The organism is Halolamina salina (genome assembly GCF_054653455.1).
The window spans coordinates 2076916-2131590 of sequence record NZ_BAAIGE010000002.1; the positions used below are offsets into that span (position 1 = coordinate 2076916).

Annotated in this window: 56 protein-coding genes and 2 tRNA genes (2 of these 58 cut by a window edge); 38 read left to right on the forward strand and 20 right to left on the reverse strand. The window is 69.8% G+C overall.

All coding sequences use genetic code 11. The features are described from left to right. From ppsA to ACYQZ5_RS11115, 3 genes are all read right to left on the reverse strand, one after another. Positions 1 to 1608: the 5' portion of a pyruvate, water dikinase gene (ppsA, locus tag ACYQZ5_RS11105; protein ID WP_379732208.1), read on the reverse strand. Its footprint begins 660 nt before the window's first position; the window shows 1608 of its 2268 coding nt (coding positions 1-1608); its start codon is at positions 1606 to 1608; its stop codon lies off the left edge, out of view. Positions 1609 to 1670: 62 nt separating this feature from the next. Then, complete coding sequence (locus tag ACYQZ5_RS11110) at positions 1671 to 2771, reverse strand: aldo/keto reductase (protein ID WP_379818957.1); 1101 nt, start codon at positions 2769 to 2771, stop codon at positions 1671 to 1673. 87 nt (positions 2772 to 2858) lie between these two features. Beyond that, the gene (locus ACYQZ5_RS11115; RefSeq protein WP_379732504.1) at positions 2859 to 4004 is read right to left on the reverse strand and encodes a DHH family phosphoesterase; all 1146 of its coding nucleotides are present in this window, start codon (positions 4002 to 4004) and stop codon (positions 2859 to 2861) included. An 87-nt stretch (positions 4005 to 4091) separates the two neighbouring features. Between ACYQZ5_RS11115 and ACYQZ5_RS11120 the strand changes: the two genes are divergently transcribed. The 3 genes from ACYQZ5_RS11120 to ACYQZ5_RS11130 are packed head-to-tail and all read left to right on the forward strand — an operon-like array spanning position 4092 to position 6542. Next, on the forward strand, positions 4092 to 4721 hold the full coding sequence (locus tag ACYQZ5_RS11120; RefSeq protein WP_379732502.1) for a protein-L-isoaspartate(D-aspartate) O-methyltransferase: 630 nt from the start codon (positions 4092 to 4094) through the stop codon (positions 4719 to 4721). 42 nt (positions 4722 to 4763) lie between these two features. After that, complete coding sequence (locus ACYQZ5_RS11125; protein ID WP_459846189.1) at positions 4764 to 5699, forward strand: class I SAM-dependent methyltransferase; 936 nt, start codon at positions 4764 to 4766, stop codon at positions 5697 to 5699. A gap of 42 nt (positions 5700 to 5741) precedes the next feature. Continuing rightward, positions 5742 to 6542 (forward strand): protein-L-isoaspartate O-methyltransferase family protein, encoded by an 801-nt coding sequence (locus ACYQZ5_RS11130; protein WP_459846191.1) that lies wholly within the window; start codon positions 5742 to 5744, stop codon positions 6540 to 6542. A 115-nt stretch (positions 6543 to 6657) separates the two neighbouring features. On the opposite strand, the gene ACYQZ5_RS11135 is transcribed toward ACYQZ5_RS11130, so the two are convergent. Next, a complete protein-coding gene (locus ACYQZ5_RS11135; RefSeq protein ID WP_459846193.1) occupies positions 6658 to 7140 on the reverse strand; it encodes a DUF7382 domain-containing protein in 483 nt (160 codons plus the stop codon). A 74-nt stretch (positions 7141 to 7214) separates the two neighbouring features. Between ACYQZ5_RS11135 and ACYQZ5_RS11140 the strand changes: the two genes are divergently transcribed. Further along, entirely contained in the window at positions 7215 to 8357 is a 1143-nt protein-coding gene (locus tag ACYQZ5_RS11140) for an ATP-binding protein (protein ID WP_459846195.1), read from the forward strand. Next, positions 8354 to 8653 carry a hypothetical protein gene (locus ACYQZ5_RS11145; RefSeq protein ID WP_379733224.1) on the forward strand — a complete coding sequence of 100 codons (300 nt, stop codon included), beginning with the start codon at positions 8354 to 8356 and terminating at the stop codon, positions 8651 to 8653. Before ACYQZ5_RS11140 ends, ACYQZ5_RS11145 begins: the two co-directional genes overlap by 4 nt. Here the strand turns inward: ACYQZ5_RS11145 and folP are convergent, their stop codons facing one another. Continuing rightward, on the reverse strand, positions 8654 to 9913 hold the full coding sequence (gene folP / locus ACYQZ5_RS11150; RefSeq protein ID WP_459846197.1) for a dihydropteroate synthase: 1260 nt from the start codon (positions 9911 to 9913) through the stop codon (positions 8654 to 8656). Between the two features lie 129 nt (positions 9914 to 10042). Between folP and ACYQZ5_RS11155 the strand changes: the two genes are divergently transcribed. Beyond that, positions 10043 to 11593 carry an alpha,alpha-trehalose-phosphate synthase (UDP-forming) gene (locus tag ACYQZ5_RS11155; protein ID WP_379730855.1) on the forward strand — a complete coding sequence of 517 codons (1551 nt, stop codon included), beginning with the start codon at positions 10043 to 10045 and terminating at the stop codon, positions 11591 to 11593. A gap of 232 nt (positions 11594 to 11825) precedes the next feature. Here ACYQZ5_RS11155 and ACYQZ5_RS11160 read toward each other — a convergent pair. Continuing rightward, positions 11826 to 11898 (reverse strand) — tRNA-Asp (locus ACYQZ5_RS11160). A 245-nt stretch (positions 11899 to 12143) separates the two neighbouring features. On the opposite strand from ACYQZ5_RS11160, the gene ACYQZ5_RS11165 reads away from it, so the two are divergent. From ACYQZ5_RS11165 to ACYQZ5_RS11210, 10 genes are all read left to right on the forward strand, one after another. Beyond that, positions 12144 to 12371, forward strand: coding sequence for a DNA-directed RNA polymerase subunit H (locus ACYQZ5_RS11165; protein WP_049979642.1), 228 nt, complete (start codon positions 12144 to 12146; stop codon positions 12369 to 12371). Next, positions 12371 to 13939 (forward strand): DNA-directed RNA polymerase subunit B'', encoded by a 1569-nt coding sequence (locus ACYQZ5_RS11170; protein ID WP_379730856.1) that lies wholly within the window; start codon positions 12371 to 12373, stop codon positions 13937 to 13939. Before ACYQZ5_RS11165 ends, ACYQZ5_RS11170 begins: the two co-directional genes overlap by 1 nt. Before the next feature lies 1 nt (position 13940). Next, positions 13941 to 15773 carry a DNA-directed RNA polymerase subunit B gene (gene rpoB / locus ACYQZ5_RS11175; protein WP_379730858.1) on the forward strand — a complete coding sequence of 611 codons (1833 nt, stop codon included), beginning with the start codon at positions 13941 to 13943 and terminating at the stop codon, positions 15771 to 15773. Beyond that, the gene (locus ACYQZ5_RS11180; protein ID WP_379730859.1) at positions 15774 to 18698 is read left to right on the forward strand and encodes a DNA-directed RNA polymerase subunit A'; all 2925 of its coding nucleotides are present in this window, start codon (positions 15774 to 15776) and stop codon (positions 18696 to 18698) included. Next, on the forward strand, positions 18691 to 19926 hold the full coding sequence (gene rpoA2, locus ACYQZ5_RS11185; RefSeq protein WP_379730860.1) for a DNA-directed RNA polymerase subunit A'': 1236 nt from the start codon (positions 18691 to 18693) through the stop codon (positions 19924 to 19926). Before ACYQZ5_RS11180 ends, rpoA2 begins: the two co-directional genes overlap by 8 nt. A gap of 40 nt (positions 19927 to 19966) precedes the next feature. Next, positions 19967 to 20389, forward strand: a complete 423-nt coding sequence (locus ACYQZ5_RS11190) for a NusA-like transcription termination signal-binding factor (protein WP_379818285.1) — start codon at positions 19967 to 19969, stop codon at positions 20387 to 20389. A 105-nt stretch (positions 20390 to 20494) separates the two neighbouring features. Next, positions 20495 to 20923 carry a 30S ribosomal protein S12 gene (locus ACYQZ5_RS11195; RefSeq protein ID WP_049979636.1) on the forward strand — a complete coding sequence of 143 codons (429 nt, stop codon included), beginning with the start codon at positions 20495 to 20497 and terminating at the stop codon, positions 20921 to 20923. Continuing rightward, the gene (locus tag ACYQZ5_RS11200) at positions 20920 to 21552 is read left to right on the forward strand and encodes a 30S ribosomal protein S7 (RefSeq protein WP_379732541.1); all 633 of its coding nucleotides are present in this window, start codon (positions 20920 to 20922) and stop codon (positions 21550 to 21552) included. The genes ACYQZ5_RS11195 and ACYQZ5_RS11200 overlap by 4 nt, the downstream gene beginning before the upstream one ends. A gap of 87 nt (positions 21553 to 21639) precedes the next feature. After that, complete coding sequence (locus ACYQZ5_RS11205; protein ID WP_379818286.1) at positions 21640 to 22860, forward strand: MFS transporter; 1221 nt, start codon at positions 21640 to 21642, stop codon at positions 22858 to 22860. A 36-nt stretch (positions 22861 to 22896) separates the two neighbouring features. Then, entirely contained in the window at positions 22897 to 24264 is a 1368-nt protein-coding gene (locus ACYQZ5_RS11210) for a PQQ-dependent sugar dehydrogenase (RefSeq protein ID WP_379732640.1), read from the forward strand. Here ACYQZ5_RS11210 and ACYQZ5_RS11215 read toward each other — a convergent pair. After that, positions 24261 to 25004 carry a DUF5781 family protein gene (locus ACYQZ5_RS11215; protein WP_379818288.1) on the reverse strand — a complete coding sequence of 248 codons (744 nt, stop codon included), beginning with the start codon at positions 25002 to 25004 and terminating at the stop codon, positions 24261 to 24263. The genes ACYQZ5_RS11210 and ACYQZ5_RS11215 overlap by 4 nt on opposite strands. A 236-nt stretch (positions 25005 to 25240) precedes the next feature. Here ACYQZ5_RS11215 and ACYQZ5_RS11220 point away from each other — a divergent pair, with 236 nt between their 5' ends. The 6 genes from ACYQZ5_RS11220 to ACYQZ5_RS11245 all read left to right on the forward strand — a co-directional run bounded on the left by ACYQZ5_RS11220 (position 25241) and on the right by ACYQZ5_RS11245 (position 30987). Continuing rightward, complete coding sequence (locus ACYQZ5_RS11220) at positions 25241 to 27430, forward strand: elongation factor EF-2 (protein ID WP_379732120.1); 2190 nt, start codon at positions 25241 to 25243, stop codon at positions 27428 to 27430. A gap of 176 nt (positions 27431 to 27606) precedes the next feature. Continuing rightward, positions 27607 to 28131, forward strand: a complete 525-nt coding sequence (locus ACYQZ5_RS11225) for an amino acid-binding protein (protein ID WP_459846203.1) — start codon at positions 27607 to 27609, stop codon at positions 28129 to 28131. Beyond that, positions 28128 to 29084 carry a homoserine dehydrogenase gene (locus ACYQZ5_RS11230; RefSeq protein WP_459846205.1) on the forward strand — a complete coding sequence of 319 codons (957 nt, stop codon included), beginning with the start codon at positions 28128 to 28130 and terminating at the stop codon, positions 29082 to 29084. The genes ACYQZ5_RS11225 and ACYQZ5_RS11230 overlap by 4 nt, the downstream gene beginning before the upstream one ends. Positions 29085 to 29210: 126 nt before the next feature. After that, positions 29211 to 30479 carry a translation elongation factor EF-1 subunit alpha gene (tuf, locus tag ACYQZ5_RS11235; protein ID WP_379731488.1) on the forward strand — a complete coding sequence of 423 codons (1269 nt, stop codon included), beginning with the start codon at positions 29211 to 29213 and terminating at the stop codon, positions 30477 to 30479. After that, complete coding sequence (gene rpsJ, locus ACYQZ5_RS11240) at positions 30480 to 30794, forward strand: 30S ribosomal protein S10 (protein ID WP_053947221.1); 315 nt, start codon at positions 30480 to 30482, stop codon at positions 30792 to 30794. It begins immediately after the preceding gene. Positions 30795 to 30915: 121 nt separating this feature from the next. Beyond that, positions 30916 to 30987: transfer RNA gene (locus ACYQZ5_RS11245), tRNA-Ala, on the forward strand. Positions 30988 to 31093: 106 nt separating this feature from the next. Here ACYQZ5_RS11245 and ACYQZ5_RS11250 read toward each other — a convergent pair. The 3 genes from ACYQZ5_RS11250 to ACYQZ5_RS11260 are packed head-to-tail and all read right to left on the reverse strand — an operon-like array spanning position 31094 to position 33428. Next, positions 31094 to 31825 carry a DUF7289 family protein gene (locus ACYQZ5_RS11250; protein ID WP_379731490.1) on the reverse strand — a complete coding sequence of 244 codons (732 nt, stop codon included), beginning with the start codon at positions 31823 to 31825 and terminating at the stop codon, positions 31094 to 31096. A gap of 39 nt (positions 31826 to 31864) precedes the next feature. After that, a complete protein-coding gene (locus ACYQZ5_RS11255; protein ID WP_379731491.1) occupies positions 31865 to 32077 on the reverse strand; it encodes a DUF8149 family protein in 213 nt (70 codons plus the stop codon). Positions 32078 to 32120: 43 nt separating this feature from the next. Beyond that, positions 32121 to 33428 carry an RNB domain-containing ribonuclease gene (locus tag ACYQZ5_RS11260; RefSeq protein WP_379731492.1) on the reverse strand — a complete coding sequence of 436 codons (1308 nt, stop codon included), beginning with the start codon at positions 33426 to 33428 and terminating at the stop codon, positions 32121 to 32123. Positions 33429 to 33554: 126 nt separating this feature from the next. Between ACYQZ5_RS11260 and ACYQZ5_RS11265 the strand changes: the two genes are divergently transcribed. Then, positions 33555 to 34034 (forward strand): RNA-binding protein, encoded by a 480-nt coding sequence (locus ACYQZ5_RS11265; RefSeq protein ID WP_379731493.1) that lies wholly within the window; start codon positions 33555 to 33557, stop codon positions 34032 to 34034. 64 nt (positions 34035 to 34098) lie between these two features. Next, positions 34099 to 34350 carry a hypothetical protein gene (locus ACYQZ5_RS11270; RefSeq protein WP_379731494.1) on the forward strand — a complete coding sequence of 84 codons (252 nt, stop codon included), beginning with the start codon at positions 34099 to 34101 and terminating at the stop codon, positions 34348 to 34350. Here the strand turns inward: ACYQZ5_RS11270 and ACYQZ5_RS11275 are convergent, their stop codons facing one another. Beyond that, the gene (locus ACYQZ5_RS11275) at positions 34351 to 34845 is read right to left on the reverse strand and encodes a cupin domain-containing protein (protein WP_379731495.1); all 495 of its coding nucleotides are present in this window, start codon (positions 34843 to 34845) and stop codon (positions 34351 to 34353) included. A gap of 41 nt (positions 34846 to 34886) precedes the next feature. Continuing rightward, positions 34887 to 35975, reverse strand: coding sequence for a molybdopterin-dependent oxidoreductase (locus ACYQZ5_RS11280; RefSeq protein ID WP_459846210.1), 1089 nt, complete (start codon positions 35973 to 35975; stop codon positions 34887 to 34889). Between the two features lie 143 nt (positions 35976 to 36118). Between ACYQZ5_RS11280 and ACYQZ5_RS11285 the strand changes: the two genes are divergently transcribed. Continuing rightward, positions 36119 to 36847, forward strand: a complete 729-nt coding sequence (locus ACYQZ5_RS11285; protein ID WP_379731344.1) for an SDR family NAD(P)-dependent oxidoreductase — start codon at positions 36119 to 36121, stop codon at positions 36845 to 36847. A gap of 434 nt (positions 36848 to 37281) precedes the next feature. On the opposite strand, the gene ACYQZ5_RS11290 is transcribed toward ACYQZ5_RS11285, so the two are convergent. Continuing rightward, positions 37282 to 38436, reverse strand: coding sequence for a pyridoxal phosphate-dependent aminotransferase (locus ACYQZ5_RS11290; protein ID WP_379731345.1), 1155 nt, complete (start codon positions 38434 to 38436; stop codon positions 37282 to 37284). A 134-nt stretch (positions 38437 to 38570) separates the two neighbouring features. On the opposite strand from ACYQZ5_RS11290, the gene ACYQZ5_RS11295 reads away from it, so the two are divergent. The 4 genes from ACYQZ5_RS11295 to ACYQZ5_RS11310 all read left to right on the forward strand — a co-directional run bounded on the left by ACYQZ5_RS11295 (position 38571) and on the right by ACYQZ5_RS11310 (position 42696). Beyond that, the gene (locus tag ACYQZ5_RS11295; protein ID WP_379731346.1) at positions 38571 to 39425 is read left to right on the forward strand and encodes a helix-turn-helix transcriptional regulator; all 855 of its coding nucleotides are present in this window, start codon (positions 38571 to 38573) and stop codon (positions 39423 to 39425) included. Positions 39426 to 39537: 112 nt separating this feature from the next. Next, entirely contained in the window at positions 39538 to 40734 is a 1197-nt protein-coding gene (locus ACYQZ5_RS11300; RefSeq protein WP_379731347.1) for an ABC transporter substrate-binding protein, read from the forward strand. 4 nt (positions 40735 to 40738) lie between these two features. Continuing rightward, complete coding sequence (locus tag ACYQZ5_RS11305) at positions 40739 to 41851, forward strand: FecCD family ABC transporter permease (RefSeq protein ID WP_379731348.1); 1113 nt, start codon at positions 40739 to 40741, stop codon at positions 41849 to 41851. Further along, entirely contained in the window at positions 41851 to 42696 is an 846-nt protein-coding gene (locus ACYQZ5_RS11310) for an ABC transporter ATP-binding protein (protein WP_379731349.1), read from the forward strand. The genes ACYQZ5_RS11305 and ACYQZ5_RS11310 overlap by 1 nt, the downstream gene beginning before the upstream one ends. An 8-nt stretch (positions 42697 to 42704) precedes the next feature. Here the strand turns inward: ACYQZ5_RS11310 and ACYQZ5_RS11315 are convergent, their stop codons facing one another. Both ACYQZ5_RS11315 and ACYQZ5_RS11320 read right to left on the reverse strand, forming a co-directional pair. After that, positions 42705 to 43451, reverse strand: coding sequence for a hypothetical protein (locus ACYQZ5_RS11315; protein WP_379818382.1), 747 nt, complete (start codon positions 43449 to 43451; stop codon positions 42705 to 42707). Positions 43452 to 43490: 39 nt separating this feature from the next. After that, positions 43491 to 44492 carry a glutathione S-transferase family protein gene (locus tag ACYQZ5_RS11320; RefSeq protein ID WP_379732891.1) on the reverse strand — a complete coding sequence of 334 codons (1002 nt, stop codon included), beginning with the start codon at positions 44490 to 44492 and terminating at the stop codon, positions 43491 to 43493. A 106-nt stretch (positions 44493 to 44598) separates the two neighbouring features. Here ACYQZ5_RS11320 and ACYQZ5_RS11325 point away from each other — a divergent pair, with 106 nt between their 5' ends. Beyond that, entirely contained in the window at positions 44599 to 45711 is a 1113-nt protein-coding gene (locus ACYQZ5_RS11325) for a hypothetical protein (RefSeq protein WP_459846215.1), read from the forward strand. A gap of 19 nt (positions 45712 to 45730) precedes the next feature. On the opposite strand, the gene ACYQZ5_RS11330 is transcribed toward ACYQZ5_RS11325, so the two are convergent. From ACYQZ5_RS11330 to ACYQZ5_RS11340, 3 genes are all read right to left on the reverse strand, one after another. Beyond that, on the reverse strand, positions 45731 to 46642 hold the full coding sequence (locus tag ACYQZ5_RS11330; protein WP_459846217.1) for a thiamine-phosphate synthase family protein: 912 nt from the start codon (positions 46640 to 46642) through the stop codon (positions 45731 to 45733). Further along, complete coding sequence (gene dcd / locus ACYQZ5_RS11335; protein ID WP_379732297.1) at positions 46639 to 47229, reverse strand: dCTP deaminase; 591 nt, start codon at positions 47227 to 47229, stop codon at positions 46639 to 46641. Before dcd ends, ACYQZ5_RS11330 begins: the two co-directional genes overlap by 4 nt. A 169-nt stretch (positions 47230 to 47398) precedes the next feature. Further along, on the reverse strand, positions 47399 to 48109 hold the full coding sequence (locus ACYQZ5_RS11340) for a YIP1 family protein (protein WP_379732298.1): 711 nt from the start codon (positions 48107 to 48109) through the stop codon (positions 47399 to 47401). Between the two features lie 93 nt (positions 48110 to 48202). Between ACYQZ5_RS11340 and pth2 the strand changes: the two genes are divergently transcribed. Both pth2 and truD read left to right on the forward strand, forming a co-directional pair. Beyond that, on the forward strand, positions 48203 to 48541 hold the full coding sequence (gene pth2, locus ACYQZ5_RS11345; protein WP_379732299.1) for a peptidyl-tRNA hydrolase Pth2: 339 nt from the start codon (positions 48203 to 48205) through the stop codon (positions 48539 to 48541). A gap of 130 nt (positions 48542 to 48671) precedes the next feature. After that, positions 48672 to 50027, forward strand: coding sequence for a tRNA pseudouridine(13) synthase TruD (gene truD, locus ACYQZ5_RS11350; RefSeq protein ID WP_459846220.1), 1356 nt, complete (start codon positions 48672 to 48674; stop codon positions 50025 to 50027). 6 nt (positions 50028 to 50033) lie between these two features. Here the strand turns inward: truD and ACYQZ5_RS11355 are convergent, their stop codons facing one another. Further along, positions 50034 to 51464, reverse strand: a complete 1431-nt coding sequence (locus ACYQZ5_RS11355) for a hypothetical protein (protein ID WP_459846222.1) — start codon at positions 51462 to 51464, stop codon at positions 50034 to 50036. A gap of 88 nt (positions 51465 to 51552) precedes the next feature. Between ACYQZ5_RS11355 and ACYQZ5_RS11360 the strand changes: the two genes are divergently transcribed. From ACYQZ5_RS11360 to ACYQZ5_RS11385, 6 genes are all read left to right on the forward strand, one after another. Next, a complete protein-coding gene (locus tag ACYQZ5_RS11360; RefSeq protein WP_379818401.1) occupies positions 51553 to 52305 on the forward strand; it encodes a DUF2103 domain-containing protein in 753 nt (250 codons plus the stop codon). Between the two features lie 56 nt (positions 52306 to 52361). Continuing rightward, positions 52362 to 52631 carry an eL43 family ribosomal protein gene (locus ACYQZ5_RS11365; protein WP_379732190.1) on the forward strand — a complete coding sequence of 90 codons (270 nt, stop codon included), beginning with the start codon at positions 52362 to 52364 and terminating at the stop codon, positions 52629 to 52631. After that, complete coding sequence (locus ACYQZ5_RS11370; RefSeq protein ID WP_049981803.1) at positions 52632 to 52766, forward strand: DNA-directed RNA polymerase subunit P; 135 nt, start codon at positions 52632 to 52634, stop codon at positions 52764 to 52766. Then, positions 52763 to 53020, forward strand: a complete 258-nt coding sequence (locus ACYQZ5_RS11375) for a KEOPS complex subunit Pcc1 (protein WP_379732189.1) — start codon at positions 52763 to 52765, stop codon at positions 53018 to 53020. Before ACYQZ5_RS11370 ends, ACYQZ5_RS11375 begins: the two co-directional genes overlap by 4 nt. 24 nt (positions 53021 to 53044) lie before the next feature. Then, entirely contained in the window at positions 53045 to 53884 is an 840-nt protein-coding gene (locus ACYQZ5_RS11380) for a proline dehydrogenase family protein (protein ID WP_379732188.1), read from the forward strand. A 93-nt stretch (positions 53885 to 53977) separates the two neighbouring features. Next, positions 53978 to 54643 (forward strand): DUF502 domain-containing protein, encoded by a 666-nt coding sequence (locus tag ACYQZ5_RS11385; protein ID WP_379732187.1) that lies wholly within the window; start codon positions 53978 to 53980, stop codon positions 54641 to 54643. Positions 54644 to 54667: 24 nt separating this feature from the next. On the opposite strand, the gene ACYQZ5_RS11390 is transcribed toward ACYQZ5_RS11385, so the two are convergent. Beyond that, positions 54668 to 54675, reverse strand: the 3' end of a protein-coding gene (locus ACYQZ5_RS11390) for a TVP38/TMEM64 family protein (protein WP_379732186.1). It continues 694 nt past the right edge of the window; only the last 8 of its 702 coding nucleotides appear in the window; its start codon lies beyond the right edge, outside the window; the stop codon is at positions 54668 to 54670.

Genomic DNA, 54675 nt, shown 5'->3' on the forward strand with positions numbered 1-54675 from the left:
GACGGGCCGGGGGTAGAACTCCTCGGCGACGCCCTGGATGCCGTCGACGAGCTGGTCCTGGTACGCCTCGGCCCCCTCGTCTTCGATGTATCGCTCGGGGGTCTTACCGAGCGTGAGCACCATGTGCTCCATCCGGAGCAGCCCCACGCCGTCGGCGCCGGTCGCGGCCGCGCGCTCGGCGGCCTCCGGGATGGAGACGTTGACCTTCACCTCGGTCGCAGTCATGGGCTTGACCGGCGTTTTGGGGCGGACCTCCTCGACTGGCTCGTGGTCGGGCTCGGCGGGCTCGGTCCGGCCCTCGATCACGGTGCCGCGGTCGCCGTCGATGGTGACGACCTGATCGTCGACGAGCTCGCGGGAGCCGCTGCCGGTGCCGACCACCGCAGGGACGCCGAGCTCGCGGGAGACGATCGCGGCGTGACTGGTCATCCCGCCCTCGTCGGTGACGATCCCCGCGGCGCGCTTCATCGCGGGCACCATGTCGGGCATCGTCATCTCGGTGACGAGGATGTCGCCGTCGCCGACCTTGTCGAGTTGGTCGAGTTCGGTGACGACGCGGACCTCGCCCGCGACGACGCCCGGCGAGGCGCCGAGTCCGCGGAGCAGCACGTCGCCCTCGCCCTCGTTCTCGGTTTCGCGCTCCTCCTCGATGTCGGCGTCGCCGTCGTCGATCGTGGTGATCGGCCGGGACTGGAGCATGTAGATGTCGCCGTCGGCGACCGCCCACTCCACGTCCTGTGGCTCGTCGTAGTGGTCCTCGACGCGCTCGCCGAGTTCGACCAGGTCCTCGATCTCGTCGTCGGAGAGCACCCGCTCGTTCCGCCGGTCCGGCGACACCGACTCCTCGACGGTCTCGCCCGTCTCGGGGTCCTTGATCATCTTGACCTTCTTGTCGGCGACGGTCACCTCCTCGACCGAGTCGGTGTTCCGGTCGTACACGTAGTTGTCCGGGGAGACCGTCCCCGAGACGACCGCCTCGCCCAGCCCCCACGCGGCCTCGATGATCAGTCGGGGCTCGCCCGTGGAGGGGTGGGAGGTGAACATCACGCCGGACTTGTCGGCGTCGACCATCTGCTGGACGACGACCGCGATGTCGACGGCGTCGTGGGGGAAGTCCTTGCGCTCCCGGTAGTAGATGGCGCGCTGGGAGAACAGCGACGCCCAGCACTCCTTGACGCGTTCGAGCAGCGCCTCCTCCGTGACGTTGAGGAACGTCTCCTGCTGACCCGCGAAGGAGGCGTCGGGCAGGTCCTCGGCGGTCGCCGAGGAGCGCACGGCGACGAACGCCTCGCCGTCGCCGAGGTTGCTGTAGGCCTCGAGGATCTCCTCGCGCACCTCCTCGGGGAACGGCGTGTTCAGGATCAGGTCGTGGGCGGTGTCGGAGGCCTCCTTGAGCGCGGCGGAGTCCTCGGGGTCCACGTCCATCGCCGCGAACAGTTCATCGTCGATGCCCGCCTCCTCGATGAACGCCCGATACGTCCCCGCCGTGACGACGAATCCCGGCGGTACGGGAAGCCCCGCCCCGGTGAGCTCACCGAGGGAAGCGCCCTTTCCGCCGACCGTCTCCAGGTCCGCGGCGCGAACGTCGTCGAGCCAGAGTACTCCCATCAGGTAGGGATGCCGGTGTAGCGATAAAGAAGGTTCCGGAGAGTTCGGGGTGAACCTCGAGCCTACTCGAACACCGCGTCGAACGCCGACGCCCCCAGCGGGTCGAACGTCCCGGCGGCCAAGTCCTCCCGGACGTGGCTCTGCCGGCCCATGCCGACGAGCGCCGCGGCGACCGCCGGCGCCGAGCGCGCGAAGTTGATCGCCCGCTGGGCCGGGCTGTCGCCGGCGAGTTCGGCCGAGATGTCCTCGGGCAGTCCCGCGACCAGTTCGCCGCCCATCAGCGCCGCGCTCGCGAACACCGAGAGCCCCTCGCGGTGGGCGAACTCCAGCGCGCTCACCGCCTCGCCGCTCTCTGGGTCCTCGTGGTGGGCGCTCGTGAACGCGTCGGCCATGTGGACGTTGAACGGCAACTGGATCGCCTCGAAGTCGTGGTCGTCGGCGTCGCCGCCAACCGACTCGGCGGCCGAGCGGGCGCAGTCGAGCACGCGCGACAGCGAGAGATGCTGATCGTGCTCGGGCGGCACGCGGAACGCCTCCCACGAGGCGACGCCGTAGCGGCCGATCCGGCCCGCCGCGATCTCGCGTTCCAGTTGCTCGAACGCCGCCTGGAGTTGCTCGTACACGTCCTCCCGAGGGCGGGCTTCCAACTGCGTCTCGGGGTTGTGGACGTAGTAGCAGTCGATCGTCTCGACGCCCAGCGCGTCGAGCGAGCGGTCCAGCATCGTCTCGAGGAAGTCGGGCGCGATGGCGTGGCTCCCGCGGGCGAGGTCGGCCGGATCGACGATTCCGGTTTCGACGAACTGCTCGCGGACGTACTCCGCCGGATCGGCGGGGCGCCCGCCGTCGAACGGGACGAACCCCCCCTTCGTCGCGAGCAGCACCGCGTCGCGCTCGACGTCGGCCGTCTCCAGCGCGTCGCCGACCACGCTCTCGGCGCGGCCACAGCGGTAGTCGGGCGCGGTGTCGAGGACGTTACAGCCGTTCTCCAGCGCCGTCACGAGCGCGTCCCGGTGTCGGTCGTCGACGGCGACGGTCGGCTCGCCCTGGTAGCTGCCGGCGCCGATCGAGGAGACCACGCCGGGGCCGAACCGCCGGAAGAAGGTGCGCCCGTACCGATCGCCGAACCGATCCCGGTAGCGCCACGTCGCGTCGCGGGTCGCCATTGTCGGACGGAGGGCGCGGGCCGGGATATGGCTGCCGGACGGCGGGCAGCGTGTCGCGTCGCCGCCCTATTGCGCCGACGCCGACCGCTACACGTCGCCTTCGAGGCTGTCGAAGATGCGCTCGATCAGGTCCTCGCGGGACTTCTCCTCGTCGGCCGGCACCTGGCCGCCGCCCATCCGGGCGTGACCGCCCGCACTGGTATCTTGGATCCCCTCGACGGCGTTCTCCAGCGCGCGACCCATGTGGACGCGGTCGTCGCGGGAGCGCCCGGAGAGGTGGACCGTCCCGTCGCGCTCGCCGACGACGACGACCGCGGTGATCCCTTCGAGCGTGATGAGTTCGTCCGCAGCCTGCGGGATTGCGTCGGCGTTCGACAGCGTCCCCACGTCGCTGACCGCGAACGAGCCCTCGACCTGCCGGCCGGCGATGGCGCGGGCCTTCACGTCGAGCGTCTCGCCGCTGACCTGCGGGTTCGCGATCCGGTCGAGCGAGTCCTCGTCGACACCGGGCGCGAGCGAGGCCGCGGCGTTGAAGTCCGCCGCCGCCGCGCCCGTGGTGAGGTGACGGGTGTCCGCGAGAATGCCGTACAGCAGACCGGTACACTCCCGCGAGGGGAGCGTGAACCGCGCGTCGACCTCGCTCTCGTGGACGTCCGGCGGGACGGGCTTGCCGCCCACGTCGTCGAAGTATTCCGCGACGATGCTGGCGCAGGCGCCGTAGTCCGTCCGGACGTCGGTGAACTCGTCGCCCGTCCCTTCGCCGGGGTGGTGGTCGACGACCGCGAACGGCAGCACGCCGTCGGCGCCCTCGAACCCGCGGGGTTGGTTGTGGTCGACCAGAACGACCGACTCGGCGGCGAGCTCGGAGACGTGGTCGATCCCCTCGATGTCGAGGTCGAGCACGTTCCTGAACGCGCGGTTCTCCTGATGGCGGATCTGGCCGGAGAACTGGACCGTCGGTTCACAGCCCACCTGTTCGGCCAGCCGGGCGATACCGATCGCGGCCGCCATCGCGTCCGGGTCGGGGTCGGGATGCATCAGCACCGCGACCTGCTCCCGGTCCGCGAGCGCCTCCTTGAACCGGACGCCCATCGGGCGCCGGTAGCGGAGCAGCGCGAGGGCGACGATGACCCCGAGCGCGACGACTGCGACTGCCCCAGCGACCAGCTCGGGGTTCCCCCGGACGAACTGCTCGGCCCTCACGAGCGCGTCCGCGTAGCCGGCGGCCTGCATGGGTGATGCTCTCCGGCCGGGAGGGGAAGTAGTTTCGGCACGCGCCTCGCCGAACCGTCTTTACCCGTTCCGGCCGAAAACGCGGGTATGGAGTTCGAGCGACGCCGCGAGGAGTTAGTCCAGCGGCTCCGGGACCGGGGGACGATCGAGCGCGACGTGACCGCCGAGGCGCTGCGGGCGGTGCCGCGCCACGAGTTCGTGCCCGAGGACCGACGGCGCGAGGCCTACCGCGATCGGCCGCTCCCGATCGGCGAGGGGCAGACGGTCTCGGCGCCGCACATGGTGGCGGTGATGGTCGACCGCCTCGGCCTCGAACGCGGGGACCGGGTGCTGGAGATCGGAACGGGCTGTGGCTACCACGCCGCGGTCACCGCCGAGGTCGTCGGCGAGGGAAACGTCTTCTCGGTGGAGTACGTCCCCGAACTGGCCGATCAGGCCCGCGAGACGCTCGACCGGCTGGGGTACGAGATCGCGGTCAGGACCGGCGACGGCCACGAGGGATGGCCCGAACACGCGCCCTACGACGACGCCTACCTGACCTGTGCGGCCGAGCAGGTGCCGTCGGCGATCGTCGAGCAGGTGCGACCCGGCGGGCGGGTGCTCGCCCCCGTCGGCGGCCCGCGACAGGAGCTGGTCCGACTGACAGTCCGGGAGAACGGCCGAACGGAGCGGGAGACGTTCGGCGGCGTTCGGTTCGTCCGGATGCAGGGCGGGTGAGGACCCAAACTGCTTTCACACGAATTCCCCATCTGGGGGACGATGCCGACCGCTGGAGACTCAGAGCTCGATACGCCGGCGCTCGCGCTGCTGTGGGCCGCCCGGGAGACGGGGCTGCTCGCGGCGCTCGTCGACGGCGCCGGCGACGAACGCGAGGCCGCCGACGCCGCCGGCGTCACCGAGCGCGCGGCCCGGATCGTCACCGACGCGCTGGTCGACCTCGGCTTCCTGCGCCGCGTCGACGGCGCCGTCGAGCCCGCCAACCGCGCGCTGGGGCTGCTCGCGACCCGTGACCTCCGCTCGGTCGGCACGGTCCCGGCCGCGCTGGACCGCTTCGACGCCTACGCCGAACTCCCGCGGACCATGGAGAGCGGCGTCCCGCCCGTCGATCCCGACGAGCGCGTCCGCCACCGCCTCGGCGCCGCGGCGGCGCTCGACGACGCAACCGTCGAGGCGACCGTCGACGCCGCGCTCGCCGCGAACCCCGACGCCGAGCGGGCGCTCGTGGTCGCCGACGGTCCCGGTCGGCACGCGAGAGCGCTGGCGGATCGGGGGGTCGACGTGACGCTGCTCGACGGGCCGGCCGTGATCGAGGCCGTCGAACCGCTGCTCGAATCGACGCTGGTCACGCTCAGAGCCGGCAGTCTCGTCGACGTGGAGGCGGCGTTCGATCTCGTCCTGACGGTCGACGGCGCGTGGCGGCAGGGGGTCGAGGAGAACCGCTTCACCGTGCTCGCCGCGGCGGGCGCGCTCTCCCCCGGCGGCGCCGTCGTCCTGGTCGAGCCGCTCCGGGACCGGTCCGCGGCCGCGGTCGAGGTGGCGGCGGCCGCGCTCGCGACCGGCAGCGGCGAACCCTACCCCGAGTCGACGGTCGCCGAGTGGTTCGTCGACGCCGGACTCGCCGGGATCGAGACGAGCGACGTGCCCGGAACGCCGTACCAGGCCGTCGCCGGGCGACTGGACGACTCGGGGATCTGACGCACCGCGGAGTTCAAATACCCGCGTCACCGAACCGCCGCTATGGACCCCGCGGTGCTCCGGGACGACATGGTCGACGGGCTGGAACACGCCCTGGGCCGGCCGCTCCCGGAGGAGATCGGGCTCGCGATGCGGACGGTGCCGCGCCGGGAGTTCGTCGAGGAGGCGCCGTACGACAACCGCCCGCGGACCGTCGACGGCGCCGTCACGCTCGCGCCCGGGACGGTCGCGCGACTCCTGACCGCGCTCGACCCGCGGGAGGGTGATGAGGCGCTCGTCGTCGGCGCGGGCGGCGGCTACACCGCCGCCGTGCTGGCGGAGATTCTCGGCGGGCGCCACGTCCACGCGCTCGACATCGCCCGCCCGCAGGTGTACCGCGCCCGCTCGAACCTCGAAGCGGCAGGCTACGGCGAGGTGCTCGTCGACTGTCAGGAGGGCTCGTCCGGGCTGCCGGAGTACGCCCCCTACGACCGAATTCTGATCGAGGCCGGCGTCGTCGAGCCGCCGCGCCCGCTGCTGGAGCAGTTGGCCGACGGCGGGCGGATCGTCTTCCCGAAGGGCAACGGCGACCAGACGCTCGTCGCCGTCACGCGCGACCCCGACGCCCCGGACGGCTACCGACGCGTCGACGAGCGCGGCCCGGTCAAGTTCGCGCCGCTGCTCGTCGACGGCGAACAGCCCGGCGTCACCCGCAACCGAACCCAACGGGAGGACCGCGAGCGCGCCGAGCGGGGCGCCTCGCCCGGCTGGGAGCACGAGTGGCTCGACTGGGACGAGCGGCTCTCGGGTCGGGAACGGAGCTCGGGCGCGCCCGACTACGGCGACTACGGGGACAGGCGGTAGGGCGACGCGCGGACCACCTCCCTCGCGGTGACGCCGGCGAGCGCCGGCCGAACGAGCGGATACTGCGGCAGCAGTCGCCGCGGCGGCGGCGAGCCGTCGGGGCGTTCCGAACGGCTCACTCGCCGATCACCAGCACGTGGCTGTTCTCGCGGCGGTCGACGTACGATCCCCCCGCCGGCGGCTTCACGTCGAGCGTGAGCGTTCCTTCGGCCTGATTCGCGCCGAGTGCCGGGTCGACCGAGACGGTGGCGTTGCCGTCCGGTCCGGTCTTCGCCGTCGCGACGCCGTCGAGCGCCGCCGTCCCCCCGTCGACGATGACCGTCGCCCCCGAGACGGGGGTGCCGTCGGCGTCGACGACCCGCAGCGTCAGGTTCTGTGGCCCGGTCTCGACCACCTCCGGCGTCGGGCGCACGTCCACCTCGGACGCCGCCAGCCCGCCGACGCCGTTGACGAGGTTCAACATCACGCTCAGACACGCGGCGCCGACGACCAGCGAGACGACGAGGCGGACCGGAAGCCCCTCGATCGCGCGTTCGTCGTCGCGCAGTTCGGCGATACCGTCGGCGACCCGCTCACGAACTCCGCTCGGATCGAGCATGGGCACGGTGGTCCCGTCATCGCACTTGAAAGAGCGGGCGAGCACTCAAGGGGGATGGCGCGACCACCCCGGGTATGCACGTCGTCGGCCGGGAGCGGGACGGACCGAACGGGAACGGAGCGGGGCGCGAACCGGCGCCGATGGCCGGCCACCTCGGTCGGTATCTCGCCCGCGACGGGAGCCTCGGCGCCCGCGTGGGGATCGACGTGGACCGCCCGCACGCCGCGCTCGTCGTCGGCAAGCGCGGCGCCGGGAAGTCACACACGCTCGGCGTGCTCGCCGAGGCGACCGCGCGGGCCGACGGCCTCGCGCCGGTCGTCGTCGATCCGATGGGGGCGTTCACGGGACTCGCCGCCGAGACGAGCGCCGGCGCCGCGTCTGCCCCAGCCCACGTGATCGAGCGGCCGACGATCCGGGCCGGCGCGCTGCCCGCGTCGGAGTGGCCTGAGTTGGTCGGGCTCGATGCCACGAGCGGGGCTGGTGCGCTGGTCTGGGAGGTCGCCGCGTCGTCGCCGACGCTGGCCGCGATGCTCGATCGGGTCGAGGGGGCCGACTGCGCGCCAGAACTCCGGCGGACCGCGAGGAACCACCTCCGCCGGGCGCGGGAGTGGGGAGTGTTCGACTCCGACGGACTCGACGCCGACGACCTGTTCGATCCGGCGGCGACGGTCCTCTCGCTGTCGGGCGTCGACGACGCGCCGACGAGCGCCGTCGTGGCCGCGGTGGCGCGGCTACTCTACGACGCTCGAACGGGCGGCGAGCGTCCGGGTCGGCTGCCGTGGCTGTTCGTCGACGAGGCACACGTCGCCGTCGACGGCGTCGCGGGCACGGCGCTCCGGACACTCCTCACTCGGGGGCGCGCGCCGGGTGTCTCGCTCGTGTTGGCGACACAGCGCCTGTCGGCGCTTCCCGCGGTCGCCGCCTCGCAGGCCGACCTACTGCTCGCTCACCGGCTGACGAGCGAGGCCGACATCGAGGCGCTCGCGGCCGCGAGTCCGACGTACCTCTCCGGCACGCTCGAGGACCGACTTCCGAGCGGGCGGGGCGAGGCACTGGTCGTCGACGACGCGACCGAGTCGACACATGCGATCAGAGTCAGGGACCGGCACACGCCCCACGGCGGTGACACGCCACGGGCCAGCGAGGTCGCCGGGGGCGGGTCGGCCGACGTCCGAAGGGAAAACGACAGGTGGGAGCGTTCGAAGGGGGGACCGTGAGCCGACCAGACGATCGGAGCGGCGAGCGGGCGTGGGACGACGGCGTGCCGACGTTCAAGGAGCGTCTCGGCCTCGCGATCCGGCAGAACCCGGTTCGGGGGATGGTGATCGCCGCGCTGTTCCTGCTCTCGCTCGTGTTCCTCGTGGGCGGGATAATCGAGTTCCGCGACGCGATCTGGGGGGCGATCGTCGACTTCGCGTCGGCCGTGTTGGCCGGGGACCTACCCGCACTACTCGCGGTCGCGGTAGTGCTGATGGGCGCCGGGACCGCGACGCTGCTCCTGCGACGTGGCTGACTACAGCTGCTCGCGGTCGATCGCCTCGCGGATCGCTCTGGCGAGCGCCTCCAACCCGGGCCTCCCCGACAGTTCGGGCAGCGCGTCCTCGTAGGCCGCGAGCGTCCCCGAGACGAACGTCCCCTCGCCGGCCGGGCTGTCGCCCTGCCCGCCCTCCGACTCGTCGGCAGCAGCCTCGACCTCGTCGGCTGGGATCGTGTCGCCGGCGTCCCCTGAAGCGACGAGCAGGCCGTGCTCGCCGCCGACCGTCATGAGTTCCTCGTGAGCGGCCGCGGGCAGGTCGCCGGCGGCGAACGTGAGCGTCACCGCTTCCGCCGGGTCGATCCCGTCGTGCTCGCGGAGGGCGGTGTTACGGGCGACCTCGCGGGGGGTGACGCCGGTGAGTTCGGCCGCGTGGACGCCCGCTTCGTCCTCGCCCTCGTGGGCAGCCGGACCGGACTCGATCGCGCGCCGATCACCGAGGAAGTCGGCGACTGCGGCCACGTCGGCGGTCTCCGGCACGTCGTGGGTACGGATGATGTCCGCGCCGCGTTCGACCTCCATCGTCGCCGCCGCGAGGCTGACCGCGAGTTGGTCCTCGGTGTCGGGGCGGTCCGCGATCTCCCCGAGGAAGTCCTCGCGGTTGGTCGCGGTCAGCATCGGGCGGTTGAACGCCCGGAACTCCCGGAGCCGGCGGAACATCTCCCAGTTGTCCTCGTACGTCTTCTCGTCGTACCAGCCGCCGAAGGCGGGGTCGATAATCGTCTTCTCGGTGAAGCCGCCGCGGGCCAGCGCGGCGAAGCAGTCGTCGATGGAGCGGAGGTGGCCCGGGGACTGGATGTCCGGCGGCGAGGCCATCTTCACGACCGCGGCGTCGTGTTTCTCACAGACGTCGGGCATGTCGGGGTCCGCGAAGCCGCAGACGTCATTCACCATGTCGAAGCCGCGGGCGAGCGCCTCGTCGGCGACCTCGGCGTAGCGCGTCTCGATCGACCAGACCGCGTCGCAGTCCGCGCGGTCGACGACTTCGAGCGCGCGCTCCAGCCGTTCGAGTTCGGTGTCGACCGCCTGCCACGGGTTCTTGGGGTTCGAGGACTGGAGTCCCACGTCGATGATGTCCGCGCCCTCGGCGGCCATCCGCTCGGCGTGGTCCACGGCGCCGTCCACGTCGCCCCAGGTGCTGGGGTCGTAGTTCGACTCGACGCTCATGTTCAACACGCCCATGATCCGCGGCGGGTGGCCGTCCCCGACCGGGAGGCCGGCGACGTCGACGGGGTTCATACTCGTGGGTCCGGCGGCGGAAGCTAAAGCGTGCTGGAAGCGGCCGACGCCGGCCGAGTCGAACCGCCCGCACAGCGCCGCTCTGCCGGTCCCGATGGGTTCAACTCCGCCCGGCGACCACGACCGCCCGTGATTGACGACGCGCTCGGCGACCGCTCGCTCGTGGTCGTCTCGAACCGCGAGCCGTACGTCCACGAGTACGTCGAAGGCGAGCCGACGGCGGAGCGCCCCGCCGGTGGACTCGTAACCGCACTCGACGGCGTAGTCGCCAAGACGGGCGGCACGTGGGTCGCGTGGGGGAGCGGCGACGCCGACTTCGACCCCGCAGTGGCGCCCGACGGCGAGGTCGCGGTTCCGCCCGGCGACAGTGGGGGCGATCCAGCGGACGACGATCGCCCGGGCTACACGCTCTCCCGGCTCGACCTTCCCCGGCGGCTGGTGGAGAACTACTACTACGGCTACAGCAATCAGGTGCTCTGGCCGATCTGCCACCTCGAGGCCGACCCCGTGACCGTCGACCCCGCATTCGCGCCGGCGTACCGCGAGGCCAACCGGCGGTTCGCGGAGCGCGCGGTCGCCGCCGATCCCGACGTGGTCTGGTTTCAGGACTACCACCTCGCGCTGGCGCCGCAGTACGTTCGGGAGCAGCGGCCGGACGCGCGGCTGGTACAGTTCTGGCACGTCCCGTGGCCGACGCCGGAGTTTTTCGAGATCTGCCCGCAGGGGACCGAACTGCTCCGCGGCCTGCTCGGCAACGACGCGATCGGCTTCCATCTGGAGCGCTACGCCGCGAACTTCCGGGACTGCGTGGCGCGGTTCGTCCCCGACGCCGCGGTGACCGAATCGGGGACGATCCGCTACGACGGGCGAACCGTCGAGACGTACGCCTCCCCCATCGGCGTCGACACGGAGCGCGTCGCAGCGAACGCCCGGAGCGACGGTGCGACCCACTACTGGGACCGGGTGACCGATCGGTACGACCTCGATCCCGAGCGGTCGATCGTGCTGGGCGTCGACCGACTCGACTACACGAAGGGGGTGATCGAGCGCCTCGACGCGCTCGCACACCTGCTGGAGACGAACCCCGGCCTCGCTGGCGAGTTCACCTACGTCCAGAAGGGCACCCGCACCCGCGAGGGGATCCCCGCCTACAGGCGCTACTACGACGAGGTGCGCGACCGGATCGCCGACCTGAACGGGGCGTACGGCACGCCCGACTGGACGCCCGTCGTCTACATCGAGGACGACGTCGACGACCGCGAGCTGGCGGGGCTGTACCGCTACGCCGACGCCGCGGTGGTGAGCTCCCGGCGCGACGGGATGAACCTCGTCGCGAAGGAGTTCGTCGCCGCGCAGGGGCAGCCGGCACCCAACGCCGGCCTCGCGCAGGCGGACGGTCTCGACCGATCGACCCGCAACAGGACGCCGGGAGCGCTCGTCCTGAGCCGCTTCGTCGGCGCCGCCGAGTCGCTCTGTCCCGCCGCGCTGTCGGTGAACCCCTACGACGTGGCGGGGTTCGCCGAGACGATCCGGACGGCGCTGACGATGGACGAGACCGAACGCCGAGAGCGCGCGGCGTCGATGCGGGCGTCGGTGCGGGAAGACGACATCGACGCGTGGCTCGCGACCCAGACGGACGTGCTGACGGGGGAGAGCCGAATCGCGGCCGACGACGACTGAGTTAGTCGGGACTCGTCACCAGCGTTGATCGGTTTACGAGACCCGGACGCTCGTTCGAGGCGGACTTCTCGCTATCCGGTAGAGATCAGCAGAAGACGCCCGGAGCGGGATTTGAACCGCGAGGACTCGCTACGCTCGTCCTCTGGGTTCAGAATCCCTCCGATAGCGGTTCGCTTGGCTCGGAGTCCGTTCGAAACGGGCCTCCGGCTATCCGGTAGAGATCAGCAGAAGACGCCCGGAGCGGGATTTGAACCCGCGTCACGACCGTGACAGGGTCGTATGATGGGCCACTACACCATCCGGGCACGCTGCCTCGCTGCACTCAATCGTACCGCCGTGTTGTAAATAAGGCTTGTCATCCATCGACGCCGTGGGAGGCAACCGCGTGGCGGGGCCGCAGTTGGTTTGCGACTGCAGCGACGGTCCGGCTCCCCGGGTCGCGTGCGTCAACCGCTCGCGCACGCGCAACCTACATTAGCAAGCGTTATGTGCCGCCGGCTAAAATACAGCCGTAGTATCTCGTGACCGATTCTCTGAACGCCCAACACCTATGGTAGACGTAAGCCAACACGAACTGGTTCCGGAGCACACGCTCCTCGACGAGCCCGAGGTCGAGGAAGTGCTGGAGGAGTACCAAGTGAAGAAGACCAACCTACCCAAGATCAAGCGCAGGGATCCCGCCCTGCCGAAGGAGGCAGAGCCCGGCGACGTCGTCCGCATCGAGCGCGACTCCCGTACCACAGACACCGCGGTCGTCTACAGGCTGGTGGTCGAATAATGGATCGAGAGGACCGACGTGCGGTCTCCCGGGAGTACTTCTCCCAGGAACGACTGGCGGAGCACCACTTCCGATCGTTCAACAACTTCCTCGACCGCGGGATGCAGGACGTGGTCGACGAGAAGGAGACGATCGGCACCGACATCGGCGACAAGGAGGGGCAGGAGCCCGTCTGGGTCGAGCTCGGCGACGTACGCATCCTGACGCCGCGAGTGCGCGAGGCCGACGGCTCCGAGGAACTGCTCTACCCGCAGGAGGCCCGCCTGCGGAACATCACCTACGCGGCGCCGGTGTTCATGGAGATGTCCATCGTCCGGGGCGGCGACGAGGAGCCTGAGGAGGTCGTCGATCAGACCGAGACCAAGGTCGGCCGGATGCCGATCATGGTCGGCTCGAACAAGTGTAACATCGACGGCTTCTCCGACGAGGAGCTGATCGACATCGGCGAGGACCCCGTCGACCCCGGCGGCTACTTCATCGTCAACGGCTCCGAGCGCGTGCTGATGACCAGCGAGGACCTGGCGCCGAACAAGATCCTCGCGGAGCACGACACCAAGTACGGCGACGACATCCAGGTCGCCAAGACGTTCTCCCAGCGCCGGGGCTACCGCGCGCTGGTGCTGTGTGAGCGTAACCGCGAGGGGATCCTCGAGGTCAGCTTCCCCTCCGTCTCCGGCTCCGTGCCGTTCGTGACGCTGGTTCGGGCGCTCGGCCTCGAGTCCGACGAGGAGATCGTCCACCGCGTCTCGGAGGACCCCGAGATCGTGAAGTTCATGCTGGAGAACTTAGAGGAGGCCGACGTCCAGACCGAGGAGGAGGCGATCGAGACCCTCGGGAAGCGCGTCGCCTCCGGACAGGGGAAGAACTACCAGCTCAAGCGGGCGAACTACGTGATCGACCGCTACCTCCTCCCGCACCTCCACGAGGAGGGCGTCGACGAGGAGGACGTCCGCATCAACAAGGCGTACTACCTCTGCCGGATGGCCGAGGCGTGCTTCGAGCTCGCGCTCGGGCGCCGCGACTCCGACGACAAGGACCACTACTCCAACAAGCGCCTCAAGGTCAGCGGCGACCTGATGAAGGACCTGTTCCGGACCGCGCTGAACAAGCTCTCCCGGGACGTGAAGTACCAGCTCGAACGCGCCAACATGCGGAACCGCGACCTCAGCGTCAACACGGTCGTCCGGTCGGACGTGCTCACCGAGCGGCTGGAGCACCCGATCGCGACCGGGAACTGGGTCGGCGGCCGCTCGGGCGTCTCCCAGCTGGTCGACCGGACCGACTACATGGGCGTTCTCTCCCACCTGCGGCGGCTCCGCTCGCCGCTGAGTCGCTCCCAGCCCCACTTCGACGCGCGTGACCTGCACGCGACCCAGTGGGGGCGTATCTGTCCCTCCGAGACGCCGGAGGGCCCGAACTGTGGGCTGGTGAAGAACTTCGCACAGGCGATGGAGCTCTCCCAGCACGTCGACGACGAGCGCGAACTGAAGCGCGAACTCGACGACATGGGCGTGGAGGGCATCCCCGGTATCGAGGGCGTCGAACGAGCAACACCCGCGGACGACTGAGATGGCAGGAAAACAAGAACGACCTGCGAAGGTCTACGTCAACGGCAGCCTCGTCGGGACCCACCCGGACCCCGAGGAGCTGGCAGCACAGATCCGAGAGTCACGCCGAAACGGCGAGGTCAGCGAGATGGTCAACGTCGCGGTCAAGGACCGCACCCGCGAGGTCATCGTCAACGCCGACTCCGGCCGGGCGCGGCGCCCGCTGATCGTCGTCGACGACGGCGAGCCGCGGCTCACCGACGAGCACATCGAGGCGATCGAGGACGACGAGCTCGAGTTCGACGACCTCGTCGACCGCGGCATCGTCGAGTTCATCGACGCCGAGGAGGAGGAGGACATCCTCGTCGCCGTCGACGAGGACGACCTCACCGAGAACCACACCCACCTCGAGGTCGACCCGCAGCTGATCTTCGGGATCGGCGCGGGGATGATCCCCTACCCCGAGCACAACGCATCGCCGCGTATCACGATGGGCGCGGGGATGATGAAGCAGTCCCTCGGGCTGCCGAGCGCGAACTACCGCATCCGGCCCGACACGCGACAGCACCTCCTGCACTACCCGCAGCTCTCGATGGTCAAGACCCAGACCACCGAGCAGATCGGGTTCGACGAGCGCCCCGCGGCCCAGAACTTCACGGTCGCGGTCATGTCCTACGAGGGGTTCAACATCGAGGACGCGCTGGTCATGAACCAGGGCTCCGTGGAGCGCGGCCTCGCCCGCTCGCACTTCTTCCGCACCTACGAGGGCGAGGAGCGACGCTACCCCGGCGGTCAGGAAGACCGCTTCGAGGTGCCCTCACAGGACGTGCGCGGCGCACGCGGCGAGGACGCGTACACCCATCTCGACGAGGACGGGCTGGTCAACCCCGAGACGAAGGTCGACGAGAGCTCGGTGCTGCTCGGGAAGACCTCGCCGCCACGGTTCCTCGAGGAGCAGGAGGACCTCGGCGGCCTCTCGCCCCAGAAGCGGCGTGAGACCTCGGTCACGATGCGCTCCGGCGAGGACGGCATCGTCGACACGGTGACGCTGATGGAGGGCGAGGACGGCTCGAAGCTCTCGAAGGTGTCGGTGCGGGACGAACGGATCCCCGAACTCGGGGACAAGTTCGCGTCCCGGCACGGCCAGAAGGGCGTCGTCGGCCACCTCGCACCCCAGGAGGACATGCCGTTCACCGAGGAGGGACTGATTCCCGACCTCGTGATGAACCCCCACGCGCTCCCCTCGCGGATGACCGTGGGCCACGTGCTGGAGATGCTCGGCGGCAAGGTCGGCTCGCTGGAAGGCCGGCGCGTCGACGGCACGCCGTTCCAGGGCGAGGGCGAAGAGGAACTCCGCGACAGCCTGGAGGAGCGCGGCTTCAAGTCCTCCGGCAAGGAGGTCATGTACTCCGGCGTGACCGGGGAGAAGATCGAGGCCGAGATCTTCGTCGGCACGATCTTCTACCACAAGCTGTACCACATGGTGAGCAACAAGCTGCACGCCCGCTCCCGCGGTCCCGTGCAGGTGCTCACCCGCCAGCCCACCGAGGGGCGCGCCCGCGAGGGCGGTCTCCGCGTGGGGGAGATGGAGCGTGAGGTGCTGATCGGCCACGGCGCCGCGATGGCGCTGAAGGAACGCCTGCTCGACTCCTCTGACCGCGAGACGGTGTACATCTCGGAGGACACCGGGATGGTCGCCGTCGAGGACGTGGAGCAGCGCCGAGTGTACGACCCCATCACGAAGGACGAGGACAACATCCACGAGCTGGAGGTCAGCTACGCGTTCAAGCTGCTGCTCGACGAGATGAAGGCGCTCGGCATCCGACCCAAACTCGAACTGGAGGACGCAGTATAAATGTCAATCTCAGGCTCACCCAAGGAGATCGGCGAGATCAGCTTCGGCCTGATGGACCCGGAGACGTACCGGGACATGAGCGCCACGAAGGTGATCACCGCCGACACGTACGACGACGACGGCTACCCCATCGACATGGGGCTGATGGACCCCCGGCTGGGGGTCATCGACCCCGGGCTGGAGTGTCGGACCTGCGGTCAGCACTCCGGCTCGTGTAACGGCCACTTCGGGCACATCGAGCTCGCGGCGCCGGTGATCCACGTCGGCTTCGCGAAGCTGATCCGCCGCCTGCTGCGTGGCACCTGTCGGGACTGCGGCCGGCTCTCGCTCACCGAGGACGAGCAGGCCGAGTTCGCCGAGCGGCTCGAGCGAGCCAAGGAGCTCGGCGACGACCCCGACGACGTGCTGAAGGCCGCCATCCGGCAGGCCCGGAAGACCTCGCGATGTCCGTACTGCGGCGAGACCCAGTACGACATCAAACACGAGAAGCCGACCACCTACTACGAGGTGCAGGACGTCCTCGCCGCGGAGTACTCCGAGATCATCGCCGAGGCGATGCAGCCCGACGACGAGGACGACGAGGGGGTCTCGCCACAGGAGCTCGCCGACGAGACCGGCATCGCGCTCGACCGGATCAACGACATCCTCGGCGGCGAGTTCCGCCCGCGCGAGGAGGACCGCAAGGCGCTGGAGAAGGCGCTGGACATCGACCTGACCGAGGAGGACGAGAACAAGCTGATGCCCAGCGACATCCGGGACTGGTTCGAGGACATCCCGGACGAGGACCTGGCGAACATCGGCGTCAACCCCGAGACCTCCCGGCCGGAGTGGATGATCCTGACGGTGCTGCCGGTGCCGCCGGTCACCACCCGCCCCTCGATCACGCTGGACAACGGCCAGCGCTCCGAGGACGACCTGACCCACAAGCTGGTCGACATCATCCGCATCAACCAGCGGTTCATGGAGAACCGCGAGGCGGGCGCGCCCCAGCTGATCATCGAGGACCTCTGGGAGCTGCTGCAGTACCACGTCACCACGTTCGTCGACAACGAGATCTCCGGCACGCCGCCGGCCCGACACCGCTCGGGGCGGCCGCTGAAGACCCTCTCCCAGCGCCTGAAGGGGAAGGAGGGTCGGTTCCGCGGCTCGCTGTCCGGGAAGCGCGTGAACTTCTCGGCGCGAACCGTCATCTCGCCGGACCCGACGCTGTCGCTGAACGAGGTCGGCGTCCCCGAGCGCGTGGCTCGGGAGATGACCCAGACGATGAACGTCTCCGAGCGCAACCTCGAGGAGGCCCGGACGTACGTCCGGAACGGTCCCGAGGGGCATCCGGGCGCCAACTACGTCAAGCGGCCCGACGGCCGCCGGCTGAAGGTGACCGAGAAGAACTGCGAGGAGCTCGCCGAGAAGGTCGAGCCCGACTGGGAGGTCTCCCGGCACCTGACCGACGGCGACATCATCGTGTTCAACCGACAGCCGTCGCTGCACCGGATGTCGATCATGGCCCACGAGGTGGTCGTGATGCCGTACAAGACGTTCCGGCTGAACACGACGGTCTGTACGCCGTACAACGCCGACTTCGACGGCGACGAGATGAACATGCACGCCCTCCAGAACGAGGAGGCGCGTGCGGAGGCCCGCGTCCTGATGCGCGTCCAGGAGCAGATGCTCAGCCCGCGCTTCGGCGAGAACATCATCGGCGCCATCCAGGACCACGTCTCCGGGACGTACCTGCTGACCCGGAACAACCCCGAGTTCACCGAGAACCAGGCGCTGGACCTGCTGCGTGCGACCAGCGTCGACGAGCTGCCCGAGCCTGACGGCGAGCAGGACGGCGAGCCGGTCTGGAACGGCCGGACGGTGTTCTCGGAGCTGCTGCCCGACGACCTCAACCTCGAGTTCCGCTCGGAGGCCGACGACGAGGTCGTGATCGAGGACGGCCAGCTCGTGCAGGGGACGATCGACGAGGGCGCCATCGGCGCCTTCGGCGGCGACATCGTCGACACGATCACCAAGGAGTACTCGAAGACGCGCGCCCGCGTGTTCGTCAACGAGGTGGCGACGCTCGCGATGCGCTCGATCATGCACTTCGGGTTCTCGATCGGGATCGACGACGAGTCCGTCCCGCCGACGGCCGACGAGCAGGTCGACGAGGCGATCGACGACGCTTACGAGCGCGTCGACGAGCTGATCGAGACGTACCGGGCGGGCGATCTGAACTCGATCCCCGGCCGGACCGTCGACGAGACGCTCGAACTCAAGATCATGCAGACGCTGGGCAAGGCGCGTGACTCCGCGGAGGACATCGCCGGCGACCACTTCGCCGACGACAACCCCGCGATCGTCATGGCGCGCTCCGGCGCGCGTGGCTCGATGCTGAACCTGACCCAGATGGCCGCCACCGTCGGCCAGCAGTCGGTCAGCGGCGAGCGCATCAACCGCGGCTACGAGGGCCGTACGCTCAGCCACTACGAGCGCGGCGACCTCGGCGCCAAGCCCCACGGGTTCGTGGAGAACTCCTACCGCTCGGGACTCACCCCGCGGGAGTTCTTCTTCCACGCGATGGGCGGCCGCGAGGGGCTGGTCGACACGGCAGTCCGGACCTCGAAGTCCGGCTACCTCCAGCGCCGGCTGATCAACGCCCTCTCCGAACTGGAGGCGCAGTACGACGGCACCGTCCGGGACACCTCCGGCACGGTCGTCCAGTTCGAGTTCGGCGAGGACGGCACCTCGCCGGTGAAAGTCTCCTCCGACGAGGACGACCCCGTCGACGTGGAGGCGATCACCCAGCGCGTGCTGGACGCCGAGTTCAGCAGCGAGGAGCAGAAGGCCCGCTTCCTCGGCGAGGACGAGGAGACCACCAACATCTCGGAGTACGCCGGTCCCGGCCTGAACAAGGCGGGCCAGGGGGTGAGCGATGACTGACGTCGAGGCGCTCCCCGAGAGCTTCGAGCACATCGACGAGGAGACCGAGGCGCTGGTCGAGGGGACCGAACTCCCGCGGCGCCTGAAGGACCGCGTCTACCGCGCCATCGAGGACAACGAAGGCGCGAGGCGCGAGGAGATCGAGGAGATCGTCAAGGCCGTCGTCACCCGCTACGAGGACACCCGGGTCGACGCGCTCGACCCCGTCGGGACGGTGTCGGCCCAGTCGATCGGCGAACCGGGCACCCAGCTGACGATGAACACGTTCCACTTCGCGGGCGTCGCGGAGATCGACGTGACCCAGGGGCTGCCCCGGCTGATCGAACTCGTCGACGCCCGGAAGACGCCGGACACGCCGACGATGACGGTCCACCTCGAGGAGGAGTACGCGACCGACCGCGACAAGGCCCGCGAGGTCGTCTGGCAGATCGAGGCGACGAAGATCCTCGCGCTGGGGAACGTCTCGACCAACGTCGCGGACATGCAGGTCACGATCGACCTGAACGAGGACACGCTCCGGAAGCGCTGGCCCACCTACGACGACGTGGGCGAGGTCGCCGAGGAGATCCAGGAGACCATCGAGAGCGAGCTCAAAGTCGCGACCAAGCGCAAGGGGACGACGATCGCGTTCGGTCCCGAGCAGCCCAGCTACCGCGAGCTGCTCCAGCTGGTCGAGGAGCTCCGCGAGGTCGTGTTCAAGGGGATCGAGGAGATCTCCCGCGTCGTGATCCGGAAGGAGGAGGTCGAGGACGGCGAGGAGGAGTTCGTCCTCTACACCGAGGGGTCGGCGTTCGGCGACGTGCTCGAGATCGAGGGCGTCGACACCAGCCGCTCGACGTGTAACAACATCCACGAGATCCACGACAACCTCGGGATCGAGGCCGCCCGCGAGACGATCATCAACGAGACCCACGAGACGCTGGCCGAACAGGGGCTGGACGACGTGAACGTCCGGCACCTGATGCTGGTGGCGGACATCATGACCAACCGCGGGACGATCGAGTCGATCGGCCGGCACGGTATCTCCGGCTCGAAGGAGTCCGTGCTCGCCCGCGCGGCGTTCGAGGTGACGGTGAACCACCTGCTCGACGCCGCCGTCCACGGCGAGGTCGACGACCTCGACGGCGTGATCGAGAACGTGATCGTCGGGAAGCCGGTGTCGATCGGTACCGGCGACGTGGACCTGCGGATGGGCTCGGGCGGCGCCGCGAACTCCGCCGACGACTGATGGGCCGGCACCGCCCCCACTCGCAGGCCGGAGGCCGCCGATGAGCCTGACGCTGTCGGACGAGGCACGCCGGCACATCGCCGCGTTCGCCGACGTGGCCGACGTGACGCCGGTGGACTGTCTGGTCGAGGACGACCGCGCGGTGTTCGTGATCCCCGCCGGCGAGATGGGGGCGGCGATCGGGCCGGACGGCGAGACCGTCGAGGCCGTCGAGGCACAGTTGGGCAGCCGCGTCGACCTCGTGGAGAACGCCGACGAGCCCGCCGCGTTCGTCGCCAACTGCCTCGCGCCCGCGGCCGTGCGCAACGTCACCCTGTCGACCCAGGGCGGTAGCACCGTCGCGTACGTCGAGGTGCCGCAGGGCGACCGCGGGGTCGCCATCGGCGCCGGCGGCGAGTCGATCGAGGCGACCCGACGGCTGGCGGCGCGACACTTCGACATCGACGACGTGCAGTTGGCGTAGAGCGCGACCGGCGCAGATCGGAGTAGCGCCACCTCTAACGCGTTCTCGTTCCGTTTCTTCTCCCCGAAAGGGGATGCTTAAGTGGCTCCGTCGAAGAGGTAGGGTATGGCGAACGGCAAGTACGCCGCGCGGAAACTCAAGAAGGACCGCCAGAAGCGACGGTGGTCCGACTCGGAGTACGCGCGCCGCGAACGCGGACTCAAGGAGAAGTCCGACCCGCTCGAGGGCGCCCCGCAGGGTCGCGGGATCGTGCTGGAGAAGGTCGGCATCGAAGCGAAACAGCCCAACTCGGCGATCCGGAAGTGTGTCCGGGTCCAGCTCATCAAGAACGGGAAGCAGGTCACCGCGTTCTGTCCCGGTGACGGCGCGATCTCGTTCATCGACGAGCACGACGAGGTCACCATCGCGGGGATCGGTGGCTCGAAGGGTCGTGCGATGGGTGACATCTCCGGTGTCAACTACAAGGTCGAGAAGGTCAACGGCGTGTCGCTGATCGAACTGGTTCGCGGGAACGCGGAGAAGCCAGTCAGATGAGCGAGGAAGAAGCCGCCGACGCCGAGACCGAGGAGGTCGAGGCCGAAGCCGAGGAGACCGAGGAGACCTCGACCGGCGCCGACCTGTTCGGCGTCTGGGACGTGAGCGACATCGAGTACTCCGACCCCTCGACGCAGCGCTACCTCAACGTGACGCCCGTCGCGCACACGATGGGTCGCCACGCGAGCAAGCAGTTCGAGAAGTCCGAGATCAGCGTGGTCGAGCGCCTGATCAACCGGCTGATGCAGACCGAGGACAACACCGGTCACAAGCAGAAGACGACCCGCATCGTGCGGGACGCCTTCGAGATCGTCCACGAGCGGACCGAGGAGAACCCCGCGCAGGTGCTGGTCGAGGCCGTCGAGAACGCGGCCCCGCGCGAGGAGACCGTCCGCCTGAAGTACGGCGGGATCTCGGTCCCGAAGGCCGTCGACGTGGCGCCCCAGCGCCGTGTCGACCAGGGACTGAAGTTCATCGCGCAGGGCACGCTCAACGGCTCGCGCAACACGGCCACCCCCGTCGAGGAGGCGCTGGCCCAGCAGCTGATCGGCGCCGCCGACTACGACGTCAACGTCTACCCGATCTCCCAGAAGGAGGAGACCGAGCGCGTCGCGGCCGCGGCCCGCTAACTCGGCTCCGATCTTTTCCGTTTTTCGCAGTTCCCGAGCGGCGGCTCTCGATGCGTTTTTGCGGGGTCCGGCTCGAACCCCCGAGCCGTGCCCTCCACCGTCGTCCGGAAGTTCTACCTGTTACAGGCGACCCGGTCGGTCGGGTTCATCGCCCCGATCTTCACGCTGTTCCTGCTCCGGGACCTCTCCTTCACCGTCGTCGGCACGCTGAGCGCGCTGTCGGCCGCGATCGTCGTGCTCGGCGAGGTGCCGACGGGGTACGTCGGCGACCGCCTGGGCCGCCGGGCGAGCATCGGCCTGAGCATCGGGCTGAAGGCGGCGTCGCTGCTCGGGTTCGTCTTCGTCCGGTCGCCCCTGGGGTACGCGGCGCTGTACGTCCCGTGGGCGCTGGGGCTGACGTTCGCCTCGGGCAGCATCGACGCCTGGCTCTACGACACGCTCAGCGAACGCCTCGACGCCGGTGAGTTCACCCGGATCCGGGGGCGCGGGGAAGCGGTGACGGCGTGGAGTTCGGTCGTCACCGCGGTTGGGGGCGGCGCGCTCTACGGCGTCGACCCGACGTGGCCGTTTCTCGCGAGCGTCGGGATGAACCTCCTCGGGCTAGCGGCGCTGGCCTCGCTACCCAAGAACCGGGCGTACCGTGACGACGGGCGGGGCGGCCGAACCGCGGCGGAGACGTTCGGCGTGCTCCGCCGGGCCGTCGCCCGCCCGTCGCTGCGGTCGTTCGCGCTGTACGTCGGGCTGTTCTTCGCCGTACTGAGCGCGTCGACGACGTACGTGCAGCCGATCGCCGAGTCGCTGCTGGAGACGGCGATCCCCGGCGGGCTGCCGGTCGGGCTCTCGCTCGGGCTGCTGTACGCGGGGTTCAGCGGCGTCACGGCGGTCTCGAGCCAACGTGCGGGGTGGCTCGAAGACCGGGTCGGCCCGCGGCGGCTGCTGATCGCCGTCCCCCTCGCGACGTGTGGGCTGCTGGCGCTCCCACGGCTGGTGCTGGTCGCCGCACTCCCGATGTTCGTCGCACAGCGCGCCTCCCGGGCGCTGCTGCTCCCGGTCGTCAACGCCCGCGTGACCGAGGCCGTCGACGACGCCGGGCGCGCGACGGCCGTCTCCGCGGTGTCGATGCTCACCAGACTGTACAAGCTACCGCTGGCGGTCGGCGCGGGCGTGCTCGCGGACGCACTTGGGGAGACGAGCGCCGTCGCCGCGCTCGGCGGCGTGTTCCTGCTCGTCGCCGCGGCGTCGACCGTCACGCGGCCGCTCCGGCTGCTCGAAGAGGGCGAGGAACCCGGTGGAGACCCTGCCACCTGACAGAAAGACTTTGGGCGGCGATGGGTACTACCGAACGTGGACCCCGATACGCTCTCCCGCCGAACGCTGCTCGCCCTCTCGGCCGTCGGGCTGGCCGGCTGTAGCGCCCCGGACGACCCGAGTGAGACCGATCCCGGGACCGACCCCTCCTCCAGCGGACCGACCGACTCCGGGGGGTACGACCCCAGCCTCGACCACGACGAGACGGCGTGGAAGGGCTACGACCCGGAGTGGTCGGCGCCGACGAGCGCCGCCGAGACCGAACTGGAGACCGAGGTGCTCGCCGAACAGCTGGAGATTCCGTGGGACCTCTCGTTCACCGGGAACGGCGAGCTGTTCCTGACCGAGCGGACCGGGCAGGTGTTGCGCTATGCCGACGGCGAGATCAGCCTGTCGTTCAAACCCGCCGACGCGATCCCCGCCGGCTCCGTCGAGCCCGGGAGCGACGAGGACAGTTGGTTCGTCGAGGGGGGCGAAGGCGGCACAATGGGCGTCGAGGCTCACCCGAACTACCCCGACGTGCCGCTGGTGTACGTCTACTACACCGCGACGACCGACGAGGAGCCAGTCGTGCGGCTGGCGGCGTTCGATCCCGGGAGTGAGCAACCGGGCGAGCCGGTCTCCGTGCTCGCGGAGTCACCTGCTCGGGCCGGGACGAGAACGAACATCCACAACGGGGGGCGACTGCGGTTCGGCCCCGCGAACTACCTCTGGGTGACGACCGGCGACGCCGGCAACGGCGACCTCGCCGCCGACCCCGAGAACCTGGCGGGCAAAGTCCTGCGGATGACCCCCGACGGCGAGGGCGCGCCCGGCAACGAGAGCCCGGGCGACCCCCGAATCTTCACGATGGGCCACCGGAACGTGCAGGGGCTGAGCTGGCTGCCCGACGCGACGCCGGTCGCCGACGAGCACGGCCCCGGTCCCGACGAGGTGAACGTCCTCGAAGCCGGCGGGAACTACGGCTGGCCCGAGGCGCGCCAGCCCGGCGAGTACGAGGGGACCGACTACCACCGCCCGGTGGCGAGTTCGGCGCTCGTGTCGGCGACGTGGGCGCCGTCCGGCTCGTCGTTCTACCAGGGCGACGCGGCGCCGACGCTGCAGAACCGGCTGCTCGTGGGCGCGCTGATCAATCAGCGACTCAAGTCGTTCACGTTGACGCCGGCGGGCGAGGAGCTGCCCGAACTCGGCGAGACGGGCAAGCGCCACGACGCCGACTGGCTGGACGACGAGTACACCGTGACCAGCCACGACCTGCTGGTGAACGAGCTCGGCCGGATCCGCCACGTCGAGGAGGGACCGGACGGCGCGCTGTACGCCATCACCTCCAACCGCGACGGGCGGGCGAACGAGCCGTTCCCCCGCGAGATCGACGACGTGCTGGTGCGGATCACCGAGGCCTAATCGGCGCCCTCGCCGACGTACTCGCGGGTCACGTCGACCAGCGCCTTGCGGTACTCGCTCTCGGAGGGGTCGTCGTCCAGCGACCGAAACACCTCGGCGAACTCCTCGACGCCGACTTCGGGCGCGTCATCCGCAGCCGCGTGTGCGAGGTCGTAGATCCGGTGGTCTGGACCGACGAGGTCGTGCCGTTCGACCAGCGCGAGCGCGAAGGCGGCGTTGACCGCCGTGATCTCCGGGTCCGCCCCTGGGGTCGCGAGCTGCCAGCCCGCCGGCGCCGCGGGCGGCCGGTCGGCGACGGCGTCGGCCAGCCGGGACTCGAGAAAGGTGACGAGCTTCCCGCCCGGCGCGACCGAGAGCGTGATGTCGTCGGCGTAGATGTCCTTCATGTGGTTGGCGAGCTGGTGGACGTGGGCCAGCTTGCGCTGCTCGACGCTCTTGCCCGCGAGCGCGAGGAAGATCGCCTCCCGCGTCGACTGGTGGTGGGAGGGGTGGTGCTGCTCGTAGCGCGCCATGTGGGAGAGTTCGTGCAGCGCCAGCTCCCGCGCCATCGCGCTCGTCGCGGCCTGTCGGGAGATGTTGAGCACGTGTCGGTCCTCGTAGTGGCCGGCCCACGTGCGCTCGTCGGGGTCGTCGCGCACGCGGACGTGGACGGGGAGGTCGATCTCGCTCTCGGTCTCCAAGAGTTCTGCTGCGCCGAGAAACGGCTCCGCGGGGCCGTTGTCGGGGAGTCGTATATCCATGTGTAACCCTACCACGGGGTAGAGGGGGAAGACGGTTTCGGGAGTATGAGGCGGCGTCTGGCAGCCGCCGGTGTCGGAGTATGAGGCGGCGTCGGACAGCCGCCGGGACCGGTGAGACCGCGGTTCCGACGGAGTCACAGAATCGCCCGCTGTGGCGGCCACAGAGGCGTGTGTCGGTGGCACACCCGCTACGTGAAACACTACCCTTTTGACCCCGCCACGGGTATCCCACCCCAATGGGCCGACGTAAGAAAATTGTCCAAGAATGTGAGCGGCTGATGGACACCCCGGAGAACATCCGGAACATCGCCATCGCCGCCCACGTCGACCACGGGAAGACGACGCTTTCGGACAACCTCCTCGCGGGTGCGGGGATGATCTCCGAGGGCACCGCCGGCGAGCAGCTGGCGATGGACACGAAGGAGGACGAACAGGAGCGTGGGATCACCATCGACGCGGCGAACGTCTCGATGACCCACGAGTACGAGGGCACCAACCACCTCATCAACCTCATCGACACGCCGGGCCACGTCGACTTCGGTGGCGACGTGACCCGGGCGATGCGTGCCGTCGACGGCGCGCTCGTCGTCGTGGACGCCGTCGAGGGCGCCATGCCCCAGACGGAGACGGTGCTGCGACAGGCACTCCGCGAGGGCGTGAAGCCGACCCTGTTCATCAACAAGGTCGACCGCCTGATCTCCGAGCTCCAGGAGGGCGAGGAGGAGATGCAGGAGCGCCTGCTCGGGGTCATCTCCGACGTGAACGAGCTGATCCGCGGGATGATCGAGGAGATGGACGACATCGACGACGACTGGACCGTCTCCGTCGAGGACGGCACCGTCGGCTTCGGCTCCGCGCTGTACAAGTGGGGCGTCTCGATGCCGTCGATGCAGCGCACCGGCATCTCCTTCGAGGACATCATCGAGATGGAGCGCAACGACAAGCGCGACGAGCTCCACGAGCGCTCGCCGCTGTCGGACGTTGTGCTCGACATGGTCTGTGAGCACTTCCCCAACCCCGTCGACGCCCAGCCCCGTCGTGTCCCGCGCATCTGGCGCGGCGACTCCGAGTCCGAACTCGCGGAGGACATGCGGCTGGTCAACGAGGACGGCGAGGTCGTGTTCATGGTGACCGACATCTCGATGGACCCCCACGCCGGCGAGATCGCGACGGGTCGTGTCTTCTCCGGCACGCTGGAGAAGGGGCAGGATCTGTTCGTCTCCGGCACCGCCGGCAAGAACCGGATCCAGTCCGTCGGGCTGTTCATGGGGAGCGAACGCGAGGAAGTGGATCGCGTCCCCGCGGGGAACATCGCCTCGGTCACGGGGCTGCGCGACGCCATCGCCGGCTCGACGGTCTCCTCCACGGAGATGACGCCGTTCGAGTCGATCGAGCACATCTCGGAGCCGGTGATCACGAAGTCCGTCGAGGCCCAGACCATGGACGACCTGCCGAAGCTGATCGAGACGCTCCAGCAGGTCGCCAAGGAGGACCCGACGATCCAGATCGAGATCAACGAGGACACCGGCGAGCACCTGATCAGCGGGCAGGGCGAGCTCCACCTCGAAGTGATCACCCAGCGCATCGAGAAGGAGCAGGGCATCCCGGTCAACACCGGCGAACCGATCGTCGTGTTCCGCGAGCAGCCCCAGGAGGAGTCCCGGGAGGTCGAGGGCGTCTCGCCCAACCGCCACAACAAGTTCTACATCTCCATCCACCCGATGGGGCAGGAGATCGTCGACGCGATCCAGCTCGGCGAGGTCTCCATGGACATGCCCGAACTGGAGCGCCGTGAGGCGCTGCAGGAGGCCGGCATGGACAAGGAGACGTCCCAGAACGTGGAGCACATCCACGGGACGAACATCCTCATCGACGACACGAAGGGGATCCAGCACCTGAACGAGACGATGGAGCTGGTGGTCGAGGGCCTGCAGGAGGCGCTCGACGACGGCCCGCTGGCCGCCGAGCCCGTGCAGGGGACGCTGCTCCGCCTGCACGACGCCCGCCTCCACGAGGACACCATCCACCGCGGTCCCGCGCAGGTGATCCCCGCCGTCCGCGAGGCGGTCCACCACGCGCTGATCGACGGCGAGATCCGGCTGCTGGAGCCGATCCAGAACGTCCGGATCGACGTGCCCAGCGAGCACATGGGCGCCGCCTCCGGCGAGATTCAGGGTCGCCGTGGCCGCGTCGACGACATGTACCAGGAGGGCGGCCTGATGGTCGTCGAGGGCGTCGCGCCCGTCGAGGAGATGATCGGCTTCTCCAGCGACATCCGGAGCGCGACCGAGGGTCGTGCGTCCTGGAACACCGAGAACGCCGGCTTCCGCGTGATGGCCGACAACCTCCAGCGCGAGCAGATCATGGAGATCCGCGAGCGCAAGGGGATGAAGCTCGAGCTCCCCGAGTCGGTCGACTACATCTAAGTCGGCGGCCCGAGTCGACGGCCTGCGGTTCTCTTCGCTCTCTTTTCGAACCTCCCCAGCGACGGCGCCGTCCGCGGGCGGCGCGGTTGCCACACCCCGAGAAGGCTTATGTCCACCCCGGCGTTCCGTCCGTCCGTGTTCCGTCCACAGTCGATCCCCGGGGGTGTCGTACCACGATGAGCCGCGCCGACGGGGTGACGACACACACGCTCCGGCTCGAACTCGACGACGAGCCGGGCGAGCTCGCGGCCGCGCTCGAACCCATCGCCGAGCACGGGGGGAACCTCCTCTCGGTGTTCCACGAGCGCGGGAGTCGCACACCCGGCGGGCGCATCCCGGTCGAGGTGGCGCTGGACTGCCCGGCCGAGCGGTTCGACGACGTGATCGACGGGCTGCGGGACCGTGGCGTGACCGTCGTCGCCGCCGACGAGGAGTACTACGGCGAGGCGTTCCGGGTGCTGTTGAGCGGCCATCTGGTCGACACGGACCTCTCGGAGACGCTGCGGGAGATCGAGAGCGCGTCGACGGTCGCCGTCGAGGAGCTCTCGCTGTCGGCGCCCGACGGCGTGGAGGCGGTGTCGAGCGCGTACCTGCGGCTGGGCGCTCGCTCGGGCGAGCGCGGGGCCGCACTGGAACAGGTACGGAAGATCGCCGACCGCAAGGGGCTGACCGTCGTCGAACCGCTGGAGGCGAGCGGATGAGGCTGGCGATCGTCGGCGTCGGTGCGGTCGGTCGATCGGTCGCGGAGCTGGCCAGCGAGCACGGCCACGAGGTCGTCGGCCTCGCCGACTCGACCGGCGCGGCGCTTGGCGATCCGGTGGACGTGGAGGCCGCGCTCGCCCGGAAGTCCGAGACGGGAGCGGTCGGCGAGGAGCCATACGAGGCGTTACTGGGGGCGGAGTACGACGCGCTGGTCGAGGCGACGCCGACGACGCTGGGCGACGCCGAGCCCGGCTTCTCCAACGCCGTCGCGGCGCTCGACCGCGACCGCCACGTCGTGCTGGCGAACAAGGGACCGGTCGCCGAGCGCTACGACGAACTCCGTGACGCAGTCCGGGCGAGCGAGGGCGAACTCCGGTTCGAGGCGACCGTCGGCGGCGCGATCCCGGCGGTCCGGACCGTCGAGGACGTGGGTCCGAACCGGGTCGACCGCGTTCGTGGCGTGCTCAACGGCACCGCGAACTTCGTGCTCTCGCGGATGGCCGCCGAGGGGCTGAGCTACGACCACGTGCTTTCGGAGGCCCAAGACTTGGGCGTCGCGGAGGCCGACCCGACGTTCGACGTCGACGGGACGGACGCCGCGCTCAAGGGCGTGATCGTCGCGAACGTGCTCCGGGAGGCCCGGGACCGGGCGGCGCTCACGCTCGACGACGCCGAGGTCGAGGGGATCGAGTCGCTGCCGGCGAGCGCGCTCTCGCTGGCGGGCGAGGACGGGCGGACGGTTCGGCTGATCGCCGAGGCGACGCCCGACGGCGTCCGGGTCGGGCCGCGGTTAGTGCCCGAGAACGGGACGCTCGCGGTGACCGGCACCCAGAACATCGTCCAGATCGAGACCGATCACGCCGGCCGGCTGAACATCTCGGGACACGGCGCCGGCGGGCCAGAGACGGCGTCTGCGGTGCTGTCCGACGTGGGGCGGCTCCCCCCGCGCTGAGACCAGAACCACGGTACAGTGGCACAAACCGCCGTACACGGCCGGATTACGGCCGGGCGTATCGAAATGGTTTTACGGCGTTCTGCCGAACGTTTCCCTACAGCGCCTTTAGCGCGTGAATCCACCATGAGCGAAGACAAACCGCACCAGAACTTGGCCATTATCGGCCACGTCGACCACGGGAAGAGTACGCTCGTGGGCCGGCTCCTCTACGAGACAGGGAGCGTCCCCGAGCACGTCATCGAGCAGCACAAAGAGGAAGCCGAGGAGAAGGGCAAGGGCGGCTTCGAGTTCGCCTACGTCATGGACAACCTCGCCGAGGAGCGAGAGCGAGGTGTCACCATCGACATCGCCCACCAGGAGTTCGACACCGACGAGTACTACTTCACCATCGTCGACTGTCCGGGCCACCGTGACTTCGTGAAGAACATGATCACGGGCGCCTCGCAGGCCGACAACGCGGTGCTCGTCGTCGCGGCCGACGACGGCGTCGCGCCCCAGACCCGAGAGCACGTGTTCCTGGCCCGCACGCTGGGTATCAACGAGCTCATCATCGGCGTGAACAAGATGGACCTCGTCGACTACAGCGAGGACTCCTACAAGGAGGTCATCGGCGAGGTCGAGGACCTGCTGAACCAGGTCCAGTTCGCGACCGACGACACGACGTTCATCCCGATCTCCGCGTTCGAGGGTGACAACGTCTCCGAGGCCTCGGAGAACACGGGCTGGTACGACGGCCCGACCCTGCTGGAGGCCCTCAACGACCTGCCGGAGCCGGAGCCGCCGACGGACGCGCCGCTCCGACTGCCGATCCAGGACGTCTACACCATCTCCGGTATCGGGACCGTCCCGGTCGGACGGATCGAGACGGGGACGCTCAACACGGGCGACAACGTCTCCTTCCAGCCGTCCGACGTGGGCGGCGAGGTGAAGACGATCGAGATGCACCACGAGGAGGTGCCCAGCGCTGCGCCCGGTGACAACGTCGGGTTCAACGTCCGCGGCATCGGCAAGGACGACATCCGCCGTGGCGACGTCTGTGGCCCGGCCGACGACCCGCCCAGCGTCGCGGAGACGTTCCAGGCGCAGGTCGTCGTCATGCAGCACCCGAGCGTGATCACCGCCGGCTACACGCCGGTGTTCCACGCCCACACCGCGCAGGTCGCGTGTACGATCGAGTCGATCGACCAGAAGATCGACCCGTCGACCGGCGAGGTCGCCGAGGAGGACCCGGACTTCATCAAGTCCGGCGACGCCGCGGTCGTCACCGTCCGCCCGCAAAAGCCCCTCTCGATCGAGCCGTCGAGCGAGATCCCGGAGCTGGGGAGCTTCGCCATCCGCGACATGGGTCAGACCATCGCGGCCGGCAAGGTCCTGAGCGTCGACGAGCGATAGATGCCCGAGCAACAGGCCCGCGTCCGTCTCACGGGGACCAGCCCCGAGGACCTGGACGACATCTGTGACGACGTCCGCGAGATCGCGGAGAAGACGGGCGTCTCGCTGTCCGGCCCCATCCCGCTCCCGACGACGGAGCTCAACGTTCCCTCGCGGAAGTCCCCCGACGGCGAGGGGACCGCCACGTGGGAGCACTGGGAGATGCGGGTCCACAAGCGGCTCATCGACATCGACGCGGACGAGCGCGCACTCCGCCAGCTGATGCGGATTCAGGTCCCGAACGACGTCTCGATCGAGATCGTCCTCGAGGACTGAACCTCTCCCGTTCTCACGTTTTCTCACGCCGGCCAGCGACTGCTGGGTCGGCGTGCTCGGCGGTAGCGCGACGGCGTGGAAGCGCAACGTTCAAACCGCTCCCCCGCCTCGATTCGACTGCGGGCTCGTAGATCAGTGGTAGATCGCTTCCTTCGCAAGGAAGAGGCCCTGGGTTCAAATCCCAGCGAGTCCACTCCTCCCGTTCTCTCACTCGCTGAGAGTTCACTCATAGCTGCGTTACTCCCGAAGGTCCGTCGTCGTCGATCGACAGCAGAAACCCGATCCTTCCGACCCTCTCCTCAGCCGAACGTGACCTCGATCGTGAACCGGATCACTTGGACGCTGTCGAGGTCCTCGGCCGAACAGGAGAGCCGGTCGTCGGCGGGACGCGAGCAGTTCATCCCCCCGTCCTCGAGGTACCCCGCCCACGCGTCAGTCGCCGGGGTCGTGAAGTTGAGGTCGAGCTGGTCGACATCCGTTTCGTCGAGCTCCACGTTGCGGTTCGTTCGGACCGACCGGACCAGCACCGTGCGTGACCCGGCGATGCGACGCTGTTCGACGACCAACTCCACGACCGGGAGGATCACCCGCCGTTCGGAGATCACGAAGTTCGGCTCGACGAGCATCACCGAGCCGTCGGACTGGATCCGCGTCACCGCGCCGCCGGCGTAGCGGATGCGCGTCCCCTCGGCCTCGTACACGATGGAGTCAAGACTGTCGTTCCCCGTCGAGAACGCCAGCGAGTCCCCCTCGGCCGAGACGTTCAGTACCGTCGGCTCCCCCCGGCCGAGGCTGGCCTCGGCGAGCCGGATCTCCGTGCCGCGGCTGGGGGCGCCGCGGGCGGTGATGTCCTCGATGTTGTTGGCGAGGACGTCGAACGCCCGCTGGGCGTTGTTGACCCGTTCGGCGTCGCGCACGTCCTGTAAGCCGCCGTAACCGACGGTGAGGACGGTCCCGACGGTGAGCAACACGAGCGAGAACACGAGCACGAAGCCGACGGTGTCGCTCACCCCGCGGCGATCACGGATCACGCTCGAACCTCGGTCAGCGTGGGCATAAGCGTTCGGCAGTCAGGCGTCGTCCTCGAGCAGCCCCGACTCCTCGAGCAGGACGTTCTGGAACTGCTCGGCGACGCCCGGGTCGACTTGGGCCACGTCGTCGCCGTCGTGGACCGATTCGTTGTGGGCCTCGATCCGGTCCGCGAGATCCGAGAGGGGGACGCGAGTGGTGGTCTCACACTCGGGACAGTGGATCGGTACCTGCGGGCCGTCGTCGTCGCTCATACTCGTGAGTCGGCAGCCGCGACCATAAGCGCCCGGGTGGGGCCTACACGTCGTGGTCGGCCTCCTCGGCCGGCACGACCTCCACGCCGCGGTTGTTCACGGCGTGGGGGTCGAGTCCCTGTTCCTGCATGAACTGCTTGTACAGCCGTTCGGCGGTTTCGCCGTCCTTCTGCTTGTCCGACGCGCGGTCACAGAGTTCGACGAGATCCTCGGGCACCTCGTTTGTGTGGACGATCCAGTGGTTGATCAGGTCCGAGAGCCGCCGGATGGGCGAGGTGAAGTGGCCGTAGATGTCGAAGTTGAGCGCGTGGTGGCCGCCGAAGGGGTCGTTCATGTACTTCGCCCGGGGCATCACCTTCAGCACGGCGCGCTGGATCTTGTCCAGCGAGCGGCCGGGCGACTCCTCCAGCGCGGCGTTGACCGCCTTCCGCGGGTCGTCCCCGAAGGCCTCGCCCGGGATGGAGACGCCGTCGAGCTCCTGGATCTCCTTCAGCGCCTCGTTCCACTGGTCCGGGGTGGGCTGGGGGTGGACGCGGTACATCGCCTCGACGCCGCGGTCCCACATCAGCGTGTGCGTCACCGCCTTGTTCGCCTTGAGCATGCACTCCTCGATCATCGTGTGGGCGCGGTCCCGACGGGGGTTCAGCACGAGCGATCCGTCCGCCTTCCGCTGTTCGTGCATGCGGTCGGCGAGGTCGAACGCCAGCGTGTTCTCCTCGTGCAGCGGCGCGTCCTCGTCGTCGAGCCGGTGCTCACACTGGGTGTAGGTGAGCCGCTCGTCGGAGTTGATGACGGACTTGTAGATGTCGATCTCCTCGAAGGAGAGCTCCTCCTTGTCGAGATGCATCTCGACGGTGTGGGCGAGTCGGTCCTCCTCGGGGACGAGCGAGCAGACCGTCTCCGCGAGCGCCGGCGGGAGCATGTGGGTGGTGTACCCCGGCAGGTAGACGGTGTTACAGCGCTCGACGGCCTCCTCCCACATCAGCGAGTCCGGGTGGACGTAGTGGCTCACGTCCGCGATGTGGACGTAGAGCACGTACTCGTCGTCGTGCTCCTCGACGGAGAGGGCGTCGTCGAAGTCCTGTGCGTCCGCGGGGTCGGTGGTCCACGCCGTCAGGTCCCGGAGGTCCTGCCGGTCGTCGAGTTCGTCCTGTATCTCCTGTTCGACGTTCTCGATTCGGCGCTCTGCCTCCCGCATCACTGCGGGCGGGAACTCGTCGCGGAGGTCGAACTCCTCGAACAGCTCCTCGCGTTTCTCAGCCAGCGCCTCGTCGAGGGCCTCGGAGATCAGCACGGGGCCCTGCCCCTCGGCGGTGCCGGCCTCGGCCTGGGCGTCGTCAGTTTCGCTCATGGGTGCCGTTGGCGGAGCCGGCAGGTAGGCGTTTCGGGGCGACCGGGGCGTCGTCGCCCCGCTTCCGGGCGCGGGGGCGCGGTTCGGAGCGGGCGATTTATCCCCCGAGACGGCCCACAGGCGGGTATGGAGATCAGCTCCCGCCACCACCTGCGCAGCGACGCCGTGGCCGAGATCGAGGACGCGCTCAGCGAGGGGCTGGGCGTCGAACTGGACGCCGACACCTACGAGCTGGTGGAGCTGGAGGACACCGAGTTCGACGTGGTGCTGGTCGACGGCGACCCGGACGTGCTGTACTACGACGGCGAGCCGTTCCTCTCCGTCCGCGGGGCCAACGCCCACCCGCCCGCGGAGGGGGTCGTCACCGTCGACGCCGGCGCGGTGTCGTTCGTGAGCAACGGCGCCGACGTGATGCGCCCGGGGATCACCGAGGCCGACGAGACGATCGAGGAGGGCGACCTCGTCGTGATCGTCGAGGAGAGCCACGGCAAGGCGCTGGCGGTCGGGCGCGCGCTGGTCGGCGGCGAGGAGATGACCGGCGACAGCGGGAAGGTGATCGAGTCGCTGCACCACGTGGGCGACGACGTGTACGAGTTCTCGGTGTGAGCGGCGATCCCGGTTCCGTCGCCGGAACACAGTCCCTTTGAGCGCGCGCGACCTCGGTGGGTGCATGAGCGAACACTCCGAGGCCGAGGGCGACACCGCGCGGAGCTACCGGCTCGACCGGCTGGCGGGGTTCTCGGTGATCGGCGCGTTCGTGTTCTCGCTGGCGCTGCTGTTCGTCGGCGAGCCGCTGTTCTGGGTGCCGTTCGCCCTCGGCCTCGGGATCGGCCTCCCGGGCTTCGCGATCCTCGCCGACCGGGAGCGCGACCGCGAGGGTGAAAGCGGGCCCGCGACGGCCGACGGCTCGACGGACGAGTAGTCAGGGCACCTCGCCGGGCATCGAGCCGCGGTACCAGCGACCCGTCTCGGTGCCACAGCGCGTGCAGTGGGCGACGATCGCCGCCTCGTCGTCCGCGCGGCCGAGGTCGTTATCGGTTTCCTCCTCACAGTCCGGGCAGTGGCGCAGCGTCACCGACTCGCCGTACGAAAGCGGCGCGCCCAGCGCGATCGCGACGACGCGCTCGTCGCCGCGGTTCCAACCGCGCTGGAACTCCTCGGGACCGAACCGGACCGCTTCGCCGGACTCCACCTCAACGTCGCCGGCCTCGGTCTCGAACGTCGCCGTCCCCTCGATCACGTAAAACACCTCCTCCTGAATCTCGTGACTGTGGTAGGCGTACGCGAAGGAGTCGCCCGGCTCCAGTTCGTAGTAGTTCATCGCGAGATCGGTCAGCCCGAGCGGTTCCGTGAGGCTCCGGACCACCGCGGCGGGGCCGATCCGGTCGTCCATCTCGTCGACTGCGAGACGCTCCATAGTCGGGTGGTGGAGCGAACGGACAAAAAGCCGCGCCGCGATCAGTCGAAGCCGCTCACGAGCGTCACTGCCCACTGCGCCGGGTCGGGATCGCGCCGGAGTTCGACGCGTTCGACCCACTTCACCCACTGGAACCCCCGGCGCTCGGGGGCGACCAGCCGCGCGGGCCCGCCGTGGCCGTGGGCGAGCCGCGAGCCGTCGATCGCCGTCGAAAGCAGCGCCTCGCGGGCCTCCGCGACGGGGAGGCTCCAGCGGTAGCCGGTGACGCTGACGAACCGCACCCAGCGTGCTTCCTCGGTGCCGGTGTCGACGCCGGCCTCGTCCAGCAGGTCGCCGACGCGGACGCCCTCCCAGTTCTGGATCGTGTACCAGCCGCTGGTGCAGTCGAGCGTCGCCCGCCGCTCGTCGCCGGCGGCGGCGAGCAGGTCGCCGTACGCCATCTCGCCGCCGTCGCCGTCCAGCCCCGCGACCGTGAGCGTCCACTCGGCGCGGTCGATCGGCTCGGGGTCGTCGGCGACCCACGAGGTGACGGGGAACGAACCGCCCTCCGTCTCGGTGTCGTACAGCTCCCCGGTCGGCTTCGAGCCGGTGTCGCGGATCGTCACTCCTCTGACGGCAGTGACTGCCTCGCTCAGGCGCCAGACGAGCGTCCCGGCGACGAGCAGCCCGCCGATCCGGAGCGCGCTCCGCCGGGAGGCGTCGGTTCGCGAGGGAAGTCGTAGCCGGGCACGGAGGTGGACGAGCAGGATCGGGATCGCGAGCAGGCCCAAGCCGACGTGGGCGTTGAGGGTCGTCCACGGGCCGATCGGGACGTTCCCCCCCACTCCCCAGAACACGCCGGAGACGAGTGCGGCGACGGCGACGATGCCGAGGAGGACGGAGATCGGCGTCGCACGATCCCACTGCCCGCGATCCAGCACGCGCCGGGCGACGCGGGCGAACTTGAAGACGAGCAGCCCGGCGATCGTGAGACCGACGACGCCGTGCAGGTCGACCAAAAGCGCCGGCGGGAGCCAGCCGGTCCACGCGAGCAGCCCCGTCGCGACGGCGCTCGCGACGGCGACGAGGATCGCCCAATCCACCGCTCGCGGCGGCGGGGCGAGGCGGCGCAGGCGGCTGGAGCCGCGCATGATCGTGGGTTGGACTCCCACGGCCAAGAGTGCGTCGCGGCCGGCAATGCGCGGAACGATCGGCGAGTCGCGGAGCAACCGGCGCTTTCGGCCGCCGTCGCCGCCACCCCGACAGCCAAGTGCCGCAGCGACGATGGGCGAACGTGCCAGCAGCCATCGTCACCGGCTCGTCGAGGGGTATCGGTCGCGGCGTGGCGGAACGCTACGCCGCCGACGGCTACGACGTCGCGGTGAACTACCACACCAGCGAGGCGAAAGCCGAGGAGACCGCCGAGCGCGTCAGGGCGGCGGGACAGGAGGCGGTCGTCGTCGGCGCCGACGTCTCCGATCCGGCGGCGGCCGAGCGACTGGTCGAAGAGGCCGCCGCGGCGTTCGACGGCGTCGATCACGTGGTCAACAACGCCGGGATCGACCAGCACGTGTTCACGGAGGAGCTCGCTCCGGAGGACTTCGACCGCGTGATGGACGTGAACGTCAACAGCGCGTTCAACGTCACGAAGGCCGCGTTACCGCACCTGCGGGAGTCGGGAGACGGCCCGTCGGTGGTGAACGTCTCGTCGATCCTCGCGTTCACGGGCGCGCCGATCGAGGTCCACTACGCGGCATCGAAGGGCGCGCTACTCTCGCTGACAAAGAGCCACGCGCGGGACTTCGCGCCGGAGATCCGGGTGAACGCGGTCGCACCGGGGCACATCGAGACGGACATGGTCAGCGACCGGACGGAGGAAGAGTTGGCCGAGGAGATCGCGGAGATCCCGGTCGGCCGGATCGGGCAAGTGGAGGACATCGCCGACGGGTGTGCGTACCTGCGGGACGCGGGGTTCGTCACGGGGGAGACGCTGCACGTGAACGGCGGGGAGTTGATGCGATAGTTTTCGGTGGGTTAGTTTTGGCCGGAGAACGCACTTGATTCGGGAGATTCGGTACGGTGACTGCAGGTTCGGTGATTAGCAACACCTAGAAAGCCCCTGCCCGCTCGGCTCGGGGGCCTCGCTGCGCTCCTCGGTCGCTCCGCTCCCTGCGGTGCTTGCGTCGGCCGCCGTCACCGAGCGGGCAGCCCCTTTCAGTCCCTCTGCGAGACGCTTCGCGTCTCGCTGATCCCCCGTTCGCTTCGCTCACGGGGACGCCCGCCAGCACAGCCCACACGCCTCCCCAACCGACTCACTCGCTCACTCCGTTCGCTCGTTCGTCCTCCGAGGGAGCAAAGCTCCCTCGTGCCCTCGCTCGTTTCACTCGCGAGGACCTCGCGCTCGGTCGGCGCACGGAGGCGCGAGCGCTTCGCGCCACCGCACAGCAACCGCAGTAGTCAGTTCTCCCGAACCGCCGCCTCGATCCCGTCCAGCCCCTTCTCCAACTGCTCCAGCGAGTTCGCGAAGGAGAGCCTGAGCTTCCCCTCCCCGGCCTCGCCGAAGCCGTCGCCGGGGGCGAGCACCACGTCCTGCTCCCGGAGCAGGCGCTTGGCGATGTCGAGGCTGCTCCCCGGCAGATCCACGTCGAGGAACGCGTAGAACGCGCCGTCCGGCGTCGGCGCCGACACGCCGTCGATCGACTCGATCCGATCGGCGACGTACTCCCGGCGTTCCGCGAAGGCGTCGTACATCTCCTCGACTGGCTCCTGCGGGCCAGTGAGCGCCGCGATCGCGGCGTGCTGGGCGACCGAGCCCGCGCAGGCGGTCGTGCTCTCGTGGATCTTCGTCACCTCGTCGATCATCTCTTGCGGCCCCCCGAGCCAGCCGACCCGCCAGCCCGTCATCGCATACGTCTTCGAGCAGGAGCCGACCGTGAGCACGTGTTCCGGGTGGTCCGTCAGCGCGGCGAGGCCGACCGGATCGCGGTCGTACGTCAGTCCGAGGTACACCTCGTCGGCGATCACGTAGGCGTCGTGCTCGGCCGCGGCGTCGACGACCGCGCGCATCTCGTCGGGGTCGTGCAGCTGTCCCGTGGGGTTGGCGGGCGAGCAGAGGACGACCGCGCCCGTCTCCTCGCCCATCCGCTCGATCACGCGCTCGGCGTCGAGCGCGTACCCCGTCTCCTCGGGCATCGGAATCTCGACCGGCACGCCGTCGGCCAGTCGGGCCTGCGTCCAGTAGTTCGGCCACGAGGGCGAGGGGATCAACAGCTCCTCGCCCGCGCCGAGCACCGACAGCACCGCGAGGTGGAGCGCCTCCATCCCGCCGTTGGTGACGACGAACTGCTCGGGGTCGTAGCGCACGTCGTACTCCCGGTCGAGCGTCTCCGAGATGGCCTCCCGGAGCTCAGGCAGGCCGGCGTTGGAGGTGTAGTGCGTCTCGCCGGCGCGGGCGGCCTCGGCCGCGGCATCGACGATGTGCTCGGGCGTGTCGAAGTCCGGCTCCCCGACTTCGAGGCGGACGAGGTCGCGGTCGGCGGCCTCCGCCAAGTCGAACATCACGCGGATCTTCGAGCGCTCGCAGGCGCGAACGCGCTCCGTGGGCGTGGGCATACCGGCCCCTCGGCTCGCATCCTAAAGGCAGTTCCCCCGCCGGAATCGAGGGCGTCGGTATCGAGGACGCCGGATCGATCAGACTGGTGAGGAGTGGAAAGTGATTTAGGCCCACCTAAACAGAGTAGTACCAGATGACGGTCACAGACGCAGAGAACCGACGGGACGGGGCGCCCGAGTCGGCGGTGTCCGGCGACGCCGTCGAGTCGGTGGCGTTTCTCGCCCGGTCGGAACATCGGCTCCGCGTACTCGCGCTGCTGAGCGACGGGCCCCGCAGCCGACAGGAGCTACACGACGCGACGAGCGTGACTCGGGTGACGCTGAGCCGGATCCTCGGGGATCTGGAAGAACGGGAGCTCATCCAGCGGCGGGCGTCGGGAGGTGCGTACTCGCTGACCGGGTTCGGCGAGCTCGTCTATCAGGACTTCAGCCGGCTGCTCGGAACCGTCTCGGTCGGGAAGTCGTACCCCGACGTGGTCGAGCGGCTGCCGACCGAGTGGTTCGACTTCGAGCTCCGCTGTCTCGCCGGAAGCGAGCTCGTCGCCGAGGGGAGCGCGGATCCGCTGGGGGGCGCCCGCGTCGTCGCCAACGCCGTGCAGGACGCCGCGAACTGTCGATCGCTGCTCGGGACGTTCATCTCGCTGCCGATGTACACGTTCGAGGAGGCCGTCCGAGCCGGCGACTATCCGACCGGGACGGTGGTCTTCGACAGCGACGTGACCGAGACGATGATCGAGGACCCCGACCTCCGGGACCGGTGGCAGGAGATCGAGCGGCAGGTCGGGTCGACGACGTACTACAGCGTCGACGAGCGCGTCCCCTGTAGCATCGACCTCATCGACGGCGAAACCGTGTTCCTCACCGTCGATCGGGAGGACGAACGTGGGTTCGACATCCTCCGGTGTAGCCACCCCGACGTTGTCGCGTGGGCCGACGAAACCGTCGACGCCTACCGGGCGAACGCGGTACCGCTGGCCGACCGCGACTGAGCCGGGCGGCGACGTTCACGGGCTGTACGGCGTAACGCACCGCGAACATCGAACACGGCGGGCCACACCGTAAGCCGCGAATCACTAAGTTGTTTTAGGCCCACCTAAGAATATGACACGCAGACGCGAACTGCTTGCGGGAAGCGTAGGACTGTTAGCTGCCCTCGCCGGCTGTAGCAGCGGCGGCGCCCAAACGGCGACCGAGTCGACGGCGACGGAGTCGGAGAGCGACGCCACGGCGACCGACGAGCCGACGGCGACCGAGAGCCCGACGCCGTACTCCGTCGAGATCGCCCCCCACGGGGAGTTCACGTTCGAGACGGTCCCCGAGTCGTACTCGGTCATCCCCAGCGTCTACCTCGACATCGGGATGGCGCTCGGCATCCAGCCGACGGCGGCGACGGACATGGCGCGCGCGCCGCGGAAGCTGTACGACATCCTCCCCGATCTCACGTTCGAGGAAGAGGAGATCACGGCCCTGGCGTCCGGCTCCGAGTCGGGCTACGACAAGGAGAACTTCTACGCGGCCGCCCCGGACGTGAACCTCATCGACCCCCGGAATCTTGGTCGGTTCACCGACTGGGACGACGCCGACATCCAGGAGATCGAAAACGCGACTGGCCCGTTCGTCGCGTCGGGGATCCGGTTCGGTCCGACCCACCCGTTCGGGAACCAGCAGGACACCTACTACGAGCTCTACGACGTGTTCGAGAAGGTGGCGACAGTGTTCCAGCGTCAGGAGCGCTTCCGGCAGTGGGAGTCGCTCCACGAGGAGTTCATGTCGAACATCGAGGCCGAGCTCCCGCCGGAAGACGAGCGCCCCTCGGTCATCCCGCTGTGGCGCGGCGTCGACCCGACGACCGGGCAGTTCTACCTCTCGGACGTCCACCAGTACCACAACCAGACCAAGCCGCTCGAGCGCCTCGGCCTCGAGAACGCGTACGACGCGGAGATCCCCGGCGGCGGCTACATCGGGTACGAGGAGCTGCTGGAGTACGACCCCGACTACATCTCCGTCGGGGGGTCGCTGGTTTCGAGCACACACGAGGAGTTCGTCGATCAGGTCGTCGAACCGTTCGAGAACGATCCGAACGGGCAGGACCTCACCGCCGTCCAGGAGGGGAACATCCTCCGGATCGGCGACCAGTACCAGGGACCGATCGTCGACCTCTTCGCCACTGAGGCGGTCGCCAAGATGGTCTGGCCGGACCGCTTCGGCGAGTGGCCGGGGCCGGTCGAGGACGTGCCCGAGGAGGGACAGCTGTTCGACCGGCAGCGCGTCAGCGACATTATCAACGGCGAGTTCTAGCCAGATGGGACGGGTACTCGATCGACTCGCGAAGCTGCGCGCCGCCGGCGCCGACTGGTACCGCACCTCGAAGCTCGCGCTCATCGTCGTCGGGAGCCTCGGTGTGCTGCTCGGATCAACGATACTCCAGGTGAGCTTCGGCGCGTACCCGCTGACGCTGGGGGAGGCGTGGCACACGGTGTTCGACCCGACAGTGCTGTTCAGCCTCGACGTCTGGCAGTGGACGTTCCTCGGCGCGACCGTCCCCGAGTGGCTCAGCCGCGAACAGCTGATCGTCTGGAACCTCCGGCTGCCGCGCATCCTCGTCGGCGTGCTCGTCGGCGCGAACCTCGCGGTTTCGGGCGCGCTGTTCCAGATCATCACGCGCAACGAGCTCGCCAGCCCCTACATCCTCGGCGTCAGCGACGGTGCCGGGCTGGTCGTGCTGTTGACGCTGACGTTCTTCTACGGGCTCATGCCGGTCCTCCCGCTGTTCGCGGCGGTCGGCGGGGGACTGGCGTTCCTGCTCGTGTACGCCATCGCGTGGAAGAACGGTACCAGTCCCGTCCGACTGGTGTTGGCGGGCGTCGTGGTCGGTACCGTCTTCGGCTCCGTCCAGCGCGCGCTGTTTTTCTTCATCGACGACCTCGGCGTCGCGATGGCCGCACAAGCGTGGCTCTCGGGGACGCTGATGAACGCCGGCTGGGAGGAAGTCCGAATCGCGCTCCCGTTCACCGTACTGTCGATGGCGCTGTCGTTCGCCGTCACGCAGGAGCTGGACGTGCTCGCGCTCGGCGAGGACCGCGCGGACTCGCTGGGGATGCCCGTCGAGAAGATGCGGTTCGCCATCGCCGGGATCGGGGTGCTCTCGACGGCCGCCGCCATCGCCGTCGCCGGCCTCATCGGCTTCGTCGGGCTCATCGTCCCCCACATGGTTCGGAACATCGTCGGCAGCGATGCGAAACTGCTGCTGGCGGGCTGTCTGTTCCTCGGCCCCGCGCTGCTGGTCAGCGCGGACGTGGGGGCACGGCTCGCGCTGAGCCCCATCCAGCTACCGGTCGGGGTCATCACCGGCATCGTCGGCGGGCCGTACTTCCTCTACCTGATGCGGAAGAAGACGAACTTGGGTGAGCTCTGATGGCCGGGGAGTCGTCCACGAACGGACCGGACCTCGGTGAGGCCGACTTCTCCGGGATGGAGCTCGTCGTCGGCTACCCGGGGCTGGAGACGCCCGTGATCGACGGCGAGTCCATCGACGTCCCGCCGGACGCGGTGACGGCGCTCATCGGCCCGAACGGGAGCGGGAAGAGTACGCTCCTGAAGGGGCTCGCGAACAAGATCTCGCCCGACGACGGGACGGTTCTGCTCGACGGCCGGACGATCGACGAGTTCGGCTCGAAGGAGCTCGCGCGGAAGCTCGGCCTGCTCTCCCAGGAGAACGCCGTCCCCACTGGGGTCGCCGTCGAGGATCTCGTCGAGCGGGGGCGCTACCCCCACACGGGCTTTTTCGAGTCGCCGTCGGAGTCGGATCTGGCGGCCGTCGACGAGGCGATCGAGTTGGCCGGCATCGAGCATCTCCGCGACCGCGACGTCGACAGCCTCAGCGGGGGGCAGAAACAGCTCGTCTGGATCGCGATGGCGCTGGCCCAGGAAACCGACGTGCTGCTGCTCGACGAGCCGACGACGTTCCTCGACCCGTACCACCAACTGGAGGTGATGGAGATCGTCGAGACGCTGCGGGACCGCAGCGACATGACGGTCGTGCTGGTGCTCCACGACATCAATCAGGCCGCCCGGTACGCCGACCACGTGGTCGCGCTCAAGGATGGGTCCGTGTACGCACGGGGCGACCCCGCGACGGTCGTCACGAGGGATACCCTCGCCGCGGTCTTCGATATCGAGGTCGCGGTGACCGAAACCGAACACGGGACGCAGGTCGTCCCGCTGGAGCCGCTGCACGACGACGGCGACGACCCGGCCTGACGGTCGCCTCAGCCGACGAACAACACGGCACCGAGCGCGACCACGAACGCGCCGATCGCGAGGCCGACGAGGGAGGTGCCCGCCATCCGGCGGAGCGTGCTCGCGGGCGAGCGGTCCGAAACCACCAGCGGATCGACGCCGCCGGCCTCCGTCACACGACCGACGACAGTCACGTCCTCGTCCGGCGTCGCGCGCGCCTCGGTGTACCGGCGCGTGCCGAGCGAGAGCGCGTCCAGCACCGGACCGATCCCGAACTGTCGCGCGTGCCAGACCGTCGTCGATGGGAGTGCGTCCGTCCGGCGCTCGAAGCGTTCAATGCGCTCGGGCGGGGTCTCGTGGAGGGCGACGGTCGCGACGCGGTCCGCTCGGAGCGTGACCGTCCGCGTCGGCTCGGTCACGTCGACGACCGACTCCGGGGTGCGCAGGCGGAACGGCACCGAACCGGCCCGCTCGTGGATCGTCACGAACCACGGCAGCAGGTACGGGCTGAGCCGACGCTCCTCGACGGCGTAGCGAAGCACCAGCGACTCGCTGCCGGAGAAGGGGGCGGTGAGCGTCTCGTCGTCGCCCTGCTCGGCCGTGCCCGAGAGGCGGACGAGCGACCCCGGATCGACGCCCGCGAGCGAGTCGACCGTCGACGCGCGAACGACCGCGCTCGCCCGCCAGACGTACCGTGCGCTCGCGAGGAGGACGACGGCGCCGCCGAGCAGCATCGCGGCGCCGAACAGCTGACCGCCGGAGAGTCCGAGGACCATGTGGCCGGCTCCGGCCGGCCGGGAGAAGGAACTGGTGGTCTACTCGGTCAGCGCCGCGGGCGGGCCGCCGGGGAGTTCGTCGCGGCTGTGCGGTTCGGTGAAGTCGATATCCGGGCCGACCGCGACGATCCGCGTGGGGTTGAGGTCACCGTGGCTGACGTAGTAGTGCCGGGTGATGTGGTCCATATTCACCGTCTCCTCGATCCCGGGCGTCTGGTAGAGATCCTTCGTGTACCCCCAGAGGTTCGGGTACTCGTGGATCGCCCGGCGGTTGCACTTGAAGTGGGTGTGGTAGACGTGGTCGAACCGGACCAGCGTCGCGAACATCGCCACGTCCGCCAGCGTCAGGCGCTCGCCGTCGCCCGCGAGGTAGCGCTGGTCGGCGAGTACCTCTTCCCAGTGGTCGAGCGCGTCGAACAGGTCGTCGACAGCGTCCTCGTAGGCGTCCTGCGTGCCCGCGAAGCCGGCGCGGTAGACGCCGTTGTTGATCGGGTCGTAGATCGCGTCGACGATCTCGTCGATCTCCCCGCGCAAGTCCTCGGGGTACAGCGAGAACTCGTTGCCGTCGAACGCGGTGTCGAGCATCCGCATGATCTCGCTCGACTCGTTGTTGACGATGGTCTCCTCCTGCTTGTCCCAGAGGACGGGCACCGTCACCCGGCCCGTGTAGTCGGGATCGGCGTCGGTGTACACCTCGCGGAGGTACTCGTAGTCGTGGAAGGGGTCGGGGTGCTCTTCGGAGAACTCCCAGCCCTCGTCGTAGCGCTCGGGCTGGACCAGCGAGATGGAGATGTCGTCCTCCAGCCCCCGGAGCTGTCGGGTCATCGCCGCGCGGTGGGCCCACGGGCAGGCCCGACAGATGTAGAGGTGGTAGCGGCCGGACTCGGGTTCGAACTCCGAGGAGTTCGGCGCCTCGCCCGCGGCGGCGACGCTCCCGTCGAGCCAGTCCCGGAAGCTGCTCTCGCTCCGGTCGAACTCACCCTCCTCGTTGGTGGAGTCGTAGGCGTCGGTCCGCCACTCGCCGTCGACGAGCATGTTCATGGGCGAAGGGAGGGGAGCGAGCCGGATAAGCCGAGCGCCGGCGGCGGACGCCTCGGCGACGCCCCCGACGCCAACAGTATTGTCGGTGGCGCCGCAACGCGGGCCTGTGCGTTCACGTCGCGCGCTGCTGGCGGCCCTGTTCGTCGCCGGCGCGCTGGTCGCCACCGCGGCGGCCGGGGCGCCGGCCGCCGAACAGCCCCCGCCGTCGGAGCAGTTGGTCTCGCCAGACGGGACCGAGAGCTACGTCTGGCCGTACACGAGCAGGAGCCGGTCGACCGAGGGGCGGACGCTCGCGCTCAACGTCGTCGTCCTCGGCGAGCCAGACCGCGTGCGCCGGGCGTTCGTCGGGCGTTCGGACACCGACTGGGGAGCCGTCGGCGGGAACGCGAGCGTCGGCGTGTCGCCGTGGCGCCCGGCCCACGGCTCGGTTCGATACTCCTACGTCGGCTCCGACCGCGAGGGGAGCGGCGAGTGGGTCGCGCCCGCCTACCAGTTGGCGGTCGGGGAGTACTTCGGCGAGCGAACCCACATCCGCGCCTACCCAAGCGCGTCGGGGGACTGGACCGCGCTGCAGGCCCACACGGAGTACTGGGACTGGTTCCGGCTCAGGCACACCGTCACCGGCGTCGGCCCGGGCGCCGAGTTCGTCGAGCGTGACCTCGCCGACGAGCCGTTCGTCGAGGAGGTCAGCCGGCAGCGCCACGGCCACGCGGGCGGCGGCAGCGACGGCTCGTGGCTCGCCGTCGAGTTCGCGGCGGCGACGCTGCTCGGTGCTGCCGTTCCGCTGACGACCCGGAGGCTCTCGCGCCGCGAACTCGCGACCCCGGTCGCGCTCCTCGGGATCGTCCTCGGTGTCCGCGCGTGGGGGCTGGCCGCCGAGGCGGTCGCCCCCGGCGTGAACCCGAAGCTATCCGTCGCGGTCGGCTACCCCGTTCTCGTCGTCGGCGTCCCTGCCGCGACCGTGGCCCTCTCCCGCGGGCGGCCGGCGCTCCGGGCTGCGCTGCTCGCGTTCGCCGGCCTCGCGCTCGCGACCCTGTTCGACCTCGCGCTCGTCGGCGTCGAACCCGTTCCGCCCCGGATCGTCCGTCACCGCCTCGCCCTCTCGGCCGCGATCGCCGTCGTCGCGTTCGGCGGTGGCCGGGCCGACCGGCGCATCGTCGCCGTCGGCGTCGGAGCGTGGCTCGTCGGGCTGGCGGCGCCGCTCTTCGGCGTCGTCTGAACGGGAAACGGGCATTCGTCTACCGGAGCAGCGTCTCGACGACCGCGCGCGCGACCGTCGGCGCGTCGGGGCCGAGGACGTAGGTGATCGCCTCCACGCCGTGGGCGCCGGTCTGGTAGAGCACGAACGGCTCCTCCGTGTCGATGTCGGCCGCCGCGACCGCCGCCTCCACGGCGTCCTCGTCCGCGCCGGGGTCGAACTCGACGGCCCGGTAGCCGGCGTCGGTGAACGCCGCGAGGATCTCCTCGTCGTAGGCGACGTTGACTGCGGCGTGGGCGTCGGTGCCGCCGGCGCGGGCCGAGAGGAGGACACCCGCGACGTGCTCGCTGACGCCGAACTCCGGGTCGCCCGGCACCGTCGCGGCGCCTTTCACGTCGACGACCCGGCCCGGAACCGCGGCCACGTCCTCGATCCCCGTCGGGTCCGGGAGGCTCTCGGCGAGGTTCGTGCCGACGTTGGGGATCAGCCCCGCGAAGCCCGAGGCGTTGGTGAGCACCCTGAGCCCCCGCCGGACGGAGGCGAGCACCTGCTCGCTCGTCCGCAGCGCCGAGTCGGCGTCGTGGACCGCGAACGTCGCGTCGACCTCGGCGAGTCCGGGGACGGCCTCCTCGTGGAGGCGCGCGAGCAGGTCGCCGTCCTCCAGTTCGCGGATCAGCACCTCCGTCTCGACCAGCGCGCCGACGCGGCTGAGCGTCCCGTCGGCCAGCCCCTCGGCCACGCGGTCGGCGAGCGCGCGCACCCGCTCGTCGCCCTTTACGTCCGGGTGAACGTCGACCTCGCCGTGGGCGTACTTCGACACCGCCGACTGGCTCACACCAAGCAGGTCGGCGACCTCGGCCTGCGTGAGCCCGCGATCCCGGAGTCGCTCGGCGAGCATCGCCCGGTACGTCGGGAGGAAGGCGTCGACGACGACCTCCTCGACGAACTTCATTCCTCGCCCTCCGAGAACTCCGGATCGACGCCGATTCGGGACGCCTGCGGGCCGGACTGGCCCTGATACTTCGAGTCGCGCTCGACGCCGTAGGGGCGGTCGGCCGCCGAGGAGAGCTCGGTGAAGATGAGCTGTGAGACGCGCATCCCCGGCGAGAGCGCGACCGGCGCGGTGCCCAGATTCGAGAGCTCGAGCGTGATCTGGCCGCGGTAGCCCGGGTCGACGATGCCCGCCGTGGCGTGGATCACGACCGCGAGCCGACCCAGCGAGGAGCGCCCCTGTACGGTGGCGATCAGGTCGTCGGGGATGTCAACGCGCTCCTTGGTCGTTCCGAGCACGAAGTCGCCGGGGTGCAGGATGAACTCCTCGCCCTCGGGGACGGTCGTCTCCCGGACGTAGTCGCCCACTTCCTGCTCGCGGTTGGGGTGGATACAGGAGATGTTGGTGCGCTGGAACTCGAGGAACTCCTCGCCGAGTCGGAGGTCGAGACTGGCCGGCTGCAGCTGGGTGTTGAGGTCGTCGACAGGGTCGACGACGAGGTCGCCCTCCTCCATCCGGCGCAGGATGTCGCGGTCCGAGAGGATCATACCCGAGGAAGAGAGCCGCGGGGGCCTAAACGCCCCGGTCCACCGAGAGTTGAAAAGGGAGAGCGCGACCAGTCACGCCGTGACCTGAGAGCCGCCCCGGAGCGACGAACGGGAGCGCAGCGCACCGCTCCGGGGGCCGTGAGCCTGCCTGTTCGCACTATCGACGGAATCAGCCGAGTTCGAAGAGGAACCCAACGAGGGTGAGCACGACGACGGCTGCCGCCGCCCTCGACACCGGGAGGCCGTGGCTGTCGGCCAGCCCGTACGTCCGGATCGCGCCGGCCCACACCGCGACGACGAGCACCGCGAGCAGGCCGACCGTCTCGATGCCCGCGATCGCCGACTGGAGCACGGCGAGGGCGTTCTCGGGGTCGTCCGGGACCGACACCGAGCGTAGCTGGCGGACCGCGAAGCCGAGCACGACGACCAGCCGCAGGAGGCTCGGCGCCATCCCCCAGCCTGCGACGGGTAGCGCCTCCCCGACGCTACCCGACCCGCCGGCGACCGACCCGGCGGCGTGGAGCACGACGGCCTGCCAGAGCCACCAGAGCGGGACGATCACGGCCACCGCGATCGGGAGCCACGAGAGCTCCTGCGCGACCATCGAACCCAGTTGCCGCTCGACGGTCGGCGGCTCGTCACAGCCCCTCGGCGTCTCCTCGAACGCCGGGTCCTCGCAGAACGAGTCGCCCGGGTACGCCGGGTTGTCGACGGTCACCGTCGTGTCGAGCGCGGCGGCGAACTGATCGAGGAACACCGCGATCCCGACGGCGCTTGCGACCGCGACGACGGCGACGACGATCGCGGCGTGGGCCAGCCGGGGCGAGCGTTCGCTGAAGTACCGGTCCGGTCGGAGGAGGGGTGTGCGGGGACCAGCCATCGCGCCACGGTGGGTGCCGAAGCGGCAAATAGCCTGCCGTCGACGCCGCCGAACTCCCGAAGCGCTTTCCCCCGCGCCGCGGGAGAGTCGGGTATGAAGCAGGCGATCGTCGCGCGGACCGACCTCGGGATGGGGACCGGCAAGCTGGCCGCACAGGTGGCACACGCCTCGCTCTCGGCGTACGAGGACGCCGACAGCCGCACCCGGACGGCGTGGAAGGGCGAGGGACAGAAGAAGGTCGTTCTGAAGGGCAGCGGCGAGGACCAGCTGTTCGAACTGGCCGACCGCGCCGAGCGGGAGGGCCTGCCCAACGCCGTGATCCGCGACGCCGGCCACACCCAGCTCGACCCGGGCACGGCGACGACGGTCGCGATCGGCCCCGGGGAGGACGAAGTAGTCGACCGCGTGACGGGCGATCTCTCGCTCTACTGAACGGCTCAAATCGGTATCCGTACCGTCCCGACCTCGAACCGGTTCCGCAATCGGTTCCCCCGTACTCGTCGTCGACGTTCCGAACCCGGGACGAACAGCGTTAACCCCCGAGGCGGGATACTCCCGGGCGATGCGTGAAGCCCATCCCCGCGAGCGGACCGTCGGCGTCGACTGGTACGTCAGCGACGCCGACGGCGTCGGCGGCCGGCTCCGGGACCGCCCCGAGGAGTTCCGAGTTCGGGAGTTGGAGGCGTTCGACACCGAGCCCGTCGACAGCGGCGCCGACGACTACCCCTACCTCGTGATCCGGGCGACGCTGTCGGGCTGGGACACCAACGACTTCGCCGGGCGGCTCTCCGACGCGATGGGGGCCTCCCGCGAGCGCGTCGACTGGGCGGGCACGAAGGACAAACACGCCGTCACGACCCAGCTGTTCTCGGTGTCCGACGCCGACCCCGCAGATCTCCCGGAGGTCCGCGGCGCCGATATCGAGGTCGTCGGGCGTGCCGGGCGACACCTCTCCTACGGCGACCTCGCGGGCAACGCCTTCGAGATCACGGTCCGGGACGCCGATCGCCCCGAGAACGCCGCGGCGATCACCGACCAGCTCCGGGCGTTCGCCGGCGGGGACGAGGGGCGGATCGGCGTCCCCAACGTCTTCGGCCACCAACGGTTCGGCAGCCGCCGTCCCGTCACCCACGAGGTCGGGCTCGCGACCGTCCGCGGGGAGTGGCGCGACGCGGTACTGGCGTACGTGGGCAACCCCTACGAAACCGAACCCGACGACACCCGCGAAGCGCGGGCGTTCGTCGACGAGCAGGCCGCGAGCGACGATCCCGACTGGGGCGCCTGCCTCGACCGGATGCCCCGGAAGCTGGGGTACGAACGGTCGATGCTCCACCGACTGCAGGAGCGGGACGCCGGCGGCGCCGACGGCGGGGAGCCGGACGACTGGCGGCACGCGCTCGAGGCCGTCCCGTCGAACCTCCAGCGGCTGTTCGTCAACGCCGCCCAGTCGTACGCGTTCAACCGGATCCTGAGCGAGCGGCTCGACCGCGGGCTCCCGTTCCACGAGCCAGTCGAGGGCGACGTGTGCTGCTTCGCCGATACGGAGGTCGACGCCGTCCGAAAGCCCGATCCCGACCGGCTCCAGCGTGCGACCGCCGAGCGCGTCGACGTGCTCACCCGCCACTGCGAGCGCGGGCGGGCGTTCGTGACCGCACCCCTGATCGGGACCGAAACCGAGTTCGCCGACGGCGAGCCCGGGGAGATCGAGCGCGAGGTGTTCGACGACCTCGGGCTGGCACCGGGGATGTTCGACCTGCCGGGGAACTTCGAGTCCACGGGGACACGGCGGGCGATCCTCGTCGACACCGAGATGACCGTCGGGCGCGATCCGCTGACGTTCGAGTTCGCGCTCCCCTCCGGGAGCTACGCGACGGCGGTGCTCCGGGAGTACCTGAAAACCGACCCCACGGACCTGTAGACGCGATCAGGCCCCGGGCGGCGTCGACGATCGGTCCTCACCGAGCACCCAGCCCGCGAGCAGCAGCGGCGAACCGAGCAGTAACACGGCGCTGACGGCCGGGAAGCCGAGCAGGAGTCCGGGAACGAGCAGCCCCATTTGTCGGAAGTAGAGCGCCGGGGACGCGACCCAGCCGAGCGCAGCGCCCGCGAGCGCGACGCCAAGTGCCGCGCGAGCGCGACCCGCAGCGAGTGCGGCGCCGGCGGGGAGCAGCGCGAGCGTCGGCCCGGCGACCGTCAACGCGAAGCCGAGGCCGTCCCACGCCGTCGCCCCGGGTGGCGTCGGCTCGAACGCCCACGCGGCGAACGTCCAGCCCGTCGTTCCCGGGGCGACGGTGCCGGCGACGACGCCGACGGCAGCACCGGCCGCGAGCGCTCGGACCGCGAGCCGTTTCGGCGAGCTGTCACCGACGAGCGACGGCCGGGCGATCCCGACGGCGACGGTCGCGAACGCGGCAGCGGGACCGAGCAGCAGCGGTTCGGCGCCGCCGAGGAACGGCGCACCCAGTAGCGGGGCCAGCAGCGGTTGGAGGGTGAGGAGCGTGGCCGTCGCGGCGAGGAGCGCGACGATGCCACGCCGCCAGCGGTCGTCAGCGGCGGGGAAGCTCCCCGACAGAAGCGCGAACAGCCCGCCGGTCACGAGCGCATGGACGAGCAGCGCCGGGAGGACGACGACTGCGGCGTTTTCGACGACGACGGGGAGCAACACGGCGGCGAGTCCGACGACGCTCGGAAGGGTGCTCGCGTGGCCGAGGACACCGGTACTGGGTTCGAACGTCGCCAGTCCACCGTGTCGTTCGGTGAGCGTGAACGAACTCCCGCCCAACCCGTCGACGGTGTCGACCCCCGGTAGCGTGTGCATGACGTCGAGGAACGAGTGGACCGTCACCCTGTCGACGCCGAGGCCAGCGTAGTTCGCCCCCTGGAGATCCGGCCGGAACTTCGTGACGACGGCGGCGCCGCCGACGGTGGCGCGAGCGAACTCGGGGTCGCTGAACCGGTAGTACCGGACGTGCTCGGCGTCCGGGAACGTCGGCCCGCCACCGCTGCTGCGGTTGAAGCCGCGTCCGGGGCCGGCCCCCACGAACTGCTCGCCGGTCGTCTCGGCGGCGAGTCGGCGATGCAGGCTGTCGTTCCCCGCCAGTTCTTCGGCGTCCGGACCCTCGAGGACCAGCCCGACGCGCCACGTCGCGTTCCCGCTCTCGGCGAGCGTGACCACCGCCGCGCTCCGGGCGACAGTCACGTCGACGCCGGCGTCGTCGGCGGCGCGTTCGTACGCCGGCGCGCAGTTCGTACAGACCGGCTCGGGCGGCGGCGCCGCGAGCGCGGGCGCGGCGAGCGTGAGCGTCGCCGAGAGGGCGATCAGCAGGACGAGCGCGGGGAGGGCACGTCGGGACACGGGGTCGCTTCCGACGGGAAGGGAGTTGAACGTTCCCCCGTGCCGGCCGAAGCACGCCGCTTTTCCGCCACAACCGCCTGCCTCCGGCATGGACTGTCGGCGGTGTGGCACCGAACTCGACCGGCCGGGCGACTACTGTCTGGCCTGCGACACCGCCAACTGCGACGCCGTCGTCGTCGCGTTCGAGCGCGAGCGCGCGACGCTGACGTTCCTCCGTGACCCGCCCGAGCACGCCGACGGGGAGAAACCCGAGATCGTCGGCGAGACGACGATCACGACCGTCCCCGAGGAGGACCCCGAGGCGCGCGTAGTCGAACTCCGCAACTTCGCCGGCAAGGTCGCCGACGAGATCCGGCGCAAGCGCCCCGAGGAGGTGTACGCTTCCGGCGCGCGCGAGCCGCTGCGGGAGTGTCGCGCCCAGCTCCACCACCGGTTCTACCGCGTCCCCGACGACGACCCAGTCGAACGGGTCCGGAGTCAGCGCGGCGAGCGGAGCCTCGAAGTGGTCGACACGCCGCCGACGGAGAAGCTCGGCGGCTCGCACTCCACCCTCATCGGCGGCCGCGACGGCCGGGACGTGGTGAACACCGTCGCCGCCCACCCGAACGTGAAGAAGCTCATCCCGGGACCGATCGAGGCCGGCGGCGGCGGCAGCCGCGGCGGCGTCCGGGCGAAGGCGACCCGCGCCGGCGAGAGCGGCAACGTCCGCCTGCTGATTCGGGACGGCTCCAGCGTGCAGGAGAACCGCGTCGTGACGACGGCGATGGACCGCGAGACCGGCGAGCGCGTTCGGGAGGCGCTCAACGAGGCGCTGGTCGAGGCGGGGTATCAGGACGACTGACGGGGGCGGCGCGACTCGCAGGGTTTTTGTGCGTACTGGGGCTACTCCCGTGCACTATGGCTGAGAACAAGGCTCGGTCCGTCGGCAGCGCCGGCCGCTTCGGCGCGCGCTACGGGCGAGTCTCCCGGCGACGCGTCTCGGAAATCGAAGACGCGATGGAGAACGCCACCGTCGACGGCGACTCCGTCAAGCGCATCGGCACCGGCATCTGGAAGAACGAGGAGACGGGCGAGACGTTCACCGGCGGCGCCTACCGCCCGGAGACGCCCGGCGGTCGCTCGGTCCAGCGCTCCATTCGCGCGGCACTCTCCGAAGAGAGCGAATAGATGAGCTACAAGTGCTCCCGCTGTAAGCGCGACGTCGAACTCGACGAGTACGGCGGCGTGCGCTGTCCCTACTGTGGCCACCGCGTCCTGCTGAAGGAGCGCGGCGGCGACGTGAAGGAAGTCGACGTGAAGTGACGGCACACACGGCGACGCTCTCCGTCTCCTACGGCTCTCCCGACCGCGCCAGACGCGTCGCCGCCAGTCTCGACCCCGAAGTCGGCGGCGTCGACGACGATCGAGCCAGCGCGCGCGTCGCCCGGGAGGGGAACACCGTCGAGGTGACCGTCGAGGCGGCAGATCTGACCGCGCTCCGGGCCGGCACGACGAGCTGGAGCCGACTACTGACGGTCGCGGAGCGGGTAACTGCGGCCGGAGCCCAACGGTTTTAGCCTCCGCACGGAAACTGTACGGGTGTGATACCCCCGATCGCCAGCAACTTCGTCGCGGGTGAGAGCCCGGCGGCCGCACTCGATCACGCCGCGCGGATGAACGACGACGGCGTGAACGTCATTCTGAACCTCCTCGGCGAACACTACGAGGAGCCCGAGAACGCCGCCGCGGACACGAAATCCTACCGGGCGCTGGTGCGCGACATCGCCGACAGCGACGTCGACGCCTGTATCTCCGTCAAACCCTCACAGCTGGGCATCGACATCGGCGACGACGTGTTCACGTCGAACTTCCGCTCGATCGTCGAGGCCGCACAGGACGCCGGCGTGTTCGTCTGGTGTGACATGGAGGACGCCGACACCACCGACGTGACGCTGGACGCCTTCGAGGAGTTCGCCCGGGAGTTCGACGGCGGCGTCGGCCAGTGCGTGCAGTCGAACCTCCGGCGGACCAGCGACGACCTCGAACGGCTGGCCGACGTTCCCGGGAAGATCCGGCTGGTCAAGGGCGCCTACGACGAGCCCGAGTCGGTCGCCTACACCGAGAAGAGCGAGGTGGACGAACGCTACCGCGAGGACCTGGAGACGCTGTTCGCGGAGTACGAGGGCGAGATCGCCGTGGGGAGCCACGACCCGGCGATGATCGACTACGCCCGGGACCTCCGCGAGGAGTACGACCGGGAGTTCGAGGTGCAGATGCTGATGGGGGTCCGCGACGACGCCCAGCGCGAGCTCGCCGCCGAGGGTGAGGAGGTCTGGCAGTACGCGCCCTACGGCGACAAGTGGCTCTCGTACTTCTACCGCCGGGTACGCGAGCGCAAGGAGAACGCGCTGTTCGCGCTGCGGGCGATCGTGAGCGGGTAGCCGCGTGACGCAATCGTGAGCGGGTAGCCGCGAAGCGCAATCGTGAGCGGGTAGCGGTACGGCTTTACTTCTCGGGGCGACACGTTCGAGTGAATGACCCGGTGGAAGCGCGACTTCGCCAGCGGCCTGATCGTCGTCCTCCCGGTCGTAGTGCTGCTGTTGGTGCTCCGGTGGCTGATCGGCCACCTGCTCGGCCTCCCGCTGAACGTCCCCCCCAACCGCATCCCGGTGGGGTTGGTGCCGCGACCGATCAGCGTGGAGGCGGCGGCGATGGCGCTCGAACTGGGGCTGACGCTCGGGCTGTTCCTCTCGGTCACGCTGGCGGCCGGCTACCTGATGCGCACGCAGATGGGGCGGATCGCCGAGGGGCTGTTCGACGACGTAGTGAACCGCGTCCCCGGCGTCCGGGTGCTGTACAACGCCTCGAAGCTGGCGGTCGAAACGGCCGTCTCGGGCGCGAGCGAACTCCAGCAGCCGGTGAAACTGGAGCCCTGGGACGGGATGCGGATGACCGCGTTCAAGACCGGGCAGACGACCGACGACGGCCGGGACGTGCTGTTCCTCCCGACGGCGCCGAACATCACCACCGGGTTCGTCGTGGAGGTCGAGCCTGACGACTACGAGGAGACCGACGAGAACGTCGAACAGGCGCTCACTCGCGTCCTCTCGGCGGGGTTCGGCGAGTCGAACGAGGCCGAAACCCCGCTTGGCGAGATCGGCGCCGAGGGCGACGCGGACGGGGACCGATCCAGACCCTGACGCCGCCCGGCACCGCGGCGGAGTTCAGAACG

Bases quoted from the DNA above. Each gene is read 5' to 3' on its own strand.
- ACYQZ5_RS11110 (WP_379818957.1), bottom strand. From the start codon at position 2,771: ATGGCGACCCGCGACGCGACGTGGCGCTACCGGGATCGGTTCGGCGAT.
- ACYQZ5_RS11115 (WP_379732504.1), bottom strand. From the start codon at position 4,004: ATGCAGGCCGCCGGCTACGCGGACGCGCTCGTGAGGGCCGAGCAGTTC.
- ACYQZ5_RS11120 (WP_379732502.1), top strand. From the start codon at position 4,092: ATGGAGTTCGAGCGACGCCGCGAGGAGTTAGTCCAGCGGCTCCGGGAC.
- ACYQZ5_RS11125 (WP_459846189.1), top strand. From the start codon at position 4,764: ATGCCGACCGCTGGAGACTCAGAGCTCGATACGCCGGCGCTCGCGCTG.
- ACYQZ5_RS11130 (WP_459846191.1), top strand. From the start codon at position 5,742: ATGGACCCCGCGGTGCTCCGGGACGACATGGTCGACGGGCTGGAACAC.
- ACYQZ5_RS11135 (WP_459846193.1), bottom strand. From the start codon at position 7,140: ATGCTCGATCCGAGCGGAGTTCGTGAGCGGGTCGCCGACGGTATCGCC.
- ACYQZ5_RS11140 (WP_459846195.1), top strand. From the start codon at position 7,215: ATGCACGTCGTCGGCCGGGAGCGGGACGGACCGAACGGGAACGGAGCG.
- folP (WP_459846197.1), bottom strand. From the start codon at position 9,913: ATGAACCCCGTCGACGTCGCCGGCCTCCCGGTCGGGGACGGCCACCCG.
- ACYQZ5_RS11165 (WP_049979642.1), top strand. From the start codon at position 12,144: ATGGTAGACGTAAGCCAACACGAACTGGTTCCGGAGCACACGCTCCTC.
- ACYQZ5_RS11170 (WP_379730856.1), top strand. From the start codon at position 12,371: ATGGATCGAGAGGACCGACGTGCGGTCTCCCGGGAGTACTTCTCCCAG.
- rpoB (WP_379730858.1), top strand. From the start codon at position 13,941: ATGGCAGGAAAACAAGAACGACCTGCGAAGGTCTACGTCAACGGCAGC.
- ACYQZ5_RS11180 (WP_379730859.1), top strand. From the start codon at position 15,774: ATGTCAATCTCAGGCTCACCCAAGGAGATCGGCGAGATCAGCTTCGGC.
- rpoA2 (WP_379730860.1), top strand. From the start codon at position 18,691: ATGACTGACGTCGAGGCGCTCCCCGAGAGCTTCGAGCACATCGACGAG.
- ACYQZ5_RS11190 (WP_379818285.1), top strand. From the start codon at position 19,967: ATGAGCCTGACGCTGTCGGACGAGGCACGCCGGCACATCGCCGCGTTC.
- ACYQZ5_RS11195 (WP_049979636.1), top strand. From the start codon at position 20,495: ATGGCGAACGGCAAGTACGCCGCGCGGAAACTCAAGAAGGACCGCCAG.
- ACYQZ5_RS11200 (WP_379732541.1), top strand. From the start codon at position 20,920: ATGAGCGAGGAAGAAGCCGCCGACGCCGAGACCGAGGAGGTCGAGGCC.
- ACYQZ5_RS11215 (WP_379818288.1), bottom strand. From the start codon at position 25,004: ATGGATATACGACTCCCCGACAACGGCCCCGCGGAGCCGTTTCTCGGC.
- ACYQZ5_RS11220 (WP_379732120.1), top strand. From the start codon at position 25,241: ATGGGCCGACGTAAGAAAATTGTCCAAGAATGTGAGCGGCTGATGGAC.
- ACYQZ5_RS11225 (WP_459846203.1), top strand. From the start codon at position 27,607: ATGAGCCGCGCCGACGGGGTGACGACACACACGCTCCGGCTCGAACTC.
- ACYQZ5_RS11230 (WP_459846205.1), top strand. From the start codon at position 28,128: ATGAGGCTGGCGATCGTCGGCGTCGGTGCGGTCGGTCGATCGGTCGCG.
- tuf (WP_379731488.1), top strand. From the start codon at position 29,211: ATGAGCGAAGACAAACCGCACCAGAACTTGGCCATTATCGGCCACGTC.
- rpsJ (WP_053947221.1), top strand. From the start codon at position 30,480: ATGCCCGAGCAACAGGCCCGCGTCCGTCTCACGGGGACCAGCCCCGAG.
- ACYQZ5_RS11255 (WP_379731491.1), bottom strand. From the start codon at position 32,077: ATGAGCGACGACGACGGCCCGCAGGTACCGATCCACTGTCCCGAGTGT.
- ACYQZ5_RS11260 (WP_379731492.1), bottom strand. From the start codon at position 33,428: ATGAGCGAAACTGACGACGCCCAGGCCGAGGCCGGCACCGCCGAGGGG.
- ACYQZ5_RS11265 (WP_379731493.1), top strand. From the start codon at position 33,555: ATGGAGATCAGCTCCCGCCACCACCTGCGCAGCGACGCCGTGGCCGAG.
- ACYQZ5_RS11270 (WP_379731494.1), top strand. From the start codon at position 34,099: ATGAGCGAACACTCCGAGGCCGAGGGCGACACCGCGCGGAGCTACCGG.
- ACYQZ5_RS11275 (WP_379731495.1), bottom strand. From the start codon at position 34,845: ATGGAGCGTCTCGCAGTCGACGAGATGGACGACCGGATCGGCCCCGCC.
- ACYQZ5_RS11280 (WP_459846210.1), bottom strand. From the start codon at position 35,975: ATGCGCGGCTCCAGCCGCCTGCGCCGCCTCGCCCCGCCGCCGCGAGCG.
- ACYQZ5_RS11290 (WP_379731345.1), bottom strand. From the start codon at position 38,436: ATGCCCACGCCCACGGAGCGCGTTCGCGCCTGCGAGCGCTCGAAGATC.
- ACYQZ5_RS11295 (WP_379731346.1), top strand. From the start codon at position 38,571: ATGACGGTCACAGACGCAGAGAACCGACGGGACGGGGCGCCCGAGTCG.
- ACYQZ5_RS11300 (WP_379731347.1), top strand. From the start codon at position 39,538: ATGACACGCAGACGCGAACTGCTTGCGGGAAGCGTAGGACTGTTAGCT.
- ACYQZ5_RS11305 (WP_379731348.1), top strand. From the start codon at position 40,739: ATGGGACGGGTACTCGATCGACTCGCGAAGCTGCGCGCCGCCGGCGCC.
- ACYQZ5_RS11310 (WP_379731349.1), top strand. From the start codon at position 41,851: ATGGCCGGGGAGTCGTCCACGAACGGACCGGACCTCGGTGAGGCCGAC.
- ACYQZ5_RS11315 (WP_379818382.1), bottom strand. From the start codon at position 43,451: ATGGTCCTCGGACTCTCCGGCGGTCAGCTGTTCGGCGCCGCGATGCTG.
- ACYQZ5_RS11320 (WP_379732891.1), bottom strand. From the start codon at position 44,492: ATGAACATGCTCGTCGACGGCGAGTGGCGGACCGACGCCTACGACTCC.
- ACYQZ5_RS11330 (WP_459846217.1), bottom strand. From the start codon at position 46,642: ATGAAGTTCGTCGAGGAGGTCGTCGTCGACGCCTTCCTCCCGACGTAC.
- dcd (WP_379732297.1), bottom strand. From the start codon at position 47,229: ATGATCCTCTCGGACCGCGACATCCTGCGCCGGATGGAGGAGGGCGAC.
- ACYQZ5_RS11340 (WP_379732298.1), bottom strand. From the start codon at position 48,109: ATGGCTGGTCCCCGCACACCCCTCCTCCGACCGGACCGGTACTTCAGC.
- pth2 (WP_379732299.1), top strand. From the start codon at position 48,203: ATGAAGCAGGCGATCGTCGCGCGGACCGACCTCGGGATGGGGACCGGC.
- truD (WP_459846220.1), top strand. From the start codon at position 48,672: ATGCGTGAAGCCCATCCCCGCGAGCGGACCGTCGGCGTCGACTGGTAC.
- ACYQZ5_RS11360 (WP_379818401.1), top strand. From the start codon at position 51,553: ATGGACTGTCGGCGGTGTGGCACCGAACTCGACCGGCCGGGCGACTAC.
- ACYQZ5_RS11365 (WP_379732190.1), top strand. From the start codon at position 52,362: ATGGCTGAGAACAAGGCTCGGTCCGTCGGCAGCGCCGGCCGCTTCGGC.
- ACYQZ5_RS11370 (WP_049981803.1), top strand. From the start codon at position 52,632: ATGAGCTACAAGTGCTCCCGCTGTAAGCGCGACGTCGAACTCGACGAG.
- ACYQZ5_RS11385 (WP_379732187.1), top strand. From the start codon at position 53,978: ATGACCCGGTGGAAGCGCGACTTCGCCAGCGGCCTGATCGTCGTCCTC.